Here is a 57,671-nt window from a genome sequence, read left to right on the forward strand (position 1 = left end):
TTTTGCCATGGTTTTTTGTCCTCCCTTAGACTTAATACTATATTATAGCTGCTACGATGTCCAGCAGCTTAGGGGGAGGACAAATGTCCGCATTTCCGATTTTATAGAATAATCCTTATACTATATCTATTGACCGTCCTACGCCAATATCCTGCAAAAAATATAAACTTTTTTCAGTTTGAGTTTCTGGGATGTTGTGATCAGATGATATAATCCGAAATGAATTAATCTCAGGGAGGGGTAAAATCAGGGCGCTGAAAGTGAAGGACGGTGAGGCAAAAGTGAAAGAGGGTGTCAGGGCTCGAGCCCGAGCCCAATCCGGCCATAAACGAAATTCAGCTGCTCGGTTCACGCTGCGGACCTTTTCAACCGGCCAGCTCATTCATCGTCATCCCGCATAATATCGATAAAGGCGCGGGCCAGCTCGGGATCAAACTGGCTTCCGGCATTTTCCTTTATTTCTTTTAAGGCCTTTTCTTTCTTTACAGCTTTTTTGTAGGGACGGCCTGAGGTCATGACATCATAGGCATCGACGATAGAAATGATCCGGGCCAGGAAAGGAATTTCCTCGCCCTCAAGCCCCCGCGGGTAGCCGCTGCCGTCCCAGTGCTCGTGATGCGAAAGCACTTCTTCAGCTATCACGGCAAATTCATCGGAGGCCGAAGCTATCATATAACCTTTTTCCGGATGTTTTTTGATCTGATACCATTCATTCTCCGTCAGATCACCCGGTTTGGTCAGAATTCGGCCGGGGATGGTCGTCTTGCCGATATCGTGCAGGGTGGCCAGAAGCGCCAGTCTATTCAGCTCGGAATTGGAAACGCCCACTTCTTTTCCCAGCTTTTGAGCCAGCCTTTTTAATCTGAGGGCGTGATCTCTGGTCTCATCGCTCTTAGCACCCAGGGTATCCAGAAGACCCTTGACCAGCCGGTTCTTGCGGCTTTTATTGTTGACCAGCTTATCCTGCAGCATATTGTCATCGGCCTCTTTGATGATATCATTAATATCTTCGTCCGGCTCGGTTTTGGTGGCTATACCCATTCCCAGCGAAAGAGGAAAATCATCCTCCTGTATCTCCTCGCATTTTCTTTCTATCCGCTCATAAATATCATGGGCGATTTTGTTATCAGTCTGAGGCAAAAATAACAAAAATTCATCGCCGCCATAGCGGGCCAGCACATCCTCATCCCTGGTCACGCTCGTCAGAATATCGGCAGCTTTCTGCAGTATTTCATCACCTTTTTTGTGGCCGAAGGTATCATTGATTATCTTCAGCCCGTTCACATCTATCATGATTACGCTGATGGGAAGCTGCCTGGCCGTATCCAGCCTTTCCATCTCCTGGGTTAAAAAGGTGCGGTTATAAAGCCCGGTGAGCTCATCATGAAAGGTTTTGTATTTTAGCTGTCTTTCCCATTTTTTCCTCTCGACTATCGACCGAACAAAAGTGAGTTCGTATTCGTAATCCTTATAACCGATATAACTTCTCATCACCTCAGCCGGAAATCTCTCTCCGCCGCTGGTTTCCAGTTCGACCTCGATAATTTTATCGGCTTTACCTCTTTTCACCCGCTCAAATCTTTCCGCGCGCCTCTTTTCGGGAAAATCAGGATTGATATCGGAAATTTTCCGGCCGGTGAGCTCCTCCCGGCTGTAATCGAGCATCTCGGCCGCCTCCTGATTGACATAATCAAAAACCCCTTCGGGCGAGACCAGGAAAATTCCCACCGGAGCCATATCCAGGGCAAATTGAGATAACTCAAGCTCCTTCTCCTGATTTTTCCTCTCGGTGATATCTATTATCAGAGAGATAACTTCCTCATCATTCAGAGAAGTTATGCGGGCTTCAAACCATTTTTCCCCGGCGGGAGTGGGTATACAGTATTCCAGAGTCTGAATTTCGCAGGTATTTAAAGCCATCTGAATCTTTTCTTTAAATCTCTGCCCTTCCTCTGCCGGAAAAACTTCCTCTATCCTGCGGCCCAAAAGCTCCTCTTTAGGGCTGATCAGCTTATCCTCCTGCGAGGTCATTATATCGAGATATTTTCCCTCGCTGTCATAGTGAATGATGATGTCGGGAATGACCTCCAGAATGGAATTTCTATAATCCAGCGCCTCTTCGAGCCTATCTCTAGCCTCCACCCTCTCGGTTATATCCCTGCCCACGGCCAGAATCTCCTTCAGCTCCCCCTCTTCATCAAAGAAGGCATGCTGACTCCATTCGTGAAATCTCATCCGGCCGTCCGGCATCTTTATGGGATATTCATAGCTATTTTTTTCATTCTCTTGACCCAGTTTGGAAATATTCTTCCGGATTACATCATGATTTTCCTCGGGAAAAATATCCAGCACCCTCTTTCCCACAAGCTCCTCTCTGGATCTGCCGGCCATCTCGCAGTAGGCCCGATTGACGAAGGTGAGGGTGGTATCGGGCTTATATTTGCAGATCATCTCCTGCTGTGTCTCCAAAATTTGTCGGCATTCTTCCAGATTATTGAACGCTTCTGCCATCCCGCACCTCCTAACTTTTATGAAAGTTTATATACAGACGGAGTAAAATTGTCTTCTTCAGCTTTTACTCGCTTTTAATCAAATTAAAATTCCAGGCCAAATTCTATAGCTGCATCGAAGCTTTTAGCGCTGCTGAAAATACCGCGCAGATCGGAAAAGGCCAGATCAGCCTGCATGGGGCCCAGATCAAAACCAGCTCCGGCGCTTAAGGAGACGCTCTCGCGCAGAGAAGAATAATTCGCGCCGGCTCTAAGATCCACCGGATTTAAACGGGTTGTTTCCACGCCGGCCGCCAGCCGGGTATCATTCGGCCCCACATCGTGCCGGGCATGAGCAACCTTGCCCGATACTTCCACATCCTCGCTGGCCTGGTAGGCACCGCCCAGATTGATTATCATCGGCAGACGGTAGGATATGGAACCGGTCTCCTCATCATAATCCAGCTGCTCGCTGATTATTTCTTCATAATCTTCTATAAGATCTTCTGGTTCATCTTGGCCATCTTCAATTTTTTTTGCTACCTCCTCAGCGTCTATATCCATTTCACCATCTATTATGGTGCCGCTGCTGGTCGAAAGCGAGCCGATAACATTTTTAATCGAAAAGCCCAGAGAAAAACGCTCGTTGAATTCACCGTAAACCCCCAGATCGACAGCCGAGCCGCTGGCCGTATCATCGGAATCGGAGTATTTACCCTCAACTTTCACCACATCAGGAGTATTAGGTACGATTAATTTTTCATCAAGATCATTTTCGTCAATATCGGCAATTTCTTCTGTGAAAAAACTCGTCTTATCGACAAATTCCATCTGCCCCTCTGTACTGAACTCTCCTACTGCTCCATCCTTGTACTTGTAGGTGCCGCCGACGGCCAGCCGGTTTACCCGCATTTCGCGATCTTCACCGGAGAAAAATTCAGCCACGCTCTCTCCGGCCCGCTCGGTTATATCATATGAGAGACTGGCACCGTAATCGACGGTGGCACTGTAGCCAAATTCGGTGTCATCAAGGTTCATGGGATCCCATTCTTCTAAATCACCGACCTGTACATTATCGAAGTCCACATCCTCCAGATCCTCCAGAAATCGGAAAACACCGGAGCCCATCTCGCCCGAAGCGCGGGCCTCACCGCCGGCGAACCCGGTTATGGATCCGGAAAATCCGCCTATCGGACCGGCTCTAAATTTAGCTCCCGTGTTCAAATTACCGTAGGCGCTGATCCCTTCTTCGCCCAGCTCCTCTATGATATCCTCAAAATCCTCGTCCACAGCATCCCGCAGATCATCAGAATCGAGATATGTATTGCCGGCTCCCAGAATAAAATCTCCGCGCAGGGAAAAGCTCCCCGTATCAAAGTGAACTCCCGCCGGATTGTTGGGCAGAGCGGTTATGCCTGTATCAATCACTCCCGTTCCGCCCTTACCGATGCTCATGGTGGAATAATCAGCCCGGGCGGTAAAACCTGTCAGAGCCAGGATGACAGCAAGAGACAGCAAAACTAAAAACATCCTGAGAGCCAGAGAAATATTTCCCCGCTTGACTTTCTTTTGTGAATTATTAATAATGACCCCTCCTCTGCTCTATACTCTCAAATTACTGATTTGTTTTTACAGGGAATTTATGTCAGTCATACTTTATTCCTTCCGGTCTGCCGAACCGAACTAAAAACCGCGGGCTATAAGTTTTGCAGCCGGCAGCAGCGATTACCAGGAATAAAGTTCATGTTCGACGAAGACCTCAAAATCAACGCGGCTGTCCTCTTCGCCCTCAAAATCATCGGCCAGCTCTCCCTGATCATCGAGCACATCATCATCGAAGGAAGTATAATGGGTATAAAGTCCCAGCTCGGTGGAGTCGGTCACCATTCTCTCCATGCCCCATTCGAATTTATAATCTTCCATATCATCATCAAGATCGTAAAGCTCCCTGTCGGTATCCCAGCGTTCAAGGAGGAAGTAATGATCGAAATCCAGAATATCATCAGCATCGAGCTGCAGACTCAAAAAGCTAGATTCATAATTGACCAGTCCCTCATCTATTCCCTCTGCTCCCAGCTGCAGCAGTTCAGCGGGATGATCGGTCAAAGTTCCGTCGCTGTAGGGCCAGAGCCCGGCCTCTATCACTCCATAATCCAGATGAAAGGAATATCTATCGCCGTAATCGTAACTGGCTCCCACCTCAATACCGCTGTAATCTTCATCAAAATCATCTATCTCCCCACCGTTCACCGTTATTTCCTCGGCCTCATCATCCTGATCGTAATAGGAAAATCTAAAGTCCAGATTTTCAATTACCTGCCGATAGCGAAAATATGCCTCGATGGATTGAAAGCTGTAACCCTCCATATCGAGATCATTCTCTCCGATCTCCTCATATCCATCAGCCGTCTCATAGTCGGAAACCTCAAAAGCAAAATCAAAGAGATCAACCGTACCGCCCAGGGTGAGATTGACCAGCTGACTTTCATCTATCATATCGTCGGTATCCAGCTCGTTGCTGAAAATATAATCCCAGTCTGCTCCCAGAGTTAAATCCACCTCATCATCGATGGCAAAATCTGTCTGCAGATAGGCATCCCGTTTTATATCAAAAATATGCTCCTCCGGCGAAACATAATCGTCATGCATGGCCGTAAACCTCATGCCGGGAAGGCCGTGCAGATCCTCGTCCAGTTCTATTCTCAGCACATCTCCCTCGGCAAAACCCTCGGTCGTATCGGGAGACCATTCGGTGTAGATGCTGGCTCCCTCGTAAAAATCATGCCTGTGGGCAAAGGTAAGACCATAATCTGTTTCATCGCTAACCGTCTCGGGATGAATTCGGTTGATTATCGTATCTATCTCAAACTTCAAACTGCCTTCGTAATCCTTTTCTTCCTCCTCCAGCTCATCAAGTCTTTCCTGCAGAGATTCAATTCTCTCCTCTATCTCTTCTGTCTCCAGCTCAAAATCTTCTAAAGCCTCGCTTAAATACGCCTCAATACCTTCAGCATCCTCTCTCAGACCGGCCAGATCCTCTTCAAATTCTTCAATAAACCCCTGAACTATGTAGGTCACTTCCTCAGCCTCTTCATCGGCCAGACCCTCCAGATCAGCCTCCATCTCCTCGGCTATTACCTCTTCAGCCAGACCAACAACTTCCTCCAGCTGTGCCCGAGAAAGCTCTTCGGCAGCTTCCATCTGCTCCATAACTTCCTGCAGACTGTCTTCTATCGTCGCCAAAAGACCGTCTATTATAACAGCCATCTCGTATCGATCAATGGTCTCCTCGCCTCTGTATTCGCCCTCCGGATAACCTTCAATGATGCCCAGCTCCAGCAGCTGAGTTACAGCCTGATAGGCCCAGTGATCCTCCTCCAAATCCTCCAGCTCCAGAGTTTCCTCCAGATCTGCATTCTCACCCTCAATATCATCTTCATTCTCTTCGGCTAAAATTTCGGTCGAAGCGGCGTTAAATGCCAGCGTAAAAATAAGTATGAATGCTATGATCGGCAGTATTTTCGACAGCTTGAATTTCATTTTATTCTCCTCCTGTGGTCTTGTCCTCTATCAATATTTCCTGACTGTCTCACCTGATTTTCTGTACTGTCTGCATTTTACGAATTTATTTATAACATATTGACCTTAATTACTTATTCTGCATTCGGCCGAAAGATTCCTTCCCGAACAGAGCGGTATTATACGGAGGGGGTCGGTAGGTTGAAAGTTGAACCTACCGACCCCCTCCTATTATCCTCTGCTATTACCGCGATCAATTCCGCCAACCAATCCCGAGCGCATCCGCGCCCCGCACCCTAAAAACGCGGAAAGGCCCCCGGCGCCGGGCCAATCGCTCTCCCGGCGGCCGGGGGCCTCCCGATCCGCTCTCTATTGGGACGGGGCCAGAGGATCGGACCCCATTGTGTTTTAGCTATTTAGCCGTTCCTTACCAGCTGTAGAGCTCGTGCTCGAGCCATACCTCAGTCTCAAGACGACTGTCTTCATCGCCATCAAATTCATCACCAACTATAGTACCATCATAACCGCCGTCTTCATCCAGCACATCTTCGTCATACATATAGTACCAGGTGTAGAATCCGAGCTCAGTGTCCTCGCTCAGGCTTCTCTCCATGCCGTGCTCGATGTAGTAATCCTCCTGATCGCTGAGAGCAGGATCGTCGCCTTGCCAGACTTCTGCATCGGTGTCCCAGTACTCAACCAAGAAGTAATGATCGAACCCGATCACGTCGTCAACGTCAACCTGAAATTGTACTGTCTGAGCTCCGTCCGATCCAATAGCATCAGGGTCAGCTTGCTGCAACATAGGAACTGTACCAGTGTAATCATGCCTGTGGTCGGTGGGCGTAGTGTCGCTGTATGCCCAGGAGCCAGCTTCGATGTTGGCGTAATCCAGATGGAAGGCATAGCGGGTATCCTCTAAGTCGTAGGATGCCCCTACTTCAAATGCATCATAGGTTTCATCATACAATTCTGTACCGGCTTCAACTACTTCCTCATCGTATGCATAGTAGGCTCCTCTTAAGTCCAGATTCTCAACAACATCTTCTACCTCAAAACTGGCCTCATAAGCGAGGAATTCCCATTCATCGTCATTATCTGATTCTAATCCATCATCTTCAAACACCACATCATCATCTGCCGTTACCTGTGCTCCGTCGCCGGCTTCGTAATCTACAACGTTAACGCCGTAGTCGAACATCTCGATCGAGCCCTCGAGACCGAGGTGGGCGGCCTTGCCGTCATCGTCCAGGAGCGCGTCCCTCTCGTTGTCGAAGAGGTAATCTACGTCGAGGCCCAGCGTCAGGTCGAGCTCCTCGGCGGCGTCGAATGTAGCCTCCAAGTGGCCCTCCCTAGCCTGATCGAAAACGTGCTCTCCGTAGGTAGTGAGATCGTCGTGGAAGGTCCTGAACTCGACGCCCGGTATGCCGTGCAGCTCCTCGCCGTAGGTGAGGTCCAGCACGTCGCCCTCGGACCAGGAGTCGGAGTCGTCGGGAGTCCATTCAACATACGCCTCGAAACCGTCCCTGATGTAGTGGGTGTGGTCGAAGGTGAGCGCGTAGTCGGTGCCGACGTTGACTGTCTCGGGCGAGAGCCTCTGTGCTATCGTGTCGATCTCCATGGTCAGAGCGCCCTCGTACGGCACGTCCTCCTCCTCGAGCTCTTCGACTCTTGCTTCAAAATTGGCCAACCATTTCCCTCGTCTTTCCGCGGACTCTAACTCCACTGTTTTGCCGGGGCTTTCGGCACTTTTCAAAAACAACCTCTGAAAAGGTTTCAAGCAAAAGTTCAAGACAAACCTGCCGGGACAAAGTTTTTCCAAAGAAAAATCACAGGAGAGACAATTCAAAGTAAAATCGACATGAATCGTAGCACAAACAAGCGTCGCAGCCCCAAAAGCGTGCAAAACAAAGGACTGCAATCACATTCTCCCTTCAATCCAGAAGACTTTCAACTTCGTCGGCATAGCCGTACCTGCGGAAGTACTCGACCAGAGCCGCCTCGACGATCTGGCGCTGGGAGACATTTCTGGCGGAGCTAAACTCCTCGATCAGTACGGACATCTTCCGGGACATGTAGATCGATTTGGTCAGAGAGTTCCCCGGAACCGCGTAGTGCGGAACCCTGCCTTGAGCTTTCTCCCGCTCCAAAAGATCCACCAGCTCCTCCCTGTGCTCAGCCAGTTCCCTGAGAAGCGGTAGATGTTCTAAAAGCTCTGAAGTCCCGGCACTCCCTTCGGCTTTGACCTCTTCCTTTTCTTCCAGGGACCCTGATCCTTTTTCCTCGCCGGTTCTCGCATCAGAATCTTCCGGCCTGTAGTTTCTGGCCTTTTCATCCCAGATGTAACCGCGCGATTCCATGAACTCCGGGATCTGCCTGTGATCGTCAAAGCCAACACTTCTGGCAATCTGCTTGGGCGGATGACCGGCCTCGAGCATGGCGATGATCAGATACTCCTTCGAGCCCGCCCCCTCCGGCACCGGCAGCCCACCGCGATCGATGCCCTTCGGGACGTACTCTCCTTCCGGCCTCTCGAAACCTTTCCGGCGGAGGAAAGTGTCCAGAGATTTCTTCGAGGCGTAGCCCTCTTTTTCGGCGACCTCACCTGCCGACATTCCCGATTTGAGCGCGGCCAGGATTCTGACCACTTTCCTGCTAAATTCGACTTCTTCTTCCGACATTGCCTTCCCTCCTCCCTAGATTGTCTCGACAGCTTTTTTCATCTCTTCCATCTCGCTGTGAAGGTAGATTGAGGTGGTGGCGATCTCCTCATGACCCAGCTGCTCCTTGATCGTGTAGATGTCCACACCCTGTTCCCTCATCCTCATGGCCGTGCTGTGGCGGATGCAGTGGGCGGTGATCTGCTTGTTTTCGATCCCGGCCTTCCGCACCGCCCGCTTCAGCCTGCGGTTGTAGTAGCTCTGGGAGAGCCCGCCGGAGAGAGGAGAGATGAAGACTCTCTCCGTACCCATCTCGGGCCTGGTTCCTTCGATGTAAGCAGCAAGCTCCTCCGCCAGCCGGGTGTTCATCGGCAGCCTCCTGTCCTTGTTGCCCTTGCCCTTCCTGATCTTGATCTCCCTGTTCTTGAAGTCCAGATCCCCAAGCTCCAGGCTCAGACACTCCCCGATCCGGGCGCCGGTGTTGTAGAGGAAGATCGTAACCTGCCGGATGAGCGGGTTGCCCATGGCCTCCAAAACCCCACCCATCTCCCGGTCGGTGAGGTAATCCCTCTGCTTCGATCTGGTTTTGGCAAGCCTCATCCCGCCGGTCAGTTCGCCCGTGATCCCTCGGGCGGATGTGTGCTCGAAAAATCCCCTCAGAATGTAGAGTATCTTGTTGCGATAGACCGGGGAGATGCCATCCCGGTCAAGGTGAGAGAAATAGTCTTCGACCGTGCCCTCCGCAAGCTCTTCAGCGTAGACCGGGCCGTTGAATTCGCCCTCGACCCAGAGCCGGAACCTTTTTAGCTCGTTTCCATAATCGCCGGTGGTCTTCTCCGAGTAGTTTCTTCCCTCCAGATCATCAAGGTACTCGCCAATGACGTCCTGCAGAAGCATGCAAGAACCCCCTTTCTTGAATTCCCGGAAACCACAAGAAGTTCTCCGGGCTTCCGCTTCCATAGGTATGATATCCGCTTGACCCTTCGGAAAAAACCCCCTTTGACCAAAAGTGGCGGCATCACCGGCACCGGCGGCAAGAACTTTCCGCCCTTTCCGCAATTTTCGCTCTGCTCTTCCCAGTTTGGCTACAGCGGCTGCTGTGGTTTCAGAGAAATTTTCTTGAAGCCAACTGAGCCAGTGCAGCCAGTCTCGGAAGAGATGTCGGTAACAGCTGGTGGGAAAAAGCGTGAGCTTTGGCCGCCAGCGACGCCGGTGCCGCCGTCCTGGGTAGGTGGGTGGGGAAACGCCCCGCGGTAGGAGAGAAGTCTCAGCCGCCGCGGGGCGGATCGCCGTCAGCTCCGGTCCCTGGTCGGGTAGAGCTTCTCGCTTTCGTCCCCGACCTTCTCCATGTCGTCCAAAAAGCCATCCTCTTCGCCATCCTGCTCCTGGGGGTCGTCACCGAAGTCCAGCTCGAACCTGTCCCCCGATCCCGAGCTCTCTTTGTCCTCTGCTTTTCTTTGCTCCTCCTCGTTGCGGAACGTCAGGATTTTTCCGTCGCTGCCCTTCCTGATGCTGTAGGTGATGCCGGCGTCCTCAAGGTTGCTTTTAACCTCCTTCAGCCTCTTGGAGAGCACGTTGGCAGCGCCGGGCCAGAGGTGGTCGTTGGTGTCGATCCTGTTTTCGGCGGCAGCCTTCTCCATCTCCTTCAGCATCTCCGAAACCATCCCGCTCTCTTCTTCTTGGCCCTCCATCAGTTTTCTCACGGCGGCGGCCACGGGGTGGGAGGAGACCACGGCCTCGTTGGTCTCGGACTGGTTTTCGCGGTAGGCGGCAAGGAACTCGTCCCCGCCCAGGCCCAGGGCCTCCGCCGCGGCGTAGCCCCAGCGGGCGAAGTCGGCCATCCTCCCCAGCTCCCCGGGCTCTACCTCGTGGTAGAGCTCCATGGCCCCGGAGAGAGCGGTGAGGGCGCCGCCGACGATGGTCGGCCTGGCCTTTTCGAACTCCTCCCAGAGTTTGGACTCCTCCCGGAACTCGCCGTCGCCGAGCCGCTCCAGCTCGAAGATAAGCGACCTGTCCAAAAGATCCGGCTCCGTCGTCACCATGTTGATCCCGTTCAAGGCCACGCAGCGCTGGAACTCGATCACCTTGTCGTCGGCGTCGGTGTAGAGCTTCCTCAGGCTGATGGCGCCGCCGGTGGAGGCCTGGCAGAGCAGGTTGCTCTTGCTCTTCGAGAGCTTCTCCATGTTGTCGAAGGAGGTGAGGTAGTTGTTGGTGAGCGCCACCACCAGGTCCCTGCGCCCGTTGGGCATGGTTAAAAGCTCCTGCCCCGCGGGGTCTACCACCTTCCGGGTCACCCTGAGCAGCGTGCTCTTGGCCGAGCCCTTGGCCCCGTGTAGGACCAGCACCGGGTGCGGTATCCCCGGCACCAGGCAGGTGACCAGGTAGACCTGGTAGAGCAGCCTGTCGTCCTCATCCTGGAGGTTGACGAAGTCCAGCACCCGGGAGAGGTCGCCCGGGAACTCCGGCTCGGCCTGCTCCTCCATGGTTCCGCTCCTGACGAAGACGGCCGGCGGCCTCTCGTCGATCTCCGGCCCGTCGGGCGTGATTTTGACTGCCTTCCAGTCCTCGTCGCCGAGGTCGTAGTAGAAGGAGCCGTCCCCGGCTTCGGCGACGCGGCGGCAGAAGCTGCGCTCCTCTGCGCCGAACTCCGCCTGGGACTCCAGCACCTGCACCGCCTGCCTCTGGGCTTTTTTGCCGGGCGAGGACCTCTCCTCGTCGTAGTACATCTTGACCAGCCATTTTCCGAAGCGCTCCCCGTCGACCCTCAGCACCTCGCGGTGGCCCTCGATCTCTACCACGGCGTAGGTGTCTCCGACCTCGTCCTGGTAGATCTCGGCGCCGGAGGCCAGGCGGATCAGCTTGTCGGCCTGCTTCTCTTCCCCTTCCTCGGCCGGGATGTCAGGTCCGCTCTCGAACCCGACCTCTTCCTTCAGGGACTCCCAGTCCTCTTCCGAGCAACTGTCGTGGTGGCAACCGGCGGCTATCGCCCCGCTCTCGAACCTCACGATGTAGGCGGAGTTGTCGGTGTGGGAGCTATCCCAGGGGCACTCCGACAGGACGAACTTCTCCCCGCCGTTCCAGGGGGCGCTTTTGGCCACCTCCAGGCCGTGCTCGTCGATCCACTCCTCGATCTCGAACCCGCCCCCGGACCGGCGGTTTTTCGGCTTCCCGCCGCCGTCCGGGAGTATCTCCGCGATCCCTTCCAGCTCTTCGCGGGAGAGAACGCCGGGCTTTTCCGGCGCCTCTATCAGGCCCGATCTCCGGTGCGGCCTCTCCTCCGTGCTGTCGCCCTTGGGGTTCAGGGTGCCATAGAGCCTGGTGAGGTGGGCTGCACCGGCTGTCGAGCTGTCAACCTTAACCTCCCCTGTGGAGAACCTGAGGTCCAGCGCCCCGAGCGCCTTCTTGACCAGCTCCTTTGTGGCGGAATCACAGGGCAGGTCCACCCGGTAGAGCAGGTGGGCGCCGTTGCCGCTCGTGGCCAGCGCCGGGCTGGGCCAGCCCTCTCCCCCCAGCGTTTCGGCCATTTCCCGCGCCCTCTCCAGGGCCTTTTCGCGCTCCCCGTCGGTGGCCGAGATCCCCGATGGCCTCACGGGATCGAGGTCTACCAGAAGCCACTTCCTCCGCTCGATGTCGCCCGAGGACGTGGTGCTCTGGGCGTGGTGTTCCAGCCTGTTCTCCGCCCGGGCCAGAAGCTCCCCGGCGACCGGGTTGAGCGTCAGGTAGATCGGGTGCTCCCCGTCGTAATCCCCCACCGCCCGAGCCAGCGCCCGGGGATCGTCGAAGTAGCCGGAGACAGTTCCCAGCTTGCCGGCGTTCGGTATCCTGACCTCTACAACCTCTTCTTTGTCCTTCAGGTAGCGCACTGCTCTAACGACCTCTCCTGCATCGTAACCCTCTGCTTCGATCTTTTCCATCTTTAACCATCTCCTTTCTATTGGTTTTGTGGTGCCCCGCGGTGTGACCCGCGGGGCTTTTTACTTTACTGAATTCCGCTGCCGCTCCGGGCGTCTTCGTCGTCATCCTCCCGCTTCTTGACACTGACCACCTTGTTGTACTTCTCTCCGTTCCTCTTCTCGTCGATCTCGATGATGACCCTGACTTTAGTGCCTTCGAGGTCGTCCAGGTCCAGGTCTTCCCCCTCTTCGGGCATCTCCCCGAGCCCCTTGAGGACCGAGCGCAGCTTGGATCTTGGACGGAAGTTTTCCGAAGGATAGTCCATCACTGTCCCCGAGTTGCCGTTTTTGTCCGAAAGTTCGTACTCCATGTCCAAAGCGTCCCTCTTGCCCGAGTCGTGGAAATCGCTGGGATATTCGCTCTTCTTCACGCTGACCAACTCTCCAGTGTAGACTCCTGGCGGCAGGATGCCATCGTCCGACTTCGGTCTTCTGATGGTTCTTGACATGTTAGATCGCCTCCAGTTTGAGTTTTTTGGTTTCGCTCCTCTCCCCCCTTCTCCCGCGAGTGGCGGCACCGGCGTCGCCGGCGGCAGAGAACACTTTTCTTTCTTCTCTCCCCGCAGCCACCGGAGCCGGCGCAGCCAGTCTGGGAGGGCCGGGTGGGAAAGGGCAACGCTTCGCCGGCTTTTTAACGGCCCCCTGCCGGCGCGGCGCTTTCTCCAGCGCCCTCGGGGCCGCCCCCGTTTATCTTCCGGGGGTTTGGTCTGTATTCCGCTTTCAAGGTCCTTTGCCAAGTCAGCCTGTCCCGTCTCTGACTTGTCACTATCTATTCTAAATTATCCCGAGCGAAAAGTATACGACATCGCCCCCGCACCGATGTCGTAGCCCGGAACGCCGGCAGGAACGCCCTCAGCCAGTTCTTAGCTCGCCAAGCGACCCGGGAGAACAGCGGCCGGGCGGGCTCTTCTTGCCCTGCCAAGAGAGGATTACCCGGTGCGACACGGACCCCGGGCCAATGTCGCAAAAAATCCCCCTCAAACAGAAAAAAGCCCCGGCGGTTGCCCGCCGGGGCCGGAAATCCCTGAACTTTTATGTAGATTTCGGACGTTCTAAGACTTCAAGTAATCTTCGTTGACCTCTTTCAGACGTTCTACGAGGGCAAGAAGTTCTCCCCTCTCGGGGGGGTCCCCCGATTTTTCCGGTAAACTTTTCGCAATCTTTTTAAAATCCCCACCTTGCTTCAGGGAAAATCCAAATCTCTCTTCAAACTCCTCCAGTAACTCGCTCAAGTCGCCTCTTTTGTTTTCGCGGTAATCCAAGTTCCTCGATGGACCCAATATATATGGTCCAAGTTTCAACTTTAAAGGATCCCTGCGATTTTTGGAACGGTGGTGTCTCACACGCTTTGCCGTGATGCCGCCGATCCAACTGACCTTCTCCACCAGTTTTTCCGGATCGGAGTCCGGGTCCAGGCTCTGGAAAAGCTGACCTTGGAGCTCCTCCCTGAACTTTTCCGCCTCAAAGCTCATTTTTGCTTTTAACTTCTCTTTTTCATGCTTTTTTTCGTCTATCTCTCGCGAAAGCTTCTCCTCCCTTTCCCTGCTAATATCCTCCCGGTTCCTTTCATGCATTTTCTCCTCAATTTCCTTGCGAAGCTTCCTCAGCTTTTCTCTTCTCTCCTCGTGTTTCTTAGGAGAACAGACATGGTCGGCTGCCGCCAGTAGCCTCTTCACGTCCTCCTTCTGGACCTCGGAGAGCTCGTAATTCCCAGCATCATTCTTGAGACTTTCGCGGTCGATGCCGGCATCAATCAGTCGCCTATTCAGCTGCCGCTCCTTCCTCCTTATGTATTTTCTCTCTTCAAGGGGGGCGAGCTCCTCGTGGTCGAAGGGGGAGTCAAGCCCCTGGTCAACCAGCCAGCCCTCAAAATTATCTTTGTCGCTCTCTTCCTCCAGCTGCTGGATCTTCTTTATGAGCTGTTCCATTCTCAGCTCCTTAATCGCTTCCCTCAACGAGTACATCCTCTCTTCCTTTTCTGGCAAACTCTGACACCTCCCCAATCCCACAAGATGGTAGTCTCCTGTTGAATATTGTATCACATTTGATACATCGGGGAAAGGTCCCCGAACACCACGGATGGCGGCATCGCCTGCACCAGCGGCAAGAGCCGGGAAAACCACAAGGGTTGGCCGCCACCGTCGCCAGTGCCACCACTCTGACAAGTGCGGTGGAATGCTCCCCTCAAGCCCCGCGTGTGGCTGCAGGGGCGGCGCCGGTTGCAGGCAGGTTGGAAATGCCAGAGCCGGTGAGAAAAGAAAAACGCAAAAACTCCTCTTCGATCCGAAGCCAAAAAAAAAAGCAGGGGGGAACCCCTGCGAGACGGATCCTCCCCAAGGCGGGAAGTAATCTTCACTCCGGTCTCTCCGCCTTCACGTCGGAGATGTCGCTCCCGCACTCGGGGCAAACCCAGTCCTCCCCTGTCCCATCGGCCGAGAAGCTTTCCGCTCCGCACTGCGGGCAGGCTTTCTTCAGCATCGGATCCCTCCTCTTTGGTGTGATCTATTTGAACTTCTCCGGTATTTTAGCCCAAATCTCGTCGAAGGAAATGTCGTGCTCCTCAGAAACCTTCTCCGCCGCCTCGAAGGTGGTAAGCCCCAGGATCAGGATCAGCTTGACCACCAGGTACACGAGCTCGGGGTGCTTCACCATTTAGACACCCCCTCTCCAGCGCTCTGAGATCTCCCTCAAGCATCTCTTCGGTGCTGCGCCTCAGGTTCTCCTCCGCCGCCAGCAGAAGCTTCTCTTCCTTAAGGAACTCCCCAGCGGCGGCGCTCACACGTGCTCTCCCCTCTCGAGCTTCTCCCTAAGTTTAGAGATGGGCAGGGGATCGAAGAACCTGTCGCGCTCTACCCCCAGCCCCAGAGCGCCCGAAGCCTTTTCCAGCTCCGCCAGGGAGAACGTGCCGTACTCCAGGAACTGGCCGTCTACAAGCCCCAGGAAGATCTCCCTCTCGGGGTCGAACGCCGTGGCGTACCACGACCAGCCGCTCGTGGGGTGGAAGAACTTTGCCAGCGCTTTGGGATCGTCTTCTTCCCGAATTTCCTCAGGAGTCGGCAGCCTTTCTCTCATCTCACCCGTCAGGAGCTGCAATCTCTCCCACCTCCCTAAGTCTTCCCCTGTTCTCCGCCAGCCAGTCCTCGTCGAGCAGGTCCGGCGGCGGGCAGAAGGCCAATAGTTCGCCGGGCGTTTCCAGGTCGCCCTGGCCCGGGTAGCAGGGGCTAGTCTGGGCGCAGCTCAAGACGAACCTGCTCTTTACCACCTGCAGCGTCTGTCTTTCCGGCCTTGCGATTAGCGCGTAATCTGTATCCTCCCTGGGTCTGTAGCCTCCGTCTGCAGGTTCCCAGCCTCCATAGAGCCTGGGACCTTTGCCTATCCGGCAGCCCGAGTGTGCCTCCTTGGAGCAGCTTTTCGCGTGCTCAACCCAGGCTAAGTCGATGCGGTCCTCGGTCCAGAGCCAGGGGACGTACCTTTTGTGGATCACGCCGGTTCTGAACCCGCTCTTCAAGTCTTTTCCCATTCACATCAGCTCCTTTTTTTACATGCAAAAATCCCCAGCCGCTAAAAGTTGGGCTGAGGTTTGCTTGAAGTCCTTTTGCGTTTTCTCTTTCCTCTGAGGATCCCTGTTTTGCCTCCTCTCTCGGTAATATTCCGGATCTCTCAAGTCCTGCAGTCTCGCGTGTATCTGGCCCGAAGTTCAGAAGGGCACATCGCCCGGGGCTTCTTCCCCCAGGCTCTTAGCGTCCAAAAGGGCCCTCTCCTCAAGCCAGCTCTCGGTTTTCTCATCCGGCGCGTCGCCGGTGAGGAAGACGGTGAGGCAGTTGTCGTTGTCGACAACGTAGGCCAGGCGGAAGAATTTCTTTCCCCCGTAGGATTCGTGTTCCTCGACAAATTCGGCGGAGTTCTCCGAGAGCCTTCTCCCCGGGTCCAATCCCAGCTCCCCGGTCACAAGGCAGCCACCGGAGTCGAAGTCCTCGCCCGTCAGCAGCGCCATCGGGCCCCCCGTCCCCCACCAGAGGTCGAAGTCCTCAAGGTTTTCTTCGCCGCCGTGGGTCTCGTGCATGCTCTCGAGCAGGCCGCGCATCTGGCTTAGCATCTCCCCGGGCAGGTCCTCCTTCTCTTCCAGCTCTTCCAGATCCCCGATCGTTCTGATCCATTTCATTTCCCCTTCACCTCCCGTTGGTTTCCCGCAAAAACGCAGAAAAGGCCCGACCGCTCTGACCGCAGTCTGAAAGCTGCGGAAAGCGGTCGGGCCTCTGTGTTGCACGCTTTGGTCTTTCTCTTCGGTTCCACAATTCTCCCCCACGGACGGCGGCACCGGCGTAGATGGCGGCAGGAGCTCCGCTTTTTCTCTACCGAGCGTGGCTGCACTGGCTCAGTTTGCTGCACGAACAATTTTCTGCAGGCGGAGCAGCCGCTGCAGCCAATGCAACCACACTGGGGAGAGAGGAGAAAAGGGTAGGATTGCAGAAAGAAGGGCGAGAGTCCCTGCAGCCGGTGCAGCCGATGCCGCCACTCTCGGTGCTGGGGGAAAGCCTTCGTGCAGCGTCCCCCGGGCTTTGCCGCCGGTGCCGGCGCTTTCGCCATGCTGGGCGGAAGGAGGAGCTCAGCTCCTGAGCCCTTTGAGCGCCTCCTCCAGATCGGCGTCGGCCACGTGCGTGTAGATCATGGTAGAGGATAGCCTGGCGTGGCCCAGCGCCTTCTGGACCATGCGCACGTTGCCCGTCTCGTTCAGGAGATCGGTGGCGAAGGTGTGCCTCAGGGTGTGCGGCGTCACCCGCTTCTCGATCCCGGCCTTCTCCGCGTACCTCTTCACCATCTCCTGGGCGTAGCGGTTGTCGAGCGGGTTGCCCAGCGCGCCGCCGGACATGGCCGTGAAGGCGTGCTCTAGCTCCCTCCCGGCCTCCTCTGTCTGCCGCTGGCGCCAGGAGCGGAGGGCATCCAGCGCGCCGTCGCCGCACCAGAGCATCCTGTCCTTGCCGCCCTTGCCCTCCCGCACTTCGATCCTGCCGGTCCTCAGGTCGACTCTTTTCCACTTAAGCCCCGTAGTCTCCGAGAGCCTGAGCCCGGCGCCCAGCATGAGCCTTAAAAGCGCCAGGTTCCTCTCGCCCGTGGGCCAGCGGGGGTTCGGCTGCTCCAGGAGTGCCTCCTGCTCCTCCCCCGTGAGCACGTTCGGCAGCTTCTTCGGTCTGATCTCGCATCACCTCCGGAACCTCGTTTTTCTGGGCTTTCGCCCCAGAGCTCGCTTTTCTTGGCTTTTCCGAGCGCATCTTCGTACCTTCTGTCCTTACGGGCGCGTACCCGCCAATCCCGAGCGCATCCGCGCCCCGGCCCCTAAAAACGCGGAAAGGCCCCCGGCGCCGGGCACAACGCTCTCCCGGCGGCCGGGGGCCTACCGATCCGCTCTCTATCCGAACGAGGCCAGAGTATCGGGCCCCATTGTGTCTTCAGCTAATTAGCCGTTCCTTACCAGCTGTAGAGCTCGTGCTCGAGATAGAGCTCAAAGTCTATTACACTGTCTTCCTCGGCATTAGGAGCAGCCGCAAGATCAAATTCACCTTCGTCATCAAGTATATCCTCATCGTACTGATAACTCCAAAGAGTCATTTCGAGTACCGTGTCCTCACCGATGTCCCTCTCAGCAAACCATTCTAGAAGCATGTCATCAGTGCTGTCACCTGTAGGTGACACGTCACCATCGGTGTCCCAGTACTCGACCAGGAAGGTGTGATCAAAACCGGCAATGTCCTCCACGCCGAGCTCGCCGTATATCTTCTCGGCGCCATCGCCGTCAACATAACCGTCCTGCAGGGCGCCGTAAGGATGGTCGGTGGGAGTCTCGTCGGAAAACGCCCAGAAACCGGCCTCTACGTTGGCATAGCCTAATCCGACGTCGAACCTGGTGTCCTCTATGTCGTAGGCCAGGTTAGCCTCGAAACCGTCGTAATCTTCGTCATAATCACCATCATGTTCATCATCATAAGCGTAATAGGCAACGTCGAAGTCGAAGTTCTCCACTACGTCTTCAACGCCGACATTTACCTCGTAGGCCAAGAAGTCATACTCATCTTCATCTAAGAGAAATTCGCTGCTATCTTCAGCGCCCTCTCCGTCGACGACGTCGACGCCGTAGTCAACAATGTCTACAGAACCCTCAAGTCCGAGGTGGGCCATGCGGCCGTACTGCTCGTCGTGGAGTCCATCATCCAGTTCGTTCTGGAAGACGTAGTCCACGTCGAGACCCAGCGACACGTCTAGCTCGTCGGCGGCGTCCAGGGTGGCCTCGAGATGGGCGTCCCTGTGCAGGTCGAGCACCTGCGCGCCGTAGGATTCTATGCTGTCGTGGAATGCCCTGAACTGTACTCCGGGTATCCCGTGCAGCTCCTCGCTGAAGGTGAGGTCCAGCACGTCGCCCTCGGCGAAGCCAGTGTGGTCCGTGCTATCGGGAGTCCACTCTACGTACGCCTCGAAACCGTCGGTGATATAGTGAGTATGGTCGAAGGTGAGCGTGAAGTCGGTCCCTTGACTGGTGGTCTCGGGAGAGAGCCTCTGAACTATAGTATCGAGCTCCATGGTCAGAGCGCCCTCGTACTGCTCGTCCTCCTCCTCGAGCTCTTCGACTCTTGCTTCTAAGCTGTCAAGAGTCTCATAGATGCCTTCGGTTTCGGCCCAAAGAGCATCGGTTTCAGTTTCCAGAGTATATTCGAGTGCGCCGATCTCTGCTTCCATCTCGTCGAGCTCTTCTTCAAATTCAGCAGTCAGAGCGGCAACTATTTCAGTTACCTCTTCAGCCTGCTGTTCGGTGAGCCCTTCGTCTGCAGCGGGCATCTCTTCGGCGATCATTTCCTGTACTATTTCAGTGACGTCTGCTGCCTGAGCGGCGGTAAGGCCGTCTTCGAGATCAGCAACGTCTGCTTCCAGAGCTGCGATATCTTCGTTGATGTTATCCAGAGCTCTGCCAACCATCATTGCCATTTCGTAACGGGTCATGGTCTGTTCGCCTTTGAACTCGCCATCCGGATAACCTTCTACGACACCGGCGGCAACTAACTGTTCAACTGCTTCATATGCCCAGTGATCTTCGTCTACATCTTCCATCTGGGCCTGAACTGCAGGAGCAGCTACTGCCAGTACCAGTACCAGAGCAATTGCTACTGTTAACTTTCTCATTAATTAAATCCCCCTTGATTCGATTAAATTAGTCTTTTATTAGATTTGATCGTTTGAATGTATTCTACCCGGCTGCTCATCTACCAGTTGGGGAAGGCTGGAGATGAGTTTCCTCGTTTCCTCATCGCATACTTCCCCTGCTTCTAAGCGAGCAGCCTAATAGAACCTATCATCTCAGTTACCTCCGCAGCTTCGGGGGTTCACCTCCTTTCCGCCGCAGTTTAGGTTTGAGATGATAAGAATTTTGTCATTGTCATACTGCACCCACTGGCACAGTTCGAACAAATTATCCTTCTCGCTCGCAAATTATGTAGCTACCTTTTCAAGCTCTACACTATTAGTATTATAGCATCGCTGAATAATTCCTGCAACTCCGCTCAAATTTATCCTATTTTTCGGAATTTACCGAATCTATTTTTCCATTCAGATTTCAACATTAATTATAACACAGGAATCGAAATTTGTTAAGGGTGGATTTTATAAAGCTGACACTATTCATTCTCGAGAAATCTGCGGCCCAAAATCACAGCCGCATAATCATCCAGCGGGCGGGAAGTTCTCCAGCCGATAAACCGGGATATAAACTGCAAAAAAAAGCCGCCTTCCTCTTTAAAATATAGCTTTTGAGCCTCTCGGGTGCTGTTTTTTTCCTCCACAAAATGCAGCTCGATGTCTTCCGAAAGTCCCGGCAAAAGCTCCTCGGCCAAGCGCCGGGAGCCGGTGCCGCTGCCAATGACCAGATGCCGGGGATGATATTCTTCCACCAGTTTCCCGGTGCCGGCTGCTGCCTCATCCCGGGAAATGATGGTCATCTCGCAGACCTCTCCCTTTCCGGTTAAAACGGCAGCTCCCACCTTCTCCCGGCCGGGATCGAGCGCAATAATGTCAGACATCCTCTTCATCTCCGGAAAATTCTATCCGGGCGGCCTCTTCCTCTCCCGAAGCCGCCTCGATGGAAAAGGTAATGTTATCGCTCAAACGATCACTGCGCCAGATCTCCTCGCTGGCTTCAACTTTGACGCTTACCTCTCCTTCATACTCCTGTATATCGCTGACCAGCTGATAGAAGTTGACAAAATCCAGGCTGCCGACGGTGCCGTCGATATTCTGCAGAATTCCCTCCTGGGAAGCATGATAATTCACCTCGGCCAGGAGCTCTCTCAATTCATCATCTATCTCGGAGGTGCTGCTGTCGGCATCTATGGTCCGATCGGCTATGCTTTCTCCTTCATCGTAGACCACAAAATTCCTGTTAAGATGCAGATCAGCCCGCAGTTTATCATGCCGGGGCACATTGACCCGGGCCGCCAGACTGATTATCATCCGCTCGCCCCGCTCTAAATTATAGAGCAGCTGGGCGGCATGCAGAATATCCTCGGTCTGCAGATGCAGCGCCATACCGGTATCGTCATCGAGCTCGATCGGCCGTTCGGAAGCAGCCGCATTGGCCTGGGCCAAAAAGTCATTGATATCGGCTATAATCTCGTCCTCACTGCGCCCGCCCTCTATCACAGCGGAATAGATTATCTCACCGCGGCGGAAGACGATATCCTCATCCCGGAAATAGGCCAGCTGATCCCGGGCCTCGTCCAGTTCCTCGCTCACTGCGGCCAGCTCTTCGTTCAGCTCCTCGATTCTATTCTCCAGCTCGTAGCGCTCGCCGCTCAAATCATCGACCATCACCTGCAGCTCATCCCGTTCGTCTCTCAATTCATCGAGCCGACCCTGCAGTTCATCGCGCTGTTCTTCCATCTCTTCGACCTCCGCAGTCCGGCGCTCAAGCTCGGTATCGAGCTGCTCGAGCCGCTCCATGACCTCGTTGATGTTGAAAAGCGCCTGCCGCAGTCCGGAATAGACCGAGAGCAGAATTACCACCGACAGGGTGGCGATGACCATCCCGGTCACCACCGTAATGATGATCGAGGAATAGCGGGGCCTGAGCCCGAAAATGGATATGCGTTTTTTGCCGATCTTCATGCCGAGCTGATCGCCGATGTAAGCGATCATACCCGACAGCAAAATCAGCATTATCACCAGCACAAAAGCATACATATCAATCACCTACTTTCTGGCTCTGTAAAGCATGATCAGCCCCAGGAAAAGAAAGATCAGATTCTGCCACCAGGCTCCCAGCCAGGGCGGCAGAGTTCCCTGGCTTCCCAGGGCATCGCCCAGCGTCATCATGCCGTAATATATGAAGATGATGATCACGCTCAAGCCCATACCGGTGGCCGAGCTCCCGCCGCGGTGCTGCCTTAAGCCCAGCGGGGCGGCCATAAGCGTAAAGATAAAGCTGGCAAAGGGAATGGCAAAATTTTGATGCCAGAGCACCCTCTCCTCTAAAGCCTCATCCCCCTGAGCTCTGAGCGCCTCGATATGAGCGGCTAGCTCGCGCTGGTTCATCTCGTCCGGATCTCTATCCAGCTCGGCCATGGCCTCAGGATCGCCGATATCAGCCTTAATCACGTATTCATCAAAATCCAGCTGAGGAATCCTCTCGCCCGGCCGCAGCTCAAACATGCGGCCCCTGTGAAAATGCCAGTCCTCATTCCGCCAGATAGCGCTTTCAGCCTCGATTAAAGAGTGCGGACGTCCTTCCTGAAATTCCTGCAGAATCACACCCGTCATCTCGCCGGTATCGGCGTTAAAATAGCTGGCATAGAGAACGAAGTCCGGGCCGTCGTGATCGGGATCCAGCGGCGTCAGAAAAAAATCGCTCTGGCTTCTCGGCAGCTCCTCTCCCGTTTCGATTCTGTGCACATGCCGGGCATAGCGATAATTGGCCCGGGGCACCACGTATTCATTGATGGCGATTGCCCCCAGACTGGCCGTGAGTCCTATGAGCAGGGCCGGCACCACCAGCCGGGTGATGCTAAAACCTCCGGCCCTCAGCGCTATAATCTCGTTATCGCCGGTAAGCCGGCTGTAACCTAATATGGTGGAAAGAAGAGCCGCCATGGGAAATGTATAGACGATAATCTGAGGTAGCGACAGCATAAAGAGTTCGATAAGCCGCAGAAAACCGATATCCCAGCTGGCGTAAAGATCGGCCAGCCGAAAGAGAATATCGGTTCCCACAAAGATGGCGGTAAAGGCTGTCACCCCGAATATAAAGGGCTTTATCAGTTCCAGCAGTATATAGCGAAAGTAAATCTTCATAAACGCACCTCTCAACTTTATTATACCATATCGAAATCCATATCTTAAATCATCCGCCGCCGACAATTCCCCGCAGCTTACATCTTAAATCTCTCGCCCAGATAGAATTCGCGGGCCTCTTTGCTGTCGGCCACCTCATCGGCCGAGCCCGAGAGCAAAATCTCGCCCTCGTGCATGATATAGGCTCTATCGGTGGTATCGAGAGTTTCCCGCACGCTGTGATCGGTCACCAAAACGCCCAGCCCCTTCTCCTTGAGATACTGGATTATGTCCTGTATCTCATTGACCGCGATCGGGTCGACTCCAGAAAAAGGCTCATCCAGCAGGATAAAAGAGGGGTCGGTGGTCAGAGCCCGGGCAATTTCGACCCGGCGCCTTTCGCCGCCGGAAAGCTGATAGCCCTGACGGCCGGCTATCCGCTCGATGCTGAACTCCTCCAGCAGCTCATCGGCTCTTTTTTTCCTCTCCTCTTCGCTCATATCCTGACCCTCGAGAATGGTCAATAAATTTTTGCGCACACTCATTTTGCGGAAAACCGAAGCTTCCTGGGCCAGATAACCGATGCCCTGGCGGGCTCTTTTATACATCGGCAGCCTGGTGATATCCTCCTCATCGAGAAAGATACGGCCGCTGTCGGGACTTATCTGTCCTACTATCATATAAAAGGTAGTGGTTTTGCCAGCCCCATTCGGCCCCAGAAGACCGACTATCTCGCCTCTATTGACCTCGAGATCCACTTCATCAACCGCGCGCAGACTGCCGTAGGTTTTGACCACGCTGTCAGTTCTGAGCGTCATTCTGCTCTTCGCCTCCGTTTTCTTCGTCTCCGTTTTCCTCTTCGTTCACACCGGATTCTTCCTCATCGAGCATGCGCACCCGGGCCTGGCCCAGAAGGTCGACTTTTTCCTCCGCTAAATCCACCTCAACTTCATCAGCCTCGAATTCATCCCGGGCCCGGGTTCCTTCAACGCCGCCGTAAAGATAGGCCATGTTCTCACCCATCATGTATTCGATCTCCTCAGCCTCCGCATAAAGATCGATATATTCCAGATCGGGATCGCCGGTAAAAACAGCCCGTTCCTCATCGATATAATAGATCATATGCCGGGAGGAGACGAAAAGTTCGGCCGAGTCGAATTCCACATTTTCGCGAAAAATGACCTCGCCGGTAAGCGAATTAAGATCGGCCTCGGCCCCGGTCACTTCCAGCCCCTCGCTGTAAAGACGGGCATTACCCCGGGCCTCGATCAGATATTCACCCTCCTCCAGAGTGGTTATATAAATTTCATCGCCCTCCAGATCGCGGTAGGTCTGAGCAGAGATCGGGCCAGAACCGGCCGCCACCAAAACAAAAATTGTCAGTATCGTCAGCGCAAAAACCAGCGAAAATTTAGTTTTCATTTTCTTTTTCCTCCTCATCCAGCCAGCGGACGCGGGCGGGCTCATCCTCATCCCCGTAAAGTCTTATGCTTTCCAGGTCGCCGGGGGCGGTAAAACCCTGGCCGTAAGCGATAAAATCGGGCCCAAATATCTCTGTCGGCCTCTCCGAGCTGATCACATCATCCCGCTGCCGCCAGACCGCATCGTGAGTTTCAAAGCGCAGCCTTTCGGAGAGAATGGTGCTGGGACCGGGAATAATGAGCTCGCCGGCCGGAATATCGTAACGGCCAAACTCGCCTTCCATGGTATAATCCGGTTCTCGTTCGGGTTCAAAATCTTCATCTGCGGGCGGTTCCTCCTCCGGATCGCTGAAGGCGGAAACGAAAACGGGCTCGAAGGTAACCTCCTGAAGCTCCTGCCGGCGCACAGCCTGCTCCGATTCGACCAGATAATGGGTATCCCCATCGTCGCTGTAAAGCGTTAAAAGTCCATCGCGGATGGCCTCGCCGGGCTCCTCGATCAGCTCCTCGGCTTCTCGCTCCCGATCTATCTCCTCATCCAGATCCGGGTCTACTTCTTCCGGCTGATCGGGATCGGTACAGCCGGTTAAAGCCGTCATCAGGAGCAGAAAAGTCAGCGATATTATCAAAATCCGAAAAATTTTTCCGGACAGAGCTGACAGCACATTTATCATTCCTCTCCGGTGAAGGAGGCAGGAAATCCGCCCGTCTTTATGACCAGTTCGGCCGCTCTCTCAGCGGCCCCGGGCGATCCTACCTTCTCTCTAACCTCCCGGTAGCCCTGCTGCTGGGCAAAGTTGGCCTGATCATCCAGCAGCAGCTTTCCGGCCCTTTCATATATTGTATCATCGCTGACCTCTTTTTGCACCAGCTCGGGCACAACCTCGCGTCCGAGAATGATGTTCGGCAGGCTCACGTGATCGGTGCGCAGCAAAATCCGGGCCGCCGCCGCTGTGATCCGATCAGCCCGATAAACGACCAGCTGAGGACATCCTATCAGAGCCGCCTCCAGTGTGGCGGTGCCTGAGGAGATAATGCCCAGATCGGCAGCCCCCATCACCCGGCGGGTATGACCGGCGATTATCTCCACCTCGTCGGTGAGAGAGTCATTCAATCTTTCCCGGACCAGATTGCTGTCCTCGGAGCGAACAGCCACCACCGGCCGCAGATAATGATCATCCTGAAGTCTGCGGGCGGCTGCCAGCATCGGCTCCAGCAGGCTGTCTATCTCTCTTTTTCGGGAACCGGGCAGAAGAGCCAGAACTTTCTCGCCGGATTTAAGCCGGGGCCGTCCTTTATTTTTGATGACCTCCTCCAGCTGATCCCGGCAGCGGCGGTGATCATAGGCAGAAGTAATCTCATCCCGCAGAGGATGACCCACGTATTCCACATCGGCCCCAACTTTTTTATAGACCTCGTACTCCTGCGGAAATATAGCAGCCACTTTGACCTGCTGACGGGCCAGCCAACGGGCCCGCCACCGTCCCCAGCTCCAGGCGGAGGGAGGGATATAATGGACGGCCGGAATATCTCTCCGGCGCAGCCCCCGGGCTAGATACATATTAAAGCCGGAATAATCGACCAATAAAGCCGCCCGGGGTTCATTTTCTTCGGCCGCTTGCAAAAGCCTGTGAGCCCGGCTCAAATGGCCGGGCAGACCGGCAATAGCCCCGGCCAGGCCGAAGCTATTTTCGCCTTCGGTCTTCACCACCTGCTTCTGCCCCAGGCGGGCTAACTCTCTGCCGCCCATCCCGCTTATCCGCAGCGGCGAAACTCTGTTCCTTATTTTTTTTGCCACCCGGGCCGCATGCATATCGCCGGAGGGCTCACCGGCCACTATCATCAGTTCCTGCACCTAATCGATATCCTCCTTTCTCCGGGACTGCACAGCTATGCCGCTCTTTTCAGCTTTCCTGAGGAATTCTTCCTTTTCTATAATCATCACGCCGCCGGCCTCGATCACCAGCCCGGCCGCCTCAATTTCGGCCAGAAGCTCTATCGTTTTGGGTCCGACGGCCGGGATATCGAGGCGATCATCCTGCTCGGGGCGGGCTGCTTTGGCCATAATCGCTCCCGCTCCCCCCAGCCGGCCGGCTCTCTTGATGGTCTTATCGGTGCCTTCAGCCGCTTCCACAGCCAGCACGGCTCCATCCCTGAGCAAAACCGTCTGACCTATTTCCAGGCCGGCCATCCTTTGAGCCAGTTCCATCCCCCGGGCAAAATCCTTCTCCAGGCCTTCATGCTGACTCTCATCCCCGGCCAAAAGACCGATCTTTGGCCTTTCAAAATCCATATATAAATCCTGAGGCAGAAGCCTATAACCGTAATCCTCCAGCTTTCCGGCTATACCCTCCAGGATGGTTTCATCCTCGTAATCGGGCAGACCGGCTAAAAGCAGCTGCATTTCCTCGTCGAGTTCTATATCCTCATATAATCTTTCTTTATAAACTTTGCCCAGCATAATTACATCTTCTATATTGTCCTCGTCCATCAAATCCAGCAGATCTCCCAGTCTGCCCAGTTCTATATCGCGCACTCTCTCGGCTTTTTCCAGGGGCGGAGTTGCCTCCTGATGAATGCGGTAGGCTACCACCTCTAGTCCTGCCTTTTGGGCGCGCTCAAGCCAGATCTCCGGCAGTTTATCTCCGCCGGCTATCAGCGCAGTTCTGGTCATCTTTATTCCTCCTCACTCTGACCGGGACATATTTCCTGACTCTCACAAATAAAGTCCAAAAGCTCACCGGGCCGGTCTCCGGTCCAGCTGCGGGATTTAAGTTCCTTTAACTGCCGCCTGAATTTTCGCCGGCGGGCAGCCGCACCGCTCCGCCGGGGATCGGATTTCCGGGATTTTTCATTTTCGCCTCTGTTTTTCCGAAAAAGCGCCTTAAATATTGTCTTCAGCTCGCTGAATTCATTTTTCTTTATGCCATCACGCCTCAGCCCTACGGCATTGAGACTGTGCACGCGGGCCGGTATCCCGTCGGCCAGCAAAAAGGGGGGCACATCACTTTGAAAATGAGAATGTCCGCCCAGCATGGCCAGCCTGCCCGCTTTCACCCCGGAATCTATAACCGACATGCCGGCCACAAAAGCCGACGTATCTATGCGGGCCCCGGGGCGTACTGTGGTGGCATTGGCTATTTTTACCTGCGAGCCCAGGCTGACCCCCGGTTTTAATACCGCATAGGCCATGATGAAATTTTCATCGCCGGCTGAGACTTTCCCTTCCTGCTTGATCACCTGCTCATCAGCCTTCACGGGTGCGCTGTCGGCTGTTATCTGAACATATTCTCTGATGATATTATCCTCACCCATACGGATCTTACCGGAAGAGTAAGGTCTCTCGTCGAAAAAGCGGTGATAGCGGCAGGAATCCGTGAGAATGGCTCCGCTTTCCACCCGGCAGCCCGAACCAAGCCGGATATCGGCGGTGAGCTCGGCCCGGGCTCCGACAAAGCAATCATGGCCCAGCTTTACCTCGGGGCCTATTCTGGCCTCTGGACCTATCCAGCAGCCGGCACCCAGCTCGGCTTTATCAGCTACACTGGCTGTGGGATGAATTTCAATATCGGCCAAAATCGCTCACCCCTGGGGCCGGCGGGTGGCGAAGGTGAGCTCGGCTTCGGCGGCCAGTTCACCTTCCACCCGGGCCTCAGCTGCTACTTTGCCCAGCGAGGAGCGCAGACGCAGCATCTCGACTTCCAGAATGAGAGTATCTCCCGGCACCACCTGCCGCCGAAACTTGGCTGAATTGATACCGGCAAAATAGGCTATGCTGTCGCTCTCTTCAGGGGCGCTCTGATAGAGGAGAAAACCTCCGGCCTGAGCCATCGATTCCACTATCAAAACCCCGGGCATAACCGGCTGCTGGGGAAAATGGCCCTGAAAGAATTCCTCGTTAATAGTCACATTTTTTCGGGCGCGCACAAATTCTTCCGGCTGACATTTTTCTATCCTGTCTATCAGCAAAAAGGGATACCTGTGAGGCAAAAGCCCCTTTATATCTCCAATCTCATGCCGGCCTGTACCGGAGGAATCTGCTGTTTCATCCTCCTGTGCTCTGTCGTTTTTCTCCTTGTCGCTCATTTAAAATATGCCTCCTTATAATAATTGCTGGAAGATATAAAGCAAATTGATACTCGAAATTTTTCGAAACTCAGGTTGAGTCCAATTTATATTTATTTTAAACTATCTCTGATGCCGACCAGAACCCGGGCCAGCCTCTGGTTGGAACTGTGACCGCTTTTTACTGCGGAAAAATGGGCTCTTACCGGACCGGCTAAAAAGAGATCTCCGATAAGATCTAAAAGCTTATGACGGCAGGCTTCATCGGGAAAACGCAGTCTGCCCTCCGCCCCCTCCGGACCGAAAATTACAGCATTATCGCGGCTGCCGCCCCGGGCCAGCCCCGCCTTTTTGAGCTCTGCGATCTCGCACTTCAGGACATAGGTTCGGGCCGGCGCCAGTTCCTCGAGATAATCATCCCCGGTGAGGTTAAAACTACACCTCTCACGTCCGGGCGGTCTGTCGCCGTAATCCAGCTGATAGGAAAAACTGACTTCTTTATCCTCCGACGGGAGAGCAGTCAGAGAAACATCGCCATTCTGAAAGCATATTTCCTCTTTGAGCTGCAAAACCTCCAGAGGCGCATCCAGCTTCCTGCTGCCGCTCTCTGCCATCATCCGGGCCAGAGGTTCCGCGCTGCCGTCACAGGCAGGAATCTCGGGTCCTGTCATCTCCACGACCAGATTATCCAGAAAGAGGCCGGCGCAGGCCGAAAGCAGATGTTCAACGGTCCGGACCAGCGGTTTATCCTCCCTCCCCAGTACAAGAGAGCGCCGACAATCATGAACGTTATCGGCTGCAGCTGAAATTACCGGCCTTCCCTCCAGATCGATCCGGCGAAAGAGCACACCGGTATCAGCCGGCGCCGGCTTCAGCCGCAGATGACAATCTTTACCGGTGTGCAGACCCCGGCCACTCAATTCAACCGCGGAGGTGATGGTGGTCTGTCTGCGCGGATATATCAATTCAGCCTCGACTTTTTTATTTCCGGTGGCGGCCATTTTCTACCCCCATTTGCTCTTTCTTGTATTCAGAGAGAGTGTTTTTCAATTCTTCAACCTCGCTGCTCAGCTTCTCGACCCTGTTCTTCAATTGAGGCACCCGGCGCAGCTGAGCCTCCAGCTTGAGATATTCCCTGTGGTTCTGGACAGGTATGCCGGAGTATATCCCCGGCCCCTGCAGATCTTTGCTCACCTTGGCCTTGCCGGTAAGGGTTATCTCATCTCCTATCTCCAGATGGTCCTCCACTCCCACCTGTCCGGCCAGAGTGCAGCTCCGTCCGAGGGTGCTGCTGCCTGCAATTCCGCTCTGTCCAGCAATTAGAGTGGCCGGACCTATCTCGACGTTGTGAGATATCTGCACCAGATTGTCGATCTTGCTGCCTGCTCCTATTCTGGTCTCCTCTTCGGCCGCGCGGTCCACGGCGGTTAGAGCCCCTATCTCCACATCCTCCTCAATAACCACCCGGCCCTGCTGGGGCAGCGGATAATGTTTTTTATCTCCGCTGGCATAACCAAAACCATCGCTGCCTATTACAGCTCCGGACTGAATCTCGACCCTATCACCTATCATTACCTCCCCCATAACCCGGACTCCCGGATGCAGCAGACAATTCTCGCCCAGCTCCAGCTGTCCGACCAGAATACAGCCGGGCGCAATCCTGCTGCCGCTGCCGATCTTTACCGGACCCCTTATTACGGCGCCGGGATGAACCGATACCCCTTCACCCGCCTCGACGCGGGAATCCACGCAGGCATCTCCGGCGATGCCGGGCTGGTGATAACGATCATCGGGCATAAGTTCATAGGCTTTAGCATAGGCCAGACGGGGATTATCGACGAGTATGGCCGGGGGTTTTTCCTCCAGTTCCCGATAAAGTTCGGGCTGAATCAGAACCAGTCCTGCCTCAGCCTCCCGGGCCATCTCCATATAATCCCGATTCTGCACGTAGGTTAGACAGTCTTCATCGACCGCAGCCGCACCCTTCAACCTGTTTATCGTCAACCCGGGATCTGTTTTGAGCTCGCCCCCAACTTTTTCAGCAATTCTGGCCGCGGTCAAATCCTGCTCACTCTTCATATTCTCCCTCCTCAGCCAGCTTCTCCATCTTTTCGGCCACCTCGGCGGTAATATCATCACTAACTCTGTGGGCTGCTTCAGCGGTCACCACCGCATCGAACTCGCCCGAATTTTCCATCTCATCTATTGCAGCCTCGATCCTCCTGTCCAGCTGCTTTTGAATCTCCTCATACTCTTTTTGATAGCGTATGTAAGCTATCCGCTGTTCTTCTGTTTCAGGTTCGCCCCGGTCGAGCTGCTGATAATATTCTTCATACTCACCGCTGCGTTCTTCCAGCTGTCTCTGCAGCTCTTCGGCGGGCTCAGCAGTCTCTATCAGTTCTTCCAGATCGATCTGAGCCACCCGGTATTCAGGCGGCCTCTCACAGCCCCCCGCTGCCAGCAAAAGCAGCAGAGCTGTTATCAAAGCGGTCAATTTCATCATCTATCGCTGCTCCCCTTCCGCCTGCAGTTGAATTCCATAAATATTTTGATAATGCTCCTCCAGCTGTTCCAGCTGATGGGTAAAGTATTCTTCCAGCCGGTTTATTTCCGCCTCCAGTTCCGCCGCCAGCTCACCGGAAACTTTCTCCAGCCTTTCGACCTTATCCCGACGGCGATTTTCAATATCCGTCTCCGCCCTGGCCAGGGTAAACCGGCGAAAACTGTTGAATTCCTGAATCTTGCGCCCGCTGCGTCTGAGCTGTTCCTGCTGCATTCGGCTCTCCAGCTGAGCTTCAACCTGCTCGACCTGAGAGGAAATATCAGTTTCGATCTCCTCCAGACGGCTCTCAAGCTCTTCACGCCTCTCCTCAGAAAGATCCATGGCTCTGAGCTTAACGTTCAGGCTCAAAAGCTCCGTTCTGTATTCCTCTCTGGCCTCCTGGCGAACCTCATCCAGCATACCGATCTCTCTGTCGCGTATCTCCCGCTGGAGTTCCTCTATCTCCTGTTCCATCTCCCTTTCTCTTGCGGCTATTTCGGCCTCGGCTTCCGCCAGACGCTCCTGACTGTAATTTTCAAATTCCCGCTCGAGTCGATGCTCGAGACCGGCCAGCCTTCTCTCCTGGCCTCTTTCCATCACATCCTGGCGGTCAGCTCCAAACTTTTCAAAATTTGCCGCCGTCCCCTGCAGCCGAGCGCCGCTCTGGCTGCGATAAGCTTCCAGCATATCTCTATAATGAATTTCCGGAGTTTCTTCGGCCAGCCGGCGGGCCAGCTCACCGGTATCCCCATGCGCTCCTTCCGGAGAAATCCGGCGTTCCGGACGTTCGATCTCGACAGCTGTGCTCTGCAGATAAACCGCTCCCAGCATAACTCCCCCGGCTATAACCGCCAGCACCAGGGAAAAAAGAGCATATTTGACCACTTTAGTAAAAATCTCCACCGGACTTCTCCTCCTCGATCTGCAGGTTATCAGTCAACCTCTTCTTCCTCATCCTCCTCGACTTCAGTTTCATCGCCCTCATCACTCTCATATAATTCTTCGATCTCATCCATCACTGCGGGGGTGAGATCATAGCCGCCGTAGAGCACATTTTCTCCTTCCAGCACGACCTCGAGCCCTTTTTCCTGGGCCAGATCGGTAATTATATCTTCTATATCGGCGAGCACCCCGGAAATAAGTTCCTCCTCGCGCTGACTCAGCTTCTGCTGATATTCGCGCAGCAGCTCTTCCTGATCGCCCTGCTCGAGCTCCTGAGCTTCAGCCTCGAGCTCGGCCTGCAGTTCTTCAGCCTCAACATTCAGCTGTTCCTCAGCTTCCTGACGTTCCGGATGCTCTTCAAAAACAACCTCGACATCGACAAAAGCTATTCTGCCGGTCAGATCCGGATTTTCATCGCCGGCTTCGAGCGCTGCCTCCGAAAATAACAGTCCTGCTCCAAGACCTACTATAAGTACTGCCGCTGTCAAATATAAAATGTATCTGCGCTGGCTCAACTGTCATCCTCCTTTTAAATATGTTCAATATTTTTATCGCTTTTTTCCGCCGCCCGGCATATTGAGCTGCTGTTCAATCTTAAAAGGCCTGACCAAAACCTATATGAGGTGTGCCGGACCAGTCGTCATCGAAACCATAATCCAGACGTATATGGCCAATCGGCGTCGCCAGTCTCACTCCCAGACCGGTGCCGCGCTGCAGATCAAAAAAGTGAGGGGTCGATTCATCGTCATCCCAGACGTCGCCGTAATCATAAAAGGCAGCTCCCTGCACGGTGTCGGTTATGCCGAAACGATATTCGGCATTAAAAAGCGCCATATTATCGCCGCGTTTGCGCGAATATCCTCTCAGAGTGTCCGGACCGCCGATGATGAACTCCTCGTGCAGAGGCACATCGGTATTGCTGATGCCGACCTCTCCGCGAAGTGCTATCGAATGGTCATCGGCAAACCCCTCGTGATAGGTGCGATTATCAGCCCGGGCTTTGAAATAATCATCGTCGCCGCCCAGCACATAGCCAGCGGTCTCGATGGAAAACCTGTTCATGGTGCCCGAGTCGGGATCGATGGGATGATTGCGGGTATCTCGCTGTACATAATTGGTCACGCTGCGGGTAGAAACCCTCTCATCTATGTCGCGGCTGTACATCAAGCCCAGTCCGCCGCGCCAGGTATCGGTCAGAGGATGTTCGAAATAAGTCTCCACGCCGCGCACCTGGGTATCTATGCGCTCCTCATCGTAAATCTCGATGCCAAAGCCCAGCTCAGTTCCGTAAAGGCGGGGTTCTTCGAAGTGAAGATTGTATCGCGTTTCGTCGCCAAAGCGCCATTCAAAACCTAAATTCTGACCGCGGCCGCGCAGGTTGGTCTCCTCGGCATCAACAAAACCGAACCAGCCGTCCTCGGAGTGATAGCCCGCTCCAAAATTTAATCTGCCGGTGTCGGCTTCTTCCATCTCCAGGGCCAGATCCGCTTTGTTGGCCTGTTCATCGATCATACGCAGATCGGGATAAAGCTCCTCGAAGTATTCCAGCCGGAAAAGTCGCTGGGTGGCCTGTTCGATCTGTCTTTGATTGATAGGCTCTCCCTGCTCGAGATTTTCCAGCTCGCGCATGATAACATAATCGCGGGTTTTTTCGTTGCCCTCGAGAACGATCTCGTTCAGATAGCCGGGATTGCCCCTGACGATAAAACGACCGTCCGGAGTAAAATCGACCTCCTCCACCCGGGCCAGAACATAACCGTCATCCTGAAAGCGGAAGGCCAGATCCTGCAGCCCCTGATTGAGCCTTTCGACGTTTAAGACTTCATCCTTTTCCACATTTAGCACCGAAAGAATTTCTTCCTGGCTGTATATTTCTTCCAGACCGGATATATCGACCTCCGTGATTACTGGAAACTCATGTACCCGAAAGAAAGCCACAAGGCCTTCAGCCCCGGTCGAAAAACTGATGTTAACGTCCTCGAAATAACCCAGCTCATAAACTCTTTCCATATCCTCACGCAGTTTTTCGCGGTCGTATTCATCGCCGGGTTCGGTGGTTATTTCGGCCCGTATTGTTTCCTCAGAAATATTTTCATTTCCCTCTATGACGATTTCAGCAACTCTCTCCTGGCCCTGAACAGCAGCGGTGAAAGAGAGTATTAAGACGATAGTCACCACTGCCGCCGTCAGCTTATTTCTCATCTTTATCCTCCTCAAAAAATGAACAGTTATCATCGCTTCATCAACAAAACCAGTTTAAAAGTCAAAGCCCATCTCCAGTCCGATAGAAGCACCATCCCAGCCATCAAGACTCATATCGAGCAATCTGGTGCTGAGTGATATCCGGTCGGTCAGCGCATAATCCAGCTTGAGTTCTGTCTCGCGCTCGTCGGTATTAAATTCAGTCTCGGTCTCTATATAAAGCCTGTCGCTGACATTATGACCGACAAACAGGGTGACCTCTTCGTCCCATCCCAGCTCATAGGTCCTCACCTCTAAGGTGTCAAGGTCCAGTCTCTCGCGGATGCTGCGCTGCCAATCGAGCAGGCTGGTATGCAGAGTTTCGCTAATCCAGCGGAAAGCCTCCCGCTGGATCAGACCGCCAAGCGAGCGTTCATCCTCTTCCAGCAGACCACCGACCCCGCCGCGGCGGGCCAAAAGGGTTAAGATCTCCTCTTCTGTCATCTCAGGAACCGAACTGAAGGTGGTGCTGATATTATCAGGGGTTCCATCGATAGTAACTGTTATATTGTTATCCTCAATGCGCGTTTCTGCCCGGGCCCTGACTCTGGGCACTACTCCGCGGGCCGAAGAAAATTCGGCCCCGGCGTCCTGGATTGTAAAACGATTATTATAAACAAAGGCCCAGCCGTCGCCGGCATCTATGCTGCCATCGAGCGCGAATTGCTCGCGGTAGGTCAGAAGTAAGCTCCCCTCCTGAATCCTGAGTTCGGCATTTTCGTGCCGGGCATAATTGTTCTCGCCCGTTTCTATGGTGATCTCGAGCTCTGGCTGAAATCTGCCCGGATCGGCCTCACCTGCATCAGCGGCCACCTCCAGCTCCTCTTCGGGCAGCACAGCCTCCATATTATCAAATCTCAACTCGCCGGTTATCAGCGGTTCAGGACGGCTGCCGGCGATATTTACATCGCCGCTAAAATCAGCAGTGCTCTCCTGGTAGGCCAGCGGAATCTCATCGAGCTGAAAGCTGAGATTCCAGAAATCTTCAGCGCTAAAAAGATTTAGACGGCCGCTTCCATCTATCTCCCCTCCATCCATCTCGGCCGATAGATCCATCAATTCCACGGAAGAACCGGAAAAATCCAGCCCAAACCGACCGCTGATCGGGCGCTGATCAGGCAGAGAAAGCTCATCCAGGTCGATCTCAAGTGAGCCATCGAGCTCGGGCTCCTCTAAATCTCCCCGGCCGGAAATCCGGCCTCGAAATTCTCCTTTGAGAGCATTAAGACCGGGCAGAAACTCGTCAGTGACGGCAAATGGAAAGTCCTCTGCTTCCAGATCAAAACGCGCCTCCTCAATTTCCTCGGCCAGAGGGACCAGCGCCTCCAGTTCGAGCCTGTCGCCGGCGGAGGTGATGAATTCCTGATCAAGCTCCAGGATCAGATCTTCATCCAGCCGGGCCAGCCCCTTAACCTCATTGATACGATAATCATTGATAGCAAACCCGGCAATTTCGGTGCTCAGTTCGGCTTCAAAAGCTTCCAGCGGACCTTCCAAACTTCCCGCCAGCTCGACCTCGCCTTCCAGCTGGTCGTACCCTTCCGGCATAAATTCCGCTAGCCTTTCCAGCCTGATATCGCTGCTGGTCAGTTCCAGATCAAAACTATCGGTGATGGTACCCGTGAGATTGATCCGGCCCCAGGTTTCATCCTCAGCCGCCAGCTGAAGGTCGACATCAGTATTCGGCCGGGTATAGATACCCTCGATCGAGGCCTGCCCGGAGACGTAATAGGGAAGCTCCATCTCAAGATCGTAACCCATTTCGGCCAGGTAATGATCCAGGCGCAGATCTTCAGCGCTCATATCGATATCGAGGTCGGGCTCGTCCAGGAGGTTATCGACCCGACCGGACAGCCGGATCCTGCCAGAACCGGGCAGCCAATCTCCTCTCTCAACGAAAAGCGCATCGTCCTGATATTGCGCTTTACCGCTCAACTCACCCAGTTCATGATTCTGCCAGATGAGTTCGGCGAGTTCAAAATCGATATCGTAAGCCGGATCAGTATAACTGCCGGAAGCTTTACCCCGGGCATGACCGATACCGGATAAATCCTGTTCGAATTCGGGAAGATGCCGGGAAAGATTGGCCAGCTGGTAATCGGAAACACTATAACTCGCGTTAAAAACTTCCTCCTCAAAAGAACCGGCCAGAGTGAACTCGGCTGAATCTCTCTCCATAGTAAGCTCTTTTATTTGATACGGTTCGCCTGTGCGCCAGTACATATCAGCACTGGCATCGAGAAATTCTATCTCTATATCGGGGGCAAAATCGGGAGAGAAGACGGTGCTCTCTGAGCGGGCTTTCGGTATGACCTCCAGATCATCGACAGGCCCGACTATATCGACCGTGCCGCTGGCCCAGCCTTCCAGCGGCAGCGCTATCTCGAAGAGATCATTAATATATTCATAGCTCATATTGTCGACATCCAGGCTCAGATCGAGATCCGGAACCCCGGCACTGAAATCTATCGCACCTCCCCCGAAGACCTCAGCTTCGCGGCTATCATATACAGCGTTCTCGATTTTCAAAACCCTGCTCTCCCCATCAAAATAAAGTTCGCCGCCGCCCTGGCGGACATCGGCACCGTAAATTTCAGCTGCGGGCACGTCCAGCACAGCCTCAACTTCCGGAGCAGAAATATTTCCCTTAACGCTGCCGGCCAGATCTGCCCTGCCGGTCAATTCCGGTCTATCGATTTCATGGCCCAATTCTTCGGCAGTCATTTTTATCCGGGAGGCCAGTTCGTCCAGATCTATCTCATCAGTATCAAAGCTGATGTCAAGCATTTCATCGGCCAGATCAAAGCTGCCGGCCGCCTTTACAGCACCCACTTCCCCTTCGAAACTGAAACTACCTATCTCCAGCAGGCCATCACCGTACCAGATTTCGGTGGAAAGATCGATCGCAGTCAGACCGGCAGCTGATAGCTCGCGCAGATCGGCTTCGAGGCCAACCTGAAGATTTTCGGCAGTTATACCCCGGCCTGAACCCTCAGCGGAAAAGTCAAGCCGACCCGATTCAGGCCAGCTTTCCGGGCCTGCTTTCTCCGGCAATCCGGGAAGAGTTCCCGCCAGCATTTCAGCTTCGATATCCCGGCCGACCAGAGAAAAATCATAAATAAGATCTGATCCGGAAAGGTCGGGCAAAAGTTCAAGCAGGGTTTCATCCGAACCGGCCAAACTCCCCTCGAGCCTTAGTCCGGCCGGCCGGTGATCAGTAAAATCAAGGTCAGCGCTGTAAAAAACAGGTTCTCCCTGGCGCCAGCTCAGGCCGAGTCCGCCGGCCAGAACTTCCTCACCCATCTCCATATTCGGAGCTTTGACATCTATTTCCAGTTCCGGCCCACCCCCGTCGGAGACAGCCGCCATTTCGAGCGAGCCCCGCCCGGGGGAAAAATCTGCAATATCCATCTTCTCAAATTCATCGTCAACAGAAAATCCGTCGGGAAGAGCTGAAATAAACTGCTCCCAGTCGAGATCGTGCCCGCTCAGATCAAAAGAAAAATCCTCGAGCGGATCGCCGCTATCGAGAAAACCCTGTCCGGAGAATTCTCCCCCGGCCAGAGAAAAATCCAGCTCAGGCAGCAGAAATCTATCGAGTTCACTGTCATAACTCCAGCGCCAGCTGCTGTCCGCAGCTGTGAGAACTTTATCGATCTCTCCGGGAGTTTCCGCCGGGAAATAACCAATTTTCTCAGCCCCTCCTTCTCCCTCTACCTGCAGCCTGCTCAGATCCGAACCGCTGCCCGAAAGAGAAAGCTCTATCTTTTCGGAGAAATCCCCGACATCAAAGACTGCTCTACCAGCATGTCCGGCTGACTCCAGTCTCTCTTCGATAAGCGGATCCACCAGACCAGAAACATCCGGTATTCTCAGCTGGCCATCGAGCTGCCAGCTGTTATTTACAAGATAGGTCGACATTTCCAGCTCTGCAATCTCAAAATTATCCGGTTTAAAACGCGGATGCTGCAGTCCTGATATGCTGATATCACCGGAAAAAGCAGCCTCCATCTCGTTCCTCGCTGGACTGTAATACTCCAGCCGCAGATCGTCTGCTTCGAAAGAACTATTCCCTTCCTGATAGCTCACACTGGCCTCACTGATTACCATCTCGGCCCCTGCAGGCAGAGAGGGAAGGGCATTCCAGATTTGATCAGGGTGCAGATCCAGATCCTCGATATCATCTTCATCATCTTCCAGCTGCAGAATCTCGCCTTCAGGATCTCTTATCTTCACCTCCGGCTGACTGGCGGTTATTACCTCCAGGTTGTCAATAAAAGCCGGCACAAGTTCTACTTCCAGCCTTTCTTCATAAAGCCGGGATAAAAACCGGCTTAAATCATAATAAATTTCCAGCTCAGGCACCGATAAACTATAATTGTCTGCCTCTATATCCAGATCACTGACATTGATGCGGTTGAGGGGCAGCAGGCTGACCTCCTCATAACTTATTTCAGCCAGCAGCCGCCTTTCCAGACCGGCAGTTATCTGCCGGCCCAGATGATCCAGCTGCCCGTCCAGATAGGAGAAATAAGGAATGCCCACAGCCGCCGCCAATAACAGCAGCAAAATAATAACTTTTTTCCAGCTCATAATTCGGGGCCTCCCTTAATTAACTACCCGGCCAGGTATTAATTCCGGAGGAGGCCGAATTTATCTGCTTTCACCGTTGTCATCGTCCTCCTCGGGCAGCTCGTCGTCCTCAACCTCCCGGGAATTATCATCGGAAATTGTAAAGTCTATATACAGCTCTCCTTCTAATACATAATCGGTGGATTCAACCTCTCTGATCCGCTCTTCCTCGTCCACCTCTTCCGGAGTTATCTCCTCCTGTTCGGGTTCCTCTTCCGGCTCCTCTTCTTCATCGGGAGCAGGTCTTTCTTCCGGCTCCGGTTCTTCTTCAACATCTTCTTCTTCCTCCCAGTGAGGAATACCGGGATAACCGGGATAAACCTCCATAACCAGGTCATTGTACTGAGGAAGTTCGACAAATTCTAAAAGCATAGGCTCCAGATCTGTAAACCCCTCAACAGAAGCCGAAAGATCTTCATCGGCAAATTCATCGGTATCGACCGGTCTGTAATCGCGGGTGGGACCGCCGCTAATAGATAAACTGGCAGGACCGGGATTGATATCATCGGGTAGTTCTATGGTATATTCCAGCTCTTTCTTTTCCTGACGATAGGGGCGCAGCTTAACGCTGATGTCCAGTTCATCACCGGGTTTTATCTCAGCTTCATCCTCTTTTATCTCGGCCTCCTGCAGCAGTGCTACCTGGTCCTCTTCTCTTACGGTCACAGAGTACTCGATGTCAAATAGACCGGCATCCTGGAAAGGATTGTTGCTGATTATATCCATAATGACCTGCAGATCTTCCAGGCTGCGGGCGGCTATGTCATGCTGACTGTAGTACATGTTGTCCCGACGCAGTACCACTTCCTGCAGTTCGTTGGCCATAACCCGCACGGTAGTTTCAGCTGTTCCTCGACCGATGCGGTCCAGTGTGCTATCGAGAGTTTCCAGCGAAATCAATCCCGGCAGGCTTATAAGCAGATCTTCATCATCTATAATCTGCACATCTATACTGTTTTTAACTTCTCTATCCTCATCTTCGACCTCTATATTGAGAGGGACAATATCGGGATAATGGTCGATGCCGCCGCTGATTCCAGCCAGTCTATCCTGATCGATTCTCCCTATCGGCTGGGGGAGTGGAGAACCTAGCTTGAAAGGCATATCGCCCGGTATAATCGAACTTATATGGGCCTGTCCCAGAAAGAAATCCACATTACCCCGGTGGGTGAAGGGATGTCCCATGGCCAGAATTTCATCATCCTGGCGATATGTCATGGTGCCGATGCTGGCGATAGTCACGTCTCCGCGGGCCAGTTTGACCGAGATGGCGCTGCCTGGCTCCAGCTCGGGATACTCCTCGGGTTCCATGCGCGGTTCATCAGATCCAGGTACAACTTCGAAATCGGTCATAAAAAAATCTTCCAGATCGGCCTCCAGCCTTTCCTGGCTGCGGCCGGATAAACCCGCGGTGATAAGCGGGGTTTTCATCTCGGGCAGCTCTTCCATTCCGCTTCCCGGATCTGCTTCCTCATCGGCCAGAAGCTCCAGCATCGGCTCGACGGGAGTGGCCAGAGCATAGCGGCTATCAGACTCAGCCCAGCCGTAGGATATAGCTCCTATAATTCTATCATCTACATAAAGAGGACTGCCGCTCATGCCGGAGGCGACACCGCCGGCTTCCTCTATCTTTTCGCCGGAAAGGTAGACCAGGATAAGATCCTGTCCCTGCTGATAATCCGGCAGAACATCGATCACCTCAAAATCAAACTCATCAACTTCCACACCGGAAAAAACGGTAAGACCAGTTCCCTCCATACCCGGCTCGATATCATTCAGAGACATAATTTCCTCTTCCGGAATAATTTCATCGGCCTGAGCGGTATCTGCTGCGATAAAACCGGTCAGCATTATCAATAATCCTGTAATCAACAGAACAAAGGTTATGCGATAACTCAATTTTTTTTCGGTCAAAAATATCCAACCTCATTTCTTGTGAATGACAGATTATTGCTGGTAAGACTTTTTCTCCTTTTCAAAGATTATATCCTGGAGCTCGTCCATCTCCTCCAGAGCCTGACCTGTCCCCCGGGCCACGCAGGTCAGAGGGTCCTCAGCCCGACAGACCGGCACTCCTGTTTCTTCAGAAAGAAGCTTTTCCATATTGTCGAGCAGCGAGCCCCCGCCGGTCATCAGAACACCGCGATCCATGATATCTGAAGAGAGTTCCGGTGGAGTCCGCTCGAGCACGCTGCGAACTGCCTCGACTATAGATTCTATCGTCTCGGCCATTGCCTTCTGAAGCTCACCTGCTCTGATAATCTGATTTTGGGGAAGACCTGACATGAGGTCTCGACCTCTGATTTCGTAAGTTTTCTCCTCTTCGTCCTCTTCGATCAAAGCGCTGCCGATCTCGAATTTCAGCTCTTCAGCGGTGGAAGTACCGATAACCATGTTATAATTCTCGCGAACAAAACGCACTATATCTTCATCCAGGGTGTCTCCTCCCAGCCTGAGCGACTCGCTTACAACGATGCCGCCCAGTGAAATGACTGCAATCTCGGAAGTTCCTCCTCCGATATCTATGATCATGCTGCCGCTCGGTTCAGCCACGGGCAGACCTGCGCCGATAGCCGCCGCCAGCGCCTCCTCGATAAGATAGGTCTTGCTGGCACCTACCTGGCTGGTGGCTTCTTCCACCGCCCGGCGCTCCACTTCGGTTATTCCCACCGGAATGCAGACCATTATCTCCGGTTTGAAGAAAGGACGCCTTTTGGTGACTTTGGAAATAAAGCGCTTTAACATTATCTCCGTCACCTCAAAATCAGCTATAACACCGTTTTTCAGAGGTCGGGTAGAAACTATATTGCCGGGGGTGCGGCCCAGCATGCGCCGGGCTTCCTCGCCGACAGCCAGCGGCTTATTTTTGTTCTCATCGATGGCTACCACCGAGGGTTCCTGCAGAACTATGCCCTCTCCTTTTTTATACACTAACACATTGGCGGTGCCGAGGTCTATTCCAACTTTTGATGAAAAATTAAGACCAAACATACTCAGCTATTTTCCTCCTCATGCGGTAGTAACCTGGTTTTTTCGGTCCCGGACCTGTTTTATTCTGCCGCCCAGCCCGGAAATCTTTTCAATTATATTCTCGTAGCCGCGGCGGATATGATCTACCTCATCGATCATTGTCTCGCCATCAGCGATCAGGCCGGCCAGCATCAAAGCTGCCCCGGCTCTGAGATCGGGCGCTGTCACTTCAGCCCCTTTCAGGCTGCTGGGATTTATCAGAGCAGAATTATCATCTAGCTGGATGCTGGCCCCCATTTTATTCAATTCATCGACGTGAGAAAATCTATCCTCCCAGACCGTTTCGGTCACAACACTGCTGCTCTCAGCCTGAGTTAAAAGCACCATCATCTGCGCCTGAAGATCGGTGGGGAAGCCGGGATAGGGAAATGTCTTTACATCCACTGATCTCAACTTTTTCGGTCTGGCCACGCGCACTCCGGAAATATCCTGTTCCAGCTCGACACCCATCTCCCTGAGTTTGGCCAGAAGAGGCTTTAGATGTTCATCGAGCACATTCTCGACAAATACATCTTCCCCGGCCAGGGCCCCGGCAATGATATAGGTGCCTGCCTCGATGCGGTCGGGGATTATCTCATGTTCAACCCCCTGCATTTCATCCACACCTTCAATCCTGATTACATCTGTTCCCACGCCTTTAATACCTGCTCCCATCACGGTCAAAAAGTTGGCCAGATCGACAATCTCCGGCTCCCGGGCGGCGTTCTCTATAGTGGTTTTACCTTCGGCCCGAGAGGCGGCCAGCATGATATTGATGGTGGCTCCCACACTGGGATAATCGAGATAAATATCTCCTCCGGTCAGGCCGTTTTCGGTCCATACTTCAACACAGCCCTCCTCGATGCTGACCTCAGCCCCCAGAGCTTTAAACCCTTTCAGATGAAGGTCTATAGGCCTGCTGCCTATGCGGCAGCCGCCCGGCAGACTGGTACAGGCTCTGCCCTCTCTGGCCAGCATGACACCCAGTATGTAATATGAAGCTCTCAGCTGACTTGCCAGTTCAGGATCAGCCTCAAAGCAATCAAGAGTACGGGGATCGATCGTCATACTGCTCTCTTCATACTCTACCTCCGCACCCATGCACTCGACTATTCTGGCTAAATTTTTCACATCGTTGAGTGCAGGGATTTCTTTTAAGCGACAGGGAGAATCGGGCAGCAAAGCGGCTGCTATTATGGGCAAAGCCGCGTTTTTAGCACCGCTTATCCTCACCCTGCCCGAAAGGGAAGGACTCTGCTCTATATGAAATTTATCCACCGGAAATTCTCCTTTCTCTGCTTTTATAGGTTTCAAATTTTTACATTTTTGCAGTCCGGCTCTTCAGTTTCTAAATTAGACTCAGAAAACAGACTCAGAAAACAACCTCAAAGTAGATCAAAATGGTTCACGCTATTAAAATTAAATTCTCGACTCAAGACTGAATTCCTCTCTCATACTTCGATCTATTTGGCCGCAGACCGAAGCTTTTTACACACTTGAAAAACATTATACCATAGACGGAAGGGTTTTTTCATCCCCGATAGCCGATAGGTACAAAATTAGCATTAAAAGCAGCGGTAAGGAAAAAGAAAAAAAGTGAAGAGAAATCAGGATCTTCCTGTCTTCAGCTGGAAAATAGGTGTGTCAAAAACCTTATTTGGCTGCACTGGAGGGTATAAAGCTTCGTTCACGATGAAATTTTTCCTCTGTTTAAGTTTAGTTTTCGGCCGCTGATAACAGGAAGAAATAGGGATTATTGCTGATTGTTGAAAAATAGCAGAGATTTCAGGGAGGTAAATAGAAGAAAAAATGGGTTCATCCTGCTGGACTCAAGAAGAACCTAAAAAAAACCAAAAATGAAGCAACCCCCCGATTGAGCGGGGGGGGTAATTAAACATCCGGTTTTAAATCTCCAGTCCACTCGAATTCAAATCAATTATTCCTCGGAGTAGCTCATAGCTCTCTGTCTGTCTTCTGCAGCTCTCAAGCGGGCTTTAGCTCTTTCCAGGGCAGCCTCAGCTCTGGCCTCGTCAATACGGCTTTTTTCTTCGCGCAGGCGCCTCTGGGCCCGCTCTTTAGCACGCCGGGCTCTTTCCACATCTATCTCTTTGGGGAGTTCGGCCGTGCGAACTATAACGTTTATCTTCTCGGACTTGACTTCCATAAACCCATCGCTTATGGGAACAGGTATCTCCTCTTCGCCCGTCTTTATCTCCATAACACCTATCTCTAAAGCCGTAACCATCGGCGTGTGACCTGCCATTATGCCGATATCTCCGTCGATGGCCCGGGCGACCAGCATCTCGATGTCATCGTCAAAGACAACCCGCTCAGGGGTGATAACCTCAAGTCTGATTTTGGCAGGCATTATTTATCACCCGCTTCCGACTTCTTTAGCTTTCTCCACAGCATCGTCGATGCTGCCTATCATATAGAAAGCTTCTTCGGGCAGGTCATCATGTTTGCCATCGAGAATTTCGCGACAGCCGCGTATCGACTCCTCTATGGTGACGTATGCACCCGGAATATTGGTAAACTGCTCGGCTACGTTGAAAGGCTGCGAGAGAAAACGCTCGAGCCGGCGGGCCCGGTTGACAACGATTCGATCCTCTTCGGAAAGCTCTTCCATACCCAGAATAGCTATGATATCCTGCAGGTCCTCATATCGCTGCAGAACCTCCTGTACCTCACGGGCGGTCTCATAATGGTCCTCGCCGACAATTCTGGGATCGAGGATTGAGGAGGTCGAATCGAGCGGGTCTACCGCCGGATAAAGTCCCTGTTCAGCCCGCTGCCTGCTCAGAACTGTAGTCGAATCCAGGTGGGCAAAAGTCGTTGCCGGAGCGGGATCAGTCAGGTCATCGGCCGGCACATATATGGCCTGAACCGAGGTGATCGAACCCTGCTCGGTCGAAGTTATGCGTTCCTGAAGAGCACCGACATCCTGAGCCAGCGTGGGCTGATAACCCACCTCTGAAGGCATCCTGCCCAGAAGCGCGGAAACCTCCTGACCGGCCTGAATGAAACGAAATATATTGTCGATAAAGAGCAGAACATCCTGACCAAACTCATCCCGGAAATGTTCGGCCATGGTCAATCCGGAGAGGCCGACACGCATCCTCGCTCCCGGGGGCTCGTTCATCTGACCGAAGACCAGGGCGACTTTATCGAGTATATCTGCTTCCTGAAACTCCCGCCAGAGATCATTACCCTCTCTGGTTCTCTCTCCGACTCCGGAAAAGACGGAAAGTCCACCGTGTTCGATGGCTATATTGTTTATTAGTTCCTGAATCAACACAGTCTTGCCGACTCCAGCTCCGCCGAAGAGGCCAACCTTACCTCCTTCAGCATAGGGAGCCAGAAGGTCGACAACCTTGATTCCGGTCTCAAAAATTTCGGTAGAGGTCGACTGTTCCTCATAGGTAGGCGGGTCGCGGTGAATGGATTTAGTTTCTTCTGCTTCCACCGGCCCGGCATCATCGATCGTATCACCCAGCACATTGAAAATCCGTCCCAGCACTTCTTCGCCCACGGGAACGGAGATGGGCTCGCCTTCATTGACGACTTTCATACCCCGCACCAGACCGTGAGTGTTGTCCATGGCTACAGTTCGGACACGATTATCGCCGAGCTGCTGCATAACCTCGCAGGTCAGATCTATATCTTTTTCCTCATCCACAATCCTGACGGCGTTATGGATGTCCGGAAGCTCACCCGGTGGAAACTCGGCGTCGACAACCGCACTGATTACCTGAACTACTCTTCCGGTTGTTTGCTCATCATTCGCTTCAGTCACGCCAATTCCTCCTTTGATTGACATTCAGCTTAAATTTTATCACTGCAGGGCCTCAGCACCGCTGACTATCTCGGTGATCTCTTTGGTTATCTGTTCCTGACGGGCCCTGTTATAAGATAGAGTCAGTTCATCGATCATCTCTTCCGCGTTTTCAGTAGCATTGTCCATGGCTGTCATCCGTGAACCAAATTCGCTGGCTTTGGACTCGAGTATAGCCGAATAGAGAACATTGTTGAGATACTGCGGTAAAATGGTGTCCAGAACTTCGGGAATTGTCGGCTCATAAAGATAGCTGGCTCCGCTTTTCTCCTCCGGCCTTTCCTGCTCCTGCTCTATCAACTCTTCTTCCTCTGCCACCCTGGCTTCTTCTTTTTCGGTCGGTATATCGGCTGGCAGCAGTGAGATATCACGCACACTCTGGCTTAAAGCCGATTCAAAATGAGTGTAGATCAGATGCACCCTGTCGATATTTTCGCTCAAATACAGATCTATCACCCGATCTGTAACACGGCGGGCAAACCAAAAACTGGGATAATCGTCAAGATCGACATAATCGGCTGCTATCTCGTACTCCTGGCGCCGAAAGGTGCGATAGCCTGTACGCCCCAGAACCACCAGCTGATCTCCTCTGCTGGCTAAAGCATTAAACCGTCTGATAACTTTAGTATTATAGGAACCGCAGAGGCCGCGGTCCGAAGTCACCAGCATATAAAGCTCACTATCACCTTCGGTGGGTTCTAAGAGCGGATGCTCGGCCGTTTCATCGGTATTATGGACTATATCGACCAGAACTTCTCTGGTACGATTGAAAAAAGGTCGAGATTGTACGGCCTTTTCCTGGGCCCGCCTCAATTTGGCCGACGCAACCATCTTCATCGCCCGGGTAATCTGCTTGGTATTTTCAACAGTATCTATGCGCCTTTCGATATCGCGCATCGTTTCCATGGGTTAAACCACCTCTCATAAACTCTGTGACTGTCTGCAGCTTTCAGGTCTTTATCACCCTTACTCGCGCTCGGGCTCCTCTTCCTCCTCACCTCTGTCGACGAGGCTTTTTTCCTCTATGGAGAAACTTTCTTTGAACTCCTGTATCGTCTCTATCAGTCTTTCTTCTATTTCATCAGTCATCTCCCCTGTGTCGACAATATTTTCCAGGAGATCATTGTAGCTCGAGCGCATGAAGGAAAGATATTCGGCCTCAAAACGATCTAAATTGTCGACGGGGATGTCATCGAGATAACCTTCAACCACGGCAAAGAGAATAACTATCTGCTCCTCAACCGGCATGGGATCGTTCTCATCCTGAGTGAGGATTTCAACTATCCTTTCACCGCGAGCCAGGCGCTGCTGGGTCGATTCATCCAGATCGGAGCCGAATTGTGCAAAAGCTTCCAGCTCGCGATACTGAGAAAGATCAAGCCGCAGAGTACCGGCTACATCCTTCATGGCCTTTATTTGAGCATCGCCACCAACTCGCGATACAGAAGTACCGACGTTTATAGCCGGGCGAACGCCCGAGAAGAACAATTCGCTTTCTAAATATATCTGACCATCAGTTATCGAAATAACATTGGTCGGTATATAGGCGGAAACGTCACCGGCCTGTGTTTCGATGATGGGCAGAGCCGTCAGCGAGCCGCCGCCATAATCCGGATTGAGTTTGGCTGCTCGCTCCAGAAGACGCGAGTGAAGATAAAAGACATCTCCAGGATAAGCTTCACGTCCGGGAGGACGGCGCAGAAGCAGCGACATGGCGCGGTATGCGTCGGCGTGTTTGGATAGGTCATCATAGCAGACCAGCACATCATCGCCGTTTTCGTACATGAAATGCTCGCCCATGGCACAGCCCGCATAGGGAGCTATGTACTTCAGGGGAGCGGGTTCGCTGGCGGTTGCCGCCACTATGATGGTGTGCTCGAGTGCGCCTTCGGCAGCCAGCCTCTCTCGCAGCTGGGCTACGTCAGATGCCTTCTGTCCTATGGCTACGTATACGCATTTTACGTTGGTGTCACGCTGATTGATTATGGTATCGACCGCGATAGCAGTCTTACCGGTCTGACGGTCGCCGATTATCAGCTCACGCTGTCCGCGGCCTATGGGGATCATCGAATCTATAGATTTAAGACCGGTCTGCAGCGGAGTTTTTACCGGCTCACGGGTGACAACACCGGGAGCTTTGAATTCAGCAGGTCGGGTGCCCTCGGTTTCGATCTGACCCTGGCCGTCCAGCGGCTCACCCAGCGGATTAACCACCCGGCCCAGCAGATTCTCACCGACGGGTACCTCTACTACCCGGCCCGTTCTGCGAACTTCATCGCCTTCATCAATAGCTGTCTCCTCTCCCAGAATGACGACCCCGACGTTATCTTCTTCCAGATTAAGGGCCATACCGAAAATTTCACCGGGAAATTCGACCAGTTCCATCGACATGCAGTCTTCCAGACCATAAACATGGGCAATTCCATCGCCCACATCGAGCACAGTCCCCACGCCGACAGTTTCCAGTTCTGCTCCATAATTCTCGATCTCTTTTTTTATAATCGAACTGATTTCTTCAGGTCTTATATTCATAATTCATTCCACCCCTAGTTTGCTTACAGGAATTTGTTCCAGCTGTTTTTGAATTTTCTCCAGCTCGCCCTGGATGCTGCCATCTATTATTCTATCGCCAACTGTTATCTGAAATCCGCCGATTATATCTTCATCAACCTCTGTCTCCAGTTCGATATTGTAACCGGTAATGTCGGAGAGTCTGACACGGATTCTGTTCTCCAGTTCCTCGGGCAGCTCTATGGCCGAACTGAGCTCAACCTCCAGTATCTTTTCAGCTTGGTTATGTCTTTTTTCGAAGTCACGAACGATATGATGAAGAAATCTGATTCTCCTCTTATCGATCAGCAGCTGGCAGAAATCCCTGGTGATATCGCTTATCTCATCGCCGACGATATCCAGGAAGACCTCTTTTTTCTTTTCATCATTTATGCGGGGATGATAAAGAAGGTTTTTAAAATCTCTAACCTCGGATACAGTCTCGCGCAGCATCTTCAGGTCTTCGGCGACCTGTTCCAGCTCGCCTTCTTCCTGAGCCAGCTCGAAAACTGCCTGTCCGTATTTGCGGGCTACTTCGTTCTCTATCATCCGAGCTCACCGAGCTGAACTTCATCCAGCTCTTCCAGATAGCTTTCAATTATCTTTTCCTGGTCCTCTCTATCCAGCTCCTGCTGTAAAAATTTGCCTGCTACCTGCAGCGAGATGCTCGAAACCTCCCGCCGCAGCTCGTCGGCTGCCTCCTGGCGGGCCTGTTCTATCTCGGCCATGCGCCTTTCTTTTATGCGTGCAGCTTCCTCTTCGGCATCGTTTATGATCTCTTCAGCCCTCTCTTCACCGCGCTCTTCAGCTTCATTTATGATTTTCTGAGCTTTCTGGCGGGCTTCTTTGAGCTGCTGCTGGCGCTGTTCTTTCAGCTCCTTCGCCTCTTCTTTCTGACGGCGGGCTTCCTCCAGGTCGCTTTCTATCTTGCTCGAGCGCTTATCGAGCATCTCGGTAACGGGACCGTAGAGGAACTTGCGGAGCAAATACAGCAGCACAAAAAAGTTTACCAGCTGCCAGATAAAGGTCGTATTCAGATCAATCAAACCGCGCTCACCTCCTGAGATGTATAAGTAACGGCTATTTCTACGTTCTGCTCTTATATCTCCTTCAAAGCTGCTTCAGCTGATTCCATAAATAATTAAATCATTCCGGTTCTCCGGCTGCGATAAAACAGCACTCCGGCCGGAAAAATTTCCGGCCGGGGGATCGCTGCTTAAACTTAAAGAGCTATAGTAAAGATCAGCACTATAGCTATAACCAGGGAATAGATACCGGTCGACTCGGCGACAGCCTGCCCGAGCAGCATGGTGGTGATTATGTTTCCTCTGGCTTCGGGCTGACGGCCGACTGCCTCGACAGCTTTACCGGCTGCATAACCCTGACCGATACCGGGACCTATACCGGCTATCATGGCAAAGCCGGCCCCCAAAAGCGCGGCAGCGGTGATGATCGTTTCCATAAATTCAGGTGCTAATTCAACCATTTTCTGCTACCTCCTTTATAAACTTGCGAATAGTTTGGTGATTTGATTATCTTTTCTCGACTCTGACAATCTGCTTCTTCAATCAGGTCAAATAGTTCTCAACCTCGTTTAATTGTTATCAGGCCCGAGCCACAGCTATATAAGCTATAGCTATCATTCCGAATATGAGGGCCTGAACTGAACCAACAAAGAGATCAAACCAGGCGTGCAGCGGCACTGGTAAAACCCAGGGAGCAGCCTGGTAAATGAGCATGACTATGATACCGCCTCCCACCATGTTACCGAAAAGACGAAAGGAGTGGGAGATCGGTTTGGCCAATTCCGAGACCACGTTGAGCGGAAAGAGTATAATAGTCGGATGGGCAAAACTTTTTATATAACCCAGAGGCCCCTTTACCTTCATGCCCTCATAATGGCTTATCACAAAGACCAAAAGCCCCAGTGACAGCGTCGTATTCAAATCGGCTGTGGGATTATCTACCGCAGGTAAAAATCCAACCAGATTGGAAAGACCGATATAAATAAATATAGTGCCTATCAGCGGCAGCATGCGGCGCCCATGCCCCGGCATCATTGGTTCTATCTGCCCTAATATCAACTCCACTATGGCCTCTCCCAGATTCTGCAGGCCGGACGGCACCATCTTCATCTCTCTGGTGGCCATACGGGCCCCCACTATTAAGACTATACAGACCGCCCAGCTCCAGACAAGGGTGTGAGTTATGGGCAAGGCTTCATGACCGAATAGGTGGGTGACCACCTGTGGACCAGGATCCATCAAAAAACCTCCTTTCCTGCTAGAGATTCTTCAGCTTGTGCGGCAGGTCTTCCTGCTGTGAATCTCCAACCTCGCTGTCAGCAATACTCTCGTTTACGTATTCCTCTTCCAGTTCATGTCGGCGCAGAGTACCCAGCGGCGATATCCTGAAGTTCTCCCGTTTTTCCTGAATAAAAGAACGGATCATCTCCATAACTGCTGAGAATATTATGGTGAATTTCAGCAGCAGCAGCCCCAGCGCCGCAGCCAGAAGATCCAAGTTCGGCTGCCAGGCAGCTGCAGCCAGCACCACAAAAAAGATAAAATAATTGATTATCATTCTATTGCGAATAAACCTGCGGGCGGCTTCTTTGTCCATCTCCAGAGCCCGCCGGCTATGTATGAGCTTGAGCCTGAAAAGCAGCAGGGCCACACTGAGGCCGAATATCAGACCCAAAACCGCCTCCAGCCTCCCGGAAATAACAGCTGCTCCGATCATCCAGAAACCGGCAAAAAGCGTTCGTTTTGTTAATGCTTTAACAACCTCTGCCGGAGATCGGGCAAAGATATTTTCATTCATCCCCCATCACTCCAGTAATAATCTGATAGACCCCATAAAAACCGCCCCCAACTCCGATAATCAGGCCGAGAAGGGAAAACCAGGGTTCTGAGGAGAGAAGACCGTCAAAAAATGAGCCTATAAAATATCCCAGCCCGATCGCAACTATCATGACAAGTCCCAGATAACTCAGCAGTCCGGCGGCTCTTATAATCCTGGACCAATCATTTTTTTCCATAATCCTGCTCTCAGTCCTTATAGAGCTCGCTTTTGAATTTTCAGAGCGAAAAGAAATGATCCTACCTGCCGGAAAATAATTCCAGCAAAATTCCGCTTCTAATCTACTTTTTTCTGGATATCATTATTGATTCCTGCCTTGCTGGTAAAATAACTAAAATTCAGCCAATTTGCAGATTGTTATTTATTCATTTCCTGCTGACGTCCCTCGCGGGATAGCTTTCTGCCGTCGCGAGGAATTTCCACCGAGAACACCCCAAGCCGCCAGAACCCATAAATCAGAAAACTGGCTGCTATCAAAATCACAAGCAGGCCTCTGTGAAACTTGAGGCTGTTGACCAGCACGGCCAGAACTCCCAGAAAAACGCTGATGAGATAAACTATAAAAGCAACCTGGCGCTGTGTCCAGCCCAGAGCCAGCAATCTGTGGTGGAGATGACCGTGATCAGCCTGGGAGATGGGACGGGAGTTATAAAAACGGCGCACAATGGCGTAGACAGTATCAAAAATAGGTATGCCCAGAACCAGCAGAGGCACCAGAACTGTTACTGCTGCAGCGCTTTTTAAAGCCCCGAGAATAGAGATGGCTGCCAGCAGATAACCCAGCAGCATCGAACCACCGTCGCCCAGAAATATCTGGGCTGGATGAAAATTGTAACGTAAAAAGGCCAGGGTGCTGCCCCCCAGCGCCAGCATCATCAGAGCCGAGGCTGCCTGACCCTCCTGCAGACTCACAGCAAAAAGGGTGACAGCGGCTATGGCAGAAATCCCGGCTGCCAGCCCGTCCAGTCCGTCGATGAGATTAATTGCATTGACGATGCTTACCACCCAGAGGAGGGTAAAAGGTATACTCAAAAGCCCGAGATGGATCATACCACCGGTCAGGGGGTTGGTAATGAAGTCGATGCTGATGCCGAAAGGAATTAAAGCGGCAGCGGCCAGAAGCTGTCCTAAAAATTTGCCCATGGGCGGAATCGGTCGCAGATCATCCGCTGTACCCAGCAGCAAAATCAAGCTGCCGCCGACTAAAAGACCGCGAACATCCCGTCCGACGCCCTGGCTCTGCAGAAGAGCCAGGGTAAAACCGAAGTATACAGCCAGACCGCCGAGATTGGGAACCCGACGGATATTTATGCGTCGGCGGGAAGGTTCATCAACCGCTTCCAGCCGGTGCGCCAGCTCCCTCACCGCCGGCGTTAACAGATATGTAATTCCCAGTGAAATCAGCAGAACACTGAGATAGGCCATAATCTCCACTTCTCCTCTGCTATTTTATTCTGCTTATTTTCTGCCGGACGGCTTCTGTCCGGCATCCGAAATCATTTAGTGCCGTAAAGCCTATCACCGGCGTCACCCAGCCCGGGAACTATGTAAGCATGATCGTCGAGATGATCATCCACGGCCGCGGTATAAATATCAATATCCTCATGATCCTCGCGCACTCTTTCGATGCCTTCAGGGGCGGCTACCAGACACATAAATTTGAGACTGCGAACCCCTCTGCTCTTAACGGCATCTATAGCAGCAGTTGCCGATCCTCCTGTAGCCAGCATCGGATCTATTACCAGCAGGTCACGATTTTCGGTATCGGGAGGGAGCTTGCAGTAATACTCGACCGGTTCCAGCGTGTCGGGATCGCGATAAAGCCCGACGTGTCCCACTCTCGCCGCAGGCATCAGCTGGAGAATGCCGTCCAGCATACCCAGACCAGCCCTCAAAATAGGGACCACACCTATCTTCTTGCCGGCTATTCTGGGAGATTTAGTGCTCGTCAGCGGAGTTTCGATCTCGACCTCCTCCAGCGGAATATCGCGGGTAACTTCGTAGGCCATGAGCATGGCCAGTTCATTTGTCAGTTCGCGGAACTCTTTTGGTCCGGTATCTTTGTCCCTCAAAAGCGTGAGTTTATGTTTCATCAGTGGATGGTCAAATATAAATACTTCACCCATTATTCATTCATCTCCCCTTTATTCTCCATTTTGTCCACCCGGCGGGCGTGTCTTCCCCCGGAAAAATCAGTCGATATAAAAGCTTTGACCACATCTTTGGCCAGGCCCGTTCCTATCACTCTTTCTCCCATGGTCAATATACTGGCATCATTATGGCTGCGGGCCATGCGGGCAGAATAGGTATCATGACAGCGGGCCGCCCTCACCCCGGCGTATTTGTTGGCTGTCATGCTCATACCGAGGCCGGTACCGCAGATAAGAAGCCCCAGTTGAGCTTCCCCGGCAGCCACCTTTTCGGCTACACGGGATGCATAATCGGGATAATCAACAGATTCTTTCTCCTGATCCACCCCGACATCGGTCACTTTATATCCTTCTTCCTCAAGCCAATCGATTATTTCTTCCTTGAGGGAAAATCCCGCGTGATCAGAACCTGCTGCTATAACCATTCTATCACTCCTGGTATCAAATTTGCCAGCCTCTTTTGGTGTTTTTGTCGTTTCAGTAAAAAAATCTGCCAGCCGGCTGGAAATCTCTTCCATCATCTTCTCCATCTGTTCCCGTGTTTTTTCATAGGTGCTCTGACTGCCGCCGAAGGGATCGTTCACATCTCTCCCGTCTTCCGTAAATTCCCCCAGGCTGAAAACATATTCCTCTTTTTGAGGATATCGTTCTTTGATTTCCCGGGCCTGAGAGGCTGTCATTGTAAGTATCAGATCAGATCTTTTTACCAGGTCTTTATCCAGGGGTCTGCTGGAATGTTCATCGGGCTCGATTCCTGTTTTCTTCAGAGCCATTTTAGCTCTCTCGTCCATCCTCCCTCCCCGGATGGCGGTCAGACCGGCGGAACTAAAGCTGTAATCGGAGTCGTCAGCAAATTTTTTTCTCAAAAGTTCGACAGCCATAGGACTACGGCAGGTATTTCCTGTGCAGACCAGAATTATTTGCTTCATAGAATTTATTCGCCCCCCTGCAGTCCCTTCTGCCTGAAATCATTTTTCCGGCGAGGGATCCAGACTTATAATTTCAGTGGCAGCTTTGCGAAGTCTATTCATAATGGCTTCACCCAGTCCTTCCTCGTTTATGGCTTCTACCATGATCAGTTTTCTTCCTTCATCATCCAGGCTGCGCAGATAGGTGAAGAGATTGTGAGCTATCTCCTGCATATTCTCCTCGCTGCCGATGATGACGGGTTTGATATGCTGATCTGCCCCCCGTTCTGGATCGCTGTAAACCGCGACATCTTCGCTTTCAGCTATGCTTTGACCGGTCGCTTTCGATACCAGCAGAGCGCTGTGAGCTCGCTGACGACCGGCATACTTCCAGATCTCTTCCGGGCTGCCCTCCTCCAGCAGTTCCAGCCTGGCAGAAGGAGCGTAATGACGGTATTTCATGCCCGGCGAACGGGGTAAATTATCCTCTGGAGTGACGTCATAACAGCGTTCAATTTCGGCGTCCCGCCCCAGAGCCTCGCGGAGCCGGGAGGCAGAGATACCACCTGGGCGCAAAATTTTCGGTATTTCTGAAGTCATATCGAGCACGGTAGATTCCACTCCGATCGGACATTCGCCGCCGTCTAAAATCAGCGGAATGCTGCCTTCCATATCGGCCAGAACATGTTCAGCCCGGGTAGGACTGGGCAGGCCCGATTTGTTGGCGCTGGGAGCTGCCACAGGCAGACCGGAGCGGGTCAAAATTGCTCGCGCTACAGGATGTGATGGCATTCTGACCGCAACTGTATCAAGGCCGGCACAGATGACTCCCGGAACTTCATCAGAGCGAGGCAGTATCACTGTCAGAGGCCCCGGCCAGAAACGGGCGGTCAGCTGCCTTACCGCCGAAGGCACAGTCCCCCGCGTGAGTCGATTCAACTCCTCGCGGCTATAAACATGAACAATGAGCGGGTTATCTTCAGGTCTATCTTTGGCGGCAAATATACCGCGCACAGCCCTTTCATCCAGTGCATTAGCTCCCAGTCCATATACCGTCTCGGTGGGAAAAGCAACCAGCTCTCCCCTCTGAAGCAGACTGGACGCCTTCTTAACTGCTTCAGTCCCCAGCAGCTCCCCGGGAGAAACGCCCGTATCTACTTCCAAAACTTCGGTCTGCAATATCCCTTTCACCTCTTTTCTCGAATTTAATGGTCACCTGCTCTCAGTTTCGGCGGACAAAAATCATGCGGTCCCGACCGGCTCCATCCTGTTTCAATTCGGGTTCGCCGAGCCCCTCCTGTTCGGCAGTCATCTCCTTCATTCTCTCCCCCTGATCATGACCTATTTCCAGAGCAAAAAGTCCCTCTGGCCGAAGCAGTGAAACAGCCTGTGGTAAAATTTTGCGATAGCAGGAAAGACCATCTTCACCAGCTGCCAGAGCACGGCGGGGCTCCTTCTGAACCCTGCGGGGCAGTTCTTCCATCTTTTCTTCCGGTATGTAGGGCGGGTTGGAAACAACAAGATCAACCCCGGCCTCCTTCTCAGGTAAAAGGGGGGCTGCCCAGTTGCCCGCCAGCGCTGCCGCTCTTTCTTCCAGATCATGCTTTTTTATATTGCGGCGGGCCAGTTTTACAGCTTCAGTCGAAATATCGGTTCCTATAGCTTTCGCTTCGGGCAGATATTTAACCAGACTTATCATTATCGCCCCGGTGCCTGTGCCCAGATCTACTATCTTAAGCTGCTGCCAGTCGTTTTGTCGGCAAAAGGCAAGAATTTCTTCCACCAGTTCCTCCGTCTCGGGGCGGGGAATCAAAACACCCGGTTCGATTTCAAATTCCAGGGACATAAATTCCGTCCGACCGGTTATATAGCTGATAGGAACACCCCGGGCTCTTTTTTTTAGCCGGCTGCGGTAAGCGGAAAGCTCCTCATCGTTCAGAGGATAATCGTAATTTACATAGAGTTTTATACGCTCGGTCGAGAGCAGATCGGCCAGAAGAACCTCCGCATCCAGCCGGGAGTTATCGACACCATGATCGTTCAGGAAATCATCTGCCCTGTCCAGAACCTCGCGAATTTTGCTGGCCATGTCCTCACTCCTGCTCAAAGATTTTCCAGTCTTCTTTTCATATCCTCTTCTATAAGCGGTTCTATCAGCTGATCGAGCTCCCCATCAAGCACGCTCTCCAGCTGATGGATTGTTAGATTTATACGATGATCGCTGACCCTGCCCTGAGGAAAGTTATAGGTTCTGATTTTTTCGCTGCGATCGCCGGAGCCCACCTGACTGCGGCGCTTTTCCTCTCTTTCGCGGCGTTTTTTCCGTTCCATCTCCTCTTTGAGACGAGCTCTCAAAATCTTCATGGCCCTGTCTTTATTTTTGTGCTGAGACTTTTCATCCTGACAGGAAACTGTGATATCAGTGGGTTCATGGGTTATGCGCACGGCCGAATCGGTGGTGTTCACGCTCTGGCCTCCGGGTCCGCTGGAACGATAATAATCTATCCTCAGGTCGTTCTTATCCAGCTCTATCTCCACCTCTTCTGCCTCGGGAAGCACCGCCACTGTGGAGGTGGATGTGTGAATTCTGCCGCTCGATTCGGTGGAGGGAACCCGCTGTACGCGGTGTACACCGCTTTCGTATTTGAGATACTTATAGGCATCATTGCCGGAAACGCTGAAAATTATCTCTTTAAATCCTCCGACTTCCGATTCGCTCGAGGACATGGTCTCGACCTCCCAGTTTCTATCCTCGGAATACTGGGTATACATGCGGAATAAATCGGCAGCAAATAAAGCGGCCTCATCTCCGCCGGCCCCGGCCCTTACTTCAACGATGACATCTTTCTCATCGTCGGGATTATCAGGCAGAAGCATGATAGGCAGCTCTTCTTCCAGCTCTTCCAGCTCGGGTCTAACCTCTTCCATTTCGGATTGGGCCAGCTCCTGCATATCCTCATCATCGCTCATCTCCAGAATCTCCTCAGCTTCTTCCTTCTGCTCGCGCAGCTGCTGGTAACGTTCATATTTTTCGATGATTTTTTTGAGGGAGGCATGCTCCTGGAGAAGCTTTTGATATTTCTCACTGTTATTCATGATCTCAGGATCGCCAATTTTTTGATTGAGATCCTCATATTTATCCTTGAGCTCATCAAGTCTATCTAAAACTTCCTGCTTCATCATAAAATATTACACCTCTCAAACTTTGCTCATAATGTTTAACCGCCAACCTCATGACAGGAACGGCAGCGCGCCTCGTAAACTTCATCCGCTCCCACCATAATTACCGGATCATCATAACGGGCTGGCTCACCATCAATAAGGCGCTGAGTACGGCTGGCAGGTTCTCCACACTGCACACAGATAGCATGAAGTTTATCGACGTACTCCGCTCTGGCCATGAGCTCCGGCACCGGTCCGAAAGGCTCACCGCGGAAATCACGATCGAGTCCGGCCGTAATGACCCGGGTATCCTGGCCGGCCAGTTTTTCACATATCTCGATTATCTCGCCGGGAAAAAATTGAATCTCATCGATCCCCACAACTTCGACTCCTTTATCCAGCCGCGAGACAATCTCCCCGGGA

At 53.0% G+C, this 57,671-nt stretch carries 54 protein-coding genes (1 of these 54 running past the window's edge); all 54 read right to left on the bottom strand.

Features of this window, described 5'->3' with window-relative positions:
- Nucleotides 1-378: 378 nt before the first annotated feature.
- Nucleotides 379-2,511 carry a PAS domain S-box protein gene (locus BLT15_RS00990; protein ID WP_089757796.1) on the bottom strand — a complete coding sequence of 711 codons (2,133 nt, stop codon included), beginning with the start codon at nucleotides 2,509-2,511 and terminating at the stop codon, nucleotides 379-381.
- 83 nt (nucleotides 2,512-2,594) lie between these two features.
- Complete coding sequence (locus BLT15_RS00995) at nucleotides 2,595-4,007, bottom strand: DUF5723 family protein (RefSeq protein ID WP_159429750.1); 1,413 nt, start codon at nucleotides 4,005-4,007, stop codon at nucleotides 2,595-2,597.
- 207 nt (nucleotides 4,008-4,214) lie between these two features.
- On the bottom strand, nucleotides 4,215-6,029 hold the full coding sequence (locus tag BLT15_RS01000) for an S-layer homology domain-containing protein (RefSeq protein WP_089757800.1): 1,815 nt from the start codon (nucleotides 6,027-6,029) through the stop codon (nucleotides 4,215-4,217).
- Between the two features lie 406 nt (nucleotides 6,030-6,435).
- On the bottom strand, nucleotides 6,436-7,698 hold the full coding sequence (locus tag BLT15_RS01005) for a hypothetical protein (RefSeq protein WP_143422985.1): 1,263 nt from the start codon (nucleotides 7,696-7,698) through the stop codon (nucleotides 6,436-6,438).
- Nucleotides 7,699-7,942: 244 nt separating this feature from the next.
- Entirely contained in the window at nucleotides 7,943-8,689 is a 747-nt protein-coding gene (locus tag BLT15_RS01010) for a hypothetical protein (protein WP_089757804.1), read from the bottom strand.
- A 15-nt stretch (nucleotides 8,690-8,704) separates the two neighbouring features.
- Entirely contained in the window at nucleotides 8,705-9,565 is an 861-nt protein-coding gene (locus BLT15_RS01015; protein ID WP_159429751.1) for a tyrosine-type recombinase/integrase, read from the bottom strand.
- A gap of 395 nt (nucleotides 9,566-9,960) precedes the next feature.
- The gene (locus tag BLT15_RS13395; protein WP_200769661.1) at nucleotides 9,961-12,582 is read right to left on the bottom strand and encodes a hypothetical protein; all 2,622 of its coding nucleotides are present in this window, start codon (nucleotides 12,580-12,582) and stop codon (nucleotides 9,961-9,963) included.
- Between the two features lie 65 nt (nucleotides 12,583-12,647).
- Nucleotides 12,648-13,070, bottom strand: a complete 423-nt coding sequence (locus BLT15_RS01025; RefSeq protein WP_089757807.1) for a hypothetical protein — start codon at nucleotides 13,068-13,070, stop codon at nucleotides 12,648-12,650.
- Between the two features lie 603 nt (nucleotides 13,071-13,673).
- Entirely contained in the window at nucleotides 13,674-14,606 is a 933-nt protein-coding gene (locus BLT15_RS01030) for a hypothetical protein (protein ID WP_089757809.1), read from the bottom strand.
- 367 nt (nucleotides 14,607-14,973) lie between these two features.
- Entirely contained in the window at nucleotides 14,974-15,099 is a 126-nt protein-coding gene (locus BLT15_RS13600; RefSeq protein WP_268762208.1) for a hypothetical protein, read from the bottom strand.
- A 24-nt stretch (nucleotides 15,100-15,123) separates the two neighbouring features.
- On the bottom strand, nucleotides 15,124-15,273 hold the full coding sequence (locus BLT15_RS13160; protein WP_159429752.1) for a hypothetical protein: 150 nt from the start codon (nucleotides 15,271-15,273) through the stop codon (nucleotides 15,124-15,126).
- Nucleotides 15,274-15,396: 123 nt separating this feature from the next.
- Nucleotides 15,397-15,693: a DUF2958 domain-containing protein gene (locus BLT15_RS01040; RefSeq protein WP_089758084.1), complete on the bottom strand. Its 297-nt coding sequence runs from the start codon at nucleotides 15,691-15,693 to the stop codon at nucleotides 15,397-15,399.
- Between the two features lies 1 nt (nucleotide 15,694).
- Nucleotides 15,695-16,141: a hypothetical protein gene (locus BLT15_RS01045; protein ID WP_089757812.1), complete on the bottom strand. Its 447-nt coding sequence runs from the start codon at nucleotides 16,139-16,141 to the stop codon at nucleotides 15,695-15,697.
- A 177-nt stretch (nucleotides 16,142-16,318) separates the two neighbouring features.
- On the bottom strand, nucleotides 16,319-16,783 hold the full coding sequence (locus BLT15_RS01050; RefSeq protein ID WP_089757813.1) for a hypothetical protein: 465 nt from the start codon (nucleotides 16,781-16,783) through the stop codon (nucleotides 16,319-16,321).
- 444 nt (nucleotides 16,784-17,227) lie between these two features.
- Entirely contained in the window at nucleotides 17,228-17,761 is a 534-nt protein-coding gene (locus tag BLT15_RS01060) for a tyrosine-type recombinase/integrase (protein ID WP_234985461.1), read from the bottom strand.
- Nucleotides 17,658-17,891 (bottom strand): hypothetical protein, encoded by a 234-nt coding sequence (locus tag BLT15_RS13480; RefSeq protein WP_234985465.1) that lies wholly within the window; start codon nucleotides 17,889-17,891, stop codon nucleotides 17,658-17,660. Before BLT15_RS13480 ends, BLT15_RS01060 begins: the two co-directional genes overlap by 104 nt.
- A 196-nt stretch (nucleotides 17,892-18,087) precedes the next feature.
- Entirely contained in the window at nucleotides 18,088-19,791 is a 1,704-nt protein-coding gene (locus BLT15_RS01065; protein ID WP_089757819.1) for an S-layer homology domain-containing protein, read from the bottom strand.
- Nucleotides 19,792-20,282: 491 nt separating this feature from the next.
- The gene (locus BLT15_RS01070; RefSeq protein ID WP_089757820.1) at nucleotides 20,283-20,684 is read right to left on the bottom strand and encodes a RuvC family protein; all 402 of its coding nucleotides are present in this window, start codon (nucleotides 20,682-20,684) and stop codon (nucleotides 20,283-20,285) included.
- Nucleotides 20,677-21,843, bottom strand: a complete 1,167-nt coding sequence (locus tag BLT15_RS01075; RefSeq protein ID WP_234985462.1) for a DUF3084 domain-containing protein — start codon at nucleotides 21,841-21,843, stop codon at nucleotides 20,677-20,679. The genes BLT15_RS01070 and BLT15_RS01075 overlap by 8 nt, the downstream gene beginning before the upstream one ends.
- A 9-nt stretch (nucleotides 21,844-21,852) precedes the next feature.
- On the bottom strand, nucleotides 21,853-22,950 hold the full coding sequence (locus BLT15_RS01080; RefSeq protein WP_089757823.1) for an LptF/LptG family permease: 1,098 nt from the start codon (nucleotides 22,948-22,950) through the stop codon (nucleotides 21,853-21,855).
- A gap of 77 nt (nucleotides 22,951-23,027) precedes the next feature.
- Nucleotides 23,028-23,747 (bottom strand): LPS export ABC transporter ATP-binding protein, encoded by a 720-nt coding sequence (gene lptB / locus BLT15_RS01085; RefSeq protein WP_089757825.1) that lies wholly within the window; start codon nucleotides 23,745-23,747, stop codon nucleotides 23,028-23,030.
- On the bottom strand, nucleotides 23,731-24,351 hold the full coding sequence (locus BLT15_RS01090; RefSeq protein WP_089757826.1) for an LptA/OstA family protein: 621 nt from the start codon (nucleotides 24,349-24,351) through the stop codon (nucleotides 23,731-23,733). The genes lptB and BLT15_RS01090 overlap by 17 nt, the downstream gene beginning before the upstream one ends.
- Entirely contained in the window at nucleotides 24,341-24,979 is a 639-nt protein-coding gene (locus tag BLT15_RS01095; protein WP_234985450.1) for an LptA/OstA family protein, read from the bottom strand. The genes BLT15_RS01090 and BLT15_RS01095 overlap by 11 nt, the downstream gene beginning before the upstream one ends.
- Before the next feature lie 41 nt (nucleotides 24,980-25,020).
- Nucleotides 25,021-26,205, bottom strand: coding sequence for a lipid-A-disaccharide synthase (lpxB, locus tag BLT15_RS01100; protein ID WP_089757830.1), 1,185 nt, complete (start codon nucleotides 26,203-26,205; stop codon nucleotides 25,021-25,023).
- The gene (locus BLT15_RS01105; protein ID WP_089757832.1) at nucleotides 26,206-27,024 is read right to left on the bottom strand and encodes an LpxI family protein; all 819 of its coding nucleotides are present in this window, start codon (nucleotides 27,022-27,024) and stop codon (nucleotides 26,206-26,208) included.
- A gap of 2 nt (nucleotides 27,025-27,026) precedes the next feature.
- Nucleotides 27,027-27,926, bottom strand: a complete 900-nt coding sequence (locus BLT15_RS01110) for a DapH/DapD/GlmU-related protein (protein ID WP_089757834.1) — start codon at nucleotides 27,924-27,926, stop codon at nucleotides 27,027-27,029.
- Nucleotides 27,927-27,932: 6 nt separating this feature from the next.
- Nucleotides 27,933-28,436, bottom strand: a complete 504-nt coding sequence (gene fabZ / locus BLT15_RS01115) for a 3-hydroxyacyl-ACP dehydratase FabZ (RefSeq protein ID WP_089757836.1) — start codon at nucleotides 28,434-28,436, stop codon at nucleotides 27,933-27,935.
- A 92-nt stretch (nucleotides 28,437-28,528) separates the two neighbouring features.
- Nucleotides 28,529-29,416, bottom strand: a complete 888-nt coding sequence (gene lpxC / locus BLT15_RS01120; RefSeq protein WP_089757837.1) for a UDP-3-O-acyl-N-acetylglucosamine deacetylase — start codon at nucleotides 29,414-29,416, stop codon at nucleotides 28,529-28,531.
- Nucleotides 29,397-30,494 carry a UDP-3-O-(3-hydroxymyristoyl)glucosamine N-acyltransferase gene (gene lpxD / locus BLT15_RS01125; protein WP_159429753.1) on the bottom strand — a complete coding sequence of 366 codons (1,098 nt, stop codon included), beginning with the start codon at nucleotides 30,492-30,494 and terminating at the stop codon, nucleotides 29,397-29,399. The genes lpxC and lpxD overlap by 20 nt, the downstream gene beginning before the upstream one ends.
- Complete coding sequence (locus tag BLT15_RS01130) at nucleotides 30,484-30,918, bottom strand: hypothetical protein (protein ID WP_089757841.1); 435 nt, start codon at nucleotides 30,916-30,918, stop codon at nucleotides 30,484-30,486. Before BLT15_RS01130 ends, lpxD begins: the two co-directional genes overlap by 11 nt.
- Nucleotides 30,919-31,860 carry a hypothetical protein gene (locus BLT15_RS01135; protein WP_089757842.1) on the bottom strand — a complete coding sequence of 314 codons (942 nt, stop codon included), beginning with the start codon at nucleotides 31,858-31,860 and terminating at the stop codon, nucleotides 30,919-30,921. It lies immediately after the preceding gene.
- Nucleotides 31,861-31,889: 29 nt separating this feature from the next.
- Nucleotides 31,890-32,414, bottom strand: coding sequence for an OmpH/Skp family outer membrane protein (locus BLT15_RS01140; RefSeq protein ID WP_089757844.1), 525 nt, complete (start codon nucleotides 32,412-32,414; stop codon nucleotides 31,890-31,892).
- 79 nt (nucleotides 32,415-32,493) lie between these two features.
- Nucleotides 32,494-34,101: a BamA/OMP85 family outer membrane protein gene (locus BLT15_RS01145; protein ID WP_159429754.1), complete on the bottom strand. Its 1,608-nt coding sequence runs from the start codon at nucleotides 34,099-34,101 to the stop codon at nucleotides 32,494-32,496.
- Nucleotides 34,102-34,155: 54 nt separating this feature from the next.
- Nucleotides 34,156-38,733, bottom strand: a complete 4,578-nt coding sequence (locus tag BLT15_RS01150) for a translocation/assembly module TamB domain-containing protein (protein WP_089757847.1) — start codon at nucleotides 38,731-38,733, stop codon at nucleotides 34,156-34,158.
- A gap of 60 nt (nucleotides 38,734-38,793) precedes the next feature.
- Nucleotides 38,794-40,686 carry a SpoIVB peptidase S55 domain-containing protein gene (locus BLT15_RS01155; RefSeq protein WP_089757849.1) on the bottom strand — a complete coding sequence of 631 codons (1,893 nt, stop codon included), beginning with the start codon at nucleotides 40,684-40,686 and terminating at the stop codon, nucleotides 38,794-38,796.
- A 33-nt stretch (nucleotides 40,687-40,719) separates the two neighbouring features.
- Nucleotides 40,720-41,763, bottom strand: a complete 1,044-nt coding sequence (gene mreB / locus BLT15_RS01160; RefSeq protein WP_089757851.1) for a rod shape-determining protein — start codon at nucleotides 41,761-41,763, stop codon at nucleotides 40,720-40,722.
- Between the two features lie 18 nt (nucleotides 41,764-41,781).
- A complete protein-coding gene (murA, locus tag BLT15_RS01165) occupies nucleotides 41,782-43,059 on the bottom strand; it encodes a UDP-N-acetylglucosamine 1-carboxyvinyltransferase (RefSeq protein ID WP_089757853.1) in 1,278 nt (425 codons plus the stop codon).
- 658 nt (nucleotides 43,060-43,717) lie between these two features.
- Nucleotides 43,718-44,149 carry a F0F1 ATP synthase subunit epsilon gene (locus tag BLT15_RS01170; RefSeq protein ID WP_089757855.1) on the bottom strand — a complete coding sequence of 144 codons (432 nt, stop codon included), beginning with the start codon at nucleotides 44,147-44,149 and terminating at the stop codon, nucleotides 43,718-43,720.
- 6 nt (nucleotides 44,150-44,155) lie between these two features.
- Nucleotides 44,156-45,577 carry a F0F1 ATP synthase subunit beta gene (gene atpD, locus BLT15_RS01175; protein WP_234985451.1) on the bottom strand — a complete coding sequence of 474 codons (1,422 nt, stop codon included), beginning with the start codon at nucleotides 45,575-45,577 and terminating at the stop codon, nucleotides 44,156-44,158.
- Nucleotides 45,578-45,616: 39 nt separating this feature from the next.
- Nucleotides 45,617-46,522 (bottom strand): ATP synthase F1 subunit gamma, encoded by a 906-nt coding sequence (gene atpG, locus BLT15_RS01180; protein WP_089757858.1) that lies wholly within the window; start codon nucleotides 46,520-46,522, stop codon nucleotides 45,617-45,619.
- Between the two features lie 60 nt (nucleotides 46,523-46,582).
- A complete protein-coding gene (gene atpA / locus BLT15_RS01185; protein WP_089757861.1) occupies nucleotides 46,583-48,148 on the bottom strand; it encodes a F0F1 ATP synthase subunit alpha in 1,566 nt (521 codons plus the stop codon).
- 3 nt (nucleotides 48,149-48,151) lie between these two features.
- Nucleotides 48,152-48,715, bottom strand: a complete 564-nt coding sequence (atpH, locus tag BLT15_RS01190) for an ATP synthase F1 subunit delta (protein WP_089757863.1) — start codon at nucleotides 48,713-48,715, stop codon at nucleotides 48,152-48,154.
- Nucleotides 48,712-49,212: a F0F1 ATP synthase subunit B gene (gene atpF, locus BLT15_RS01195; RefSeq protein WP_089757865.1), complete on the bottom strand. Its 501-nt coding sequence runs from the start codon at nucleotides 49,210-49,212 to the stop codon at nucleotides 48,712-48,714. Before atpF ends, atpH begins: the two co-directional genes overlap by 4 nt.
- Nucleotides 49,213-49,388: 176 nt before the next feature.
- Nucleotides 49,389-49,652: an ATP synthase F0 subunit C gene (gene atpE / locus BLT15_RS01200; protein ID WP_089757867.1), complete on the bottom strand. Its 264-nt coding sequence runs from the start codon at nucleotides 49,650-49,652 to the stop codon at nucleotides 49,389-49,391.
- Between the two features lie 118 nt (nucleotides 49,653-49,770).
- Complete coding sequence (gene atpB / locus BLT15_RS01205; protein WP_089757869.1) at nucleotides 49,771-50,430, bottom strand: F0F1 ATP synthase subunit A; 660 nt, start codon at nucleotides 50,428-50,430, stop codon at nucleotides 49,771-49,773.
- Nucleotides 50,431-50,449: 19 nt separating this feature from the next.
- The gene (locus tag BLT15_RS01210) at nucleotides 50,450-50,989 is read right to left on the bottom strand and encodes a hypothetical protein (protein WP_089757871.1); all 540 of its coding nucleotides are present in this window, start codon (nucleotides 50,987-50,989) and stop codon (nucleotides 50,450-50,452) included.
- The gene (locus tag BLT15_RS01215; RefSeq protein ID WP_089757873.1) at nucleotides 50,982-51,206 is read right to left on the bottom strand and encodes an AtpZ/AtpI family protein; all 225 of its coding nucleotides are present in this window, start codon (nucleotides 51,204-51,206) and stop codon (nucleotides 50,982-50,984) included. Before BLT15_RS01215 ends, BLT15_RS01210 begins: the two co-directional genes overlap by 8 nt.
- A 179-nt stretch (nucleotides 51,207-51,385) precedes the next feature.
- Nucleotides 51,386-52,453: an MraY family glycosyltransferase gene (locus tag BLT15_RS01220; protein ID WP_089757875.1), complete on the bottom strand. Its 1,068-nt coding sequence runs from the start codon at nucleotides 52,451-52,453 to the stop codon at nucleotides 51,386-51,388.
- A gap of 71 nt (nucleotides 52,454-52,524) precedes the next feature.
- Nucleotides 52,525-53,154, bottom strand: a complete 630-nt coding sequence (upp, locus tag BLT15_RS01225) for a uracil phosphoribosyltransferase (protein WP_089757877.1) — start codon at nucleotides 53,152-53,154, stop codon at nucleotides 52,525-52,527.
- The gene (rpiB, locus tag BLT15_RS13715) at nucleotides 53,154-54,107 is read right to left on the bottom strand and encodes a ribose 5-phosphate isomerase B (protein ID WP_089757879.1); all 954 of its coding nucleotides are present in this window, start codon (nucleotides 54,105-54,107) and stop codon (nucleotides 53,154-53,156) included. Before rpiB ends, upp begins: the two co-directional genes overlap by 1 nt.
- Before the next feature lie 39 nt (nucleotides 54,108-54,146).
- Nucleotides 54,147-55,277: an L-threonylcarbamoyladenylate synthase gene (locus BLT15_RS01235; RefSeq protein ID WP_200769663.1), complete on the bottom strand. Its 1,131-nt coding sequence runs from the start codon at nucleotides 55,275-55,277 to the stop codon at nucleotides 54,147-54,149.
- A 31-nt stretch (nucleotides 55,278-55,308) separates the two neighbouring features.
- On the bottom strand, nucleotides 55,309-56,175 hold the full coding sequence (gene prmC, locus BLT15_RS01240) for a peptide chain release factor N(5)-glutamine methyltransferase (protein ID WP_089757881.1): 867 nt from the start codon (nucleotides 56,173-56,175) through the stop codon (nucleotides 55,309-55,311).
- A 14-nt stretch (nucleotides 56,176-56,189) separates the two neighbouring features.
- Entirely contained in the window at nucleotides 56,190-57,269 is a 1,080-nt protein-coding gene (gene prfA, locus BLT15_RS01245; protein WP_427854007.1) for a peptide chain release factor 1, read from the bottom strand.
- A 35-nt stretch (nucleotides 57,270-57,304) separates the two neighbouring features.
- A protein-coding gene (locus BLT15_RS01250; protein ID WP_089757883.1) for a thymidine kinase crosses the window boundary here: on the bottom strand, nucleotides 57,305-57,671 show its 3' portion. It continues 209 nt past the right edge of the window; 367 of the gene's 576 nt are visible here — the last part of the coding sequence; its start codon lies off the right edge, out of view — the gene reads right to left on this strand; the stop codon is at nucleotides 57,305-57,307.

The sequence above is a fragment of the Halarsenatibacter silvermanii genome (genome assembly GCF_900103135.1).
Taxonomy (GTDB): domain Bacteria; phylum Bacillota; class Halanaerobiia; order Halanaerobiales; family Halarsenatibacteraceae; genus Halarsenatibacter; species Halarsenatibacter silvermanii.

Coding starts and splice junctions, on each gene's coding strand:
- BLT15_RS00990 (WP_089757796.1), bottom strand. CDS start 2,511: ATGGCAGAAGCGTTCAATAATCTGGAAGAATGCCGACAAATTTTGGAG.
- BLT15_RS01000 (WP_089757800.1), bottom strand. CDS start 6,029: ATGAAATTCAAGCTGTCGAAAATACTGCCGATCATAGCATTCATACTT.
- BLT15_RS01010 (WP_089757804.1), bottom strand. CDS start 8,689: ATGTCGGAAGAAGAAGTCGAATTTAGCAGGAAAGTGGTCAGAATCCTG.
- BLT15_RS01015 (WP_159429751.1), bottom strand. CDS start 9,565: ATGCTTCTGCAGGACGTCATTGGCGAGTACCTTGATGATCTGGAGGGA.
- BLT15_RS13395 (WP_200769661.1), bottom strand. CDS start 12,582: ATGGAAAAGATCGAAGCAGAGGGTTACGATGCAGGAGAGGTCGTTAGA.
- BLT15_RS01025 (WP_089757807.1), bottom strand. CDS start 13,070: ATGTCAAGAACCATCAGAAGACCGAAGTCGGACGATGGCATCCTGCCG.
- BLT15_RS13600 (WP_268762208.1), bottom strand. CDS start 15,099: ATGCTGAAGAAAGCCTGCCCGCAGTGCGGAGCGGAAAGCTTCTCGGCC.
- BLT15_RS13160 (WP_159429752.1), bottom strand. CDS start 15,273: ATGGTGAAGCACCCCGAGCTCGTGTACCTGGTGGTCAAGCTGATCCTG.
- BLT15_RS01040 (WP_089758084.1), bottom strand. CDS start 15,693: ATGAGAGAAAGGCTGCCGACTCCTGAGGAAATTCGGGAAGAAGACGAT.
- BLT15_RS01045 (WP_089757812.1), bottom strand. CDS start 16,141: ATGGGAAAAGACTTGAAGAGCGGGTTCAGAACCGGCGTGATCCACAAA.
- BLT15_RS01050 (WP_089757813.1), bottom strand. CDS start 16,783: ATGAAATGGATCAGAACGATCGGGGATCTGGAAGAGCTGGAAGAGAAG.
- BLT15_RS13480 (WP_234985465.1), bottom strand. CDS start 17,891: ATGCGCTCGGAAAAGCCAAGAAAAGCGAGCTCTGGGGCGAAAGCCCAG.
- BLT15_RS01065 (WP_089757819.1), bottom strand. CDS start 19,791: ATGAGAAAGTTAACAGTAGCAATTGCTCTGGTACTGGTACTGGCAGTA.
- BLT15_RS01070 (WP_089757820.1), bottom strand. CDS start 20,684: ATGTCTGACATTATTGCGCTCGATCCCGGCCGGGAGAAGGTGGGAGCT.
- BLT15_RS01075 (WP_234985462.1), bottom strand. CDS start 21,843: ATGTATGCTTTTGTGCTGGTGATAATGCTGATTTTGCTGTCGGGTATG.
- BLT15_RS01080 (WP_089757823.1), bottom strand. CDS start 22,950: ATGAAGATTTACTTTCGCTATATACTGCTGGAACTGATAAAGCCCTTT.
- lptB (WP_089757825.1), bottom strand. CDS start 23,747: ATGACGCTCAGAACTGACAGCGTGGTCAAAACCTACGGCAGTCTGCGC.
- BLT15_RS01090 (WP_089757826.1), bottom strand. CDS start 24,351: ATGAAAACTAAATTTTCGCTGGTTTTTGCGCTGACGATACTGACAATT.
- BLT15_RS01105 (WP_089757832.1), bottom strand. CDS start 27,024: ATGACCAGAACTGCGCTGATAGCCGGCGGAGATAAACTGCCGGAGATC.
- fabZ (WP_089757836.1), bottom strand. CDS start 28,436: ATGAGCGACAAGGAGAAAAACGACAGAGCACAGGAGGATGAAACAGCA.
- lpxC (WP_089757837.1), bottom strand. CDS start 29,416: ATGGCCGCCACCGGAAATAAAAAAGTCGAGGCTGAATTGATATATCCG.
- lpxD (WP_159429753.1), bottom strand. CDS start 30,494: ATGAAGAGTGAGCAGGATTTGACCGCGGCCAGAATTGCTGAAAAAGTT.
- BLT15_RS01130 (WP_089757841.1), bottom strand. CDS start 30,918: ATGATGAAATTGACCGCTTTGATAACAGCTCTGCTGCTTTTGCTGGCA.
- BLT15_RS01145 (WP_159429754.1), bottom strand. CDS start 34,101: ATGAGAAATAAGCTGACGGCGGCAGTGGTGACTATCGTCTTAATACTC.
- BLT15_RS01150 (WP_089757847.1), bottom strand. CDS start 38,733: ATGAGCTGGAAAAAAGTTATTATTTTGCTGCTGTTATTGGCGGCGGCT.
- mreB (WP_089757851.1), bottom strand. CDS start 41,763: ATGTTTGGTCTTAATTTTTCATCAAAAGTTGGAATAGACCTCGGCACC.
- BLT15_RS01170 (WP_089757855.1), bottom strand. CDS start 44,149: ATGCCTGCCAAAATCAGACTTGAGGTTATCACCCCTGAGCGGGTTGTC.
- atpG (WP_089757858.1), bottom strand. CDS start 46,522: ATGGAAACGATGCGCGATATCGAAAGGCGCATAGATACTGTTGAAAAT.
- atpA (WP_089757861.1), bottom strand. CDS start 48,148: ATGAATATAAGACCTGAAGAAATCAGTTCGATTATAAAAAAAGAGATC.
- atpH (WP_089757863.1), bottom strand. CDS start 48,715: ATGATAGAGAACGAAGTAGCCCGCAAATACGGACAGGCAGTTTTCGAG.
- atpE (WP_089757867.1), bottom strand. CDS start 49,652: ATGGTTGAATTAGCACCTGAATTTATGGAAACGATCATCACCGCTGCC.
- atpB (WP_089757869.1), bottom strand. CDS start 50,430: ATGGATCCTGGTCCACAGGTGGTCACCCACCTATTCGGTCATGAAGCC.
- BLT15_RS01210 (WP_089757871.1), bottom strand. CDS start 50,989: ATGAATGAAAATATCTTTGCCCGATCTCCGGCAGAGGTTGTTAAAGCA.
- BLT15_RS01215 (WP_089757873.1), bottom strand. CDS start 51,206: ATGGAAAAAAATGATTGGTCCAGGATTATAAGAGCCGCCGGACTGCTG.
- BLT15_RS01220 (WP_089757875.1), bottom strand. CDS start 52,453: ATGGCCTATCTCAGTGTTCTGCTGATTTCACTGGGAATTACATATCTG.
- upp (WP_089757877.1), bottom strand. CDS start 53,154: ATGGGTGAAGTATTTATATTTGACCATCCACTGATGAAACATAAACTC.
- rpiB (WP_089757879.1), bottom strand. CDS start 54,107: ATGAAGCAAATAATTCTGGTCTGCACAGGAAATACCTGCCGTAGTCCT.
- prmC (WP_089757881.1), bottom strand. CDS start 56,175: ATGGCCAGCAAAATTCGCGAGGTTCTGGACAGGGCAGATGATTTCCTG.
- prfA (WP_427854007.1), bottom strand. CDS start 57,269: ATGATGAAGCAGGAAGTTTTAGATAGACTTGATGAGCTCAAGGATAAA.